The following is a 57,671-nucleotide window of genomic DNA, read 5'->3' on the forward strand; positions in this document are numbered from 1 at the left end:
ATCGCTGTTTCCCTCGCAATTCCTTATCCGATGGGGTACCACCCGCCCCAGGGAGCGCCGGCTTGCGCTGACTGCCAAAACCTTCAACCGATGACGCCTGACTTGAACCCCACCCGCATCTATGTCGACGCCGACGCCTGCCCGGTCAAAGACGAAATCTATCGCGTTGCGGCCCGCCACGGCCTGCCCGTCAGCGTGGTCGCAGGCCAATTCATTCGCGTGCCGCAGGACCCGCTGATCGAGCGGATCGCGGCGGGTTCCGGGATGGATGCCGCCGACGACTGGATCGCGGAGCGCGCCGGCACGGGCGATATCGTCATTACATCTGATATTCCGCTCGCGAGCCGCTGCGTCAAAGCAGGCTGCGAGGTGATCGCGCCGAACGGCAAGCCGTTCACCGAACAATCGATCGGGATGACGCTCGCGGTTCGCAATTTAATGACGGATTTGCGTTCGTCTGGCGAAGTCACCGGCGGTCCGAAATCCTTTGCGCCGCGCGACCGCGCGACGTTCCTGTCGGCGCTCGACCAGACCATCCGCCGCATCCAGCGCCAGCGCGCCACGCCATCCGCGCAGAACCAGAGTTGATACGAATCATGGCGCCTCCGCTGATCCAGTTGAAAGACATCACGCTGACCTTTGGCGGCACGCCGCTATTGTCGGGCGTCGAACTGTCAGTGTCGCAATCCAAACGCGTCTGCCTGATCGGCCGCAACGGCTCCGGCAAATCGACGCTCCTGAAGATCGCGGCCGGCCTGGTCGAGCCCGACAGCGGCAGCCGTTTTGTTCAGCCTGGTGCTACCATCCGCTATCTGCCGCAGGAGCCGGATTTTGCCGGTTTTGCCACCACGCTTGCCTATGTCGAGGCCGGCCTCGGTCCCGGCGACGACCATTATCAGGCCCGCTATGTGCTGGAGCAGCTCGGCCTGCACGGCGATGAAGACCCCGCGCATCTGTCCGGTGGCGAAGGCCGCCGCGCGGCGCTGGCGCGGGTGCTGGCGCCCTCGCCCGATATTCTGCTGCTCGACGAGCCCACCAACCATCTCGACCTCACTACCATCGAATGGCTGGAGAGCGAACTCGACAGCCGCCGCTCAGCGCTCGTCATCATCAGCCATGACCGCCGCTTTCTCTCCAATCTCTCGCGCTCAACCGCCTGGCTCGACCGCGGCCAGATCAGGCAGATCGACCGCGGATTTTCCGCGTTCGAGGCCTGGCGCGACGAGGTGCTGGCAGAAGAAGAGCGCGAGCAGCACAAGCTCGACCGCAGAATCGTCAACGAGGAACACTGGCTGCGCTACGGCGTTTCCGGCCGCCGCAAGCGCAATGTCAAGCGGCTCGGCAATCTCTATGAGCTGCGCCAGCAGCGGCGCGATTATCGCGGCGCTGCGGGGAATGCCAATCTTGCCGCTGCGGAGGCGGACAAATCCGGCAAGCTCGTCATTGAGGCCAAGAACATCGTCCGGACTTATGGCGATCGCAAAATCGTCGACGGTTTTTCCATTCGCGTGCAGCGCGGCGACCGCATCGGCATTGTCGGGCCGAACGGTGTCGGCAAGACCACCTTGATCGAGATGCTGACCGGCGCGAGCCCGCCGGACAGCGGCACCATCCGGTTAGGCGCCAATATCGAAATGGCGACGCTCGACCAGCATCGCGAAAGCCTCGACCCGAAATCGACTCTCGCTGAGGCTCTGACCGGCGGCCGCGGCGATCATGTCATGGTCGGCGGCAAGCCAAAACATGTCGTCAGCTACATGAAGGACTTTCTGTTCGCCCAGGAGCAGATGCGCACGCCGCTCGAAGTACTCTCCGGCGGCGAGCGCGGCCGGCTGATGCTGGCGCGCGCGCTGGCAAAACCCTCCAACCTGTTGGTGCTGGACGAACCGACCAACGATCTCGATCTGGAGACGCTCGACGTGCTGGAGGAAATGCTCGGCGACTACGAGGGCACGGTGATCCTGATCAGCCATGACCGCGATTTCCTCGATCGCGTGGTGACCTCGGTGATCGCGCCGGAAGGCGATGGCCGCTGGATCGAATATGCCGGCGGCTATACCGACATGCTGGCGCAGCGCGGCGCGGATTTGAAGCGCGAGGCGGCGAAGGCTGCCGCGGTGGAGCGCGAAAAGAACGCGGCGAACGGCGCGCCTACGGGCGCGCCAAAGCGCCGGCTCAATTTCAACGAAAAGCACGCGCTGGAAACGCTGCCGAAGACAATTGCAAAGTTGCAGGCCGAAATCGCAAAACAGCAGCGGCATCTTGACGATCCCGATCTGTTCAAGAAGGATCGCAAGAAGTTCGACCAAGCCTCTGATGCACTTACAAAAACGCAAAAGGACTTGCAGGAGGCCGAAGACAAGTGGCTAGAACTTGAAGTTTTACGTGAAGAGATCGAGCAGGCCTGACCCATGACCACACCCCTTGCCGCCAAAATCGCCCGCGAATACGGGACGCCGGTTGCCGTCATCGACATGGACCGGGTCGAGCGCAACATCGCACGTGTCCAGGCGGCGTGCGATGCCGCCGGCGTCGCCAACCGCCCGCACATCAAGACCCACAAGAGCCCGTGGCTTGCAAAGCTGCAGGTCGCCGCCGGCGCGCGCGGCATCACCTGCCAGAAACTCGGCGAGGCCGAGGTGATGGCGGATGCCGGCATCGACGACATCCTGATCAGCTACAATCTGATCGGCGAGGAAAAGATGGCCCGCCTCGGCGCGCTGCAGGCAAAAGCCAACATGACGGTCGCCGCCGATAATTCGACGGTCATCGCCGGCTTGCCGCAGGCAGCCAGCGTTTCCGGCCGTCCGCTGTCGGTCGTTGTCGAATGCGACACCGGCCGCAAGCGCGCGGGGGTGGAAACACCGGCGGAAGCGATCGCGCTGGCGCGTGAGATCGCGGCCTCGAAGGGATTAACGTTCGCCGGTTTCATGCTCTATCCGACCGAGACCGGGTGGACTGAGGCACAAAAATTTTTCGACGAAGCGCTGGCGGGCGTCCGTACGCACGGGCTCGATGCCGCGATGGTCTCTACCGGCGGCACGCCGAACCTGAAGAACGTCGGAAAGCTCAAGGGCGCCACCGAGCATCGGCCCGGCACCTATATTTACAACGACCGGATGCAGGTCGCGGCCGGCGTCGCGAGCTGGGACGATTGCGCCTTGAACATTTATTCGACCGTGGTCAGCCGTGCCGGCCCCGATCGCGGCATTCTGGACGCCGGCTCGAAGACGCTGACGTCGGACACCGGCGGCGGGCTCGACGGCCACGGGCTGATCCTCGAACATCCCGAAGCAAAGATCGCGCGCTTTGCCGAGGAGCATGGCTTTCTCGATCTTGCCCGCAGCAACACCCGCCCCAATGTCGGTGACGTCGTGCGCATTGTGCCCAACCACGTCTGCGTCGTCGTCAACATGATGGACGAGGTGGTGATGGTGCGCGGTGAGGAGATCATCGGCACGCTGCCGGTGGCGGCACGGGGGAAGTTGAGGTAGGCGAATGGTGAGTGGCGAGTGGCGAATAGAGGAATTTCCTTTCGCTATTCGCTATTCGCCATTCGCTTCTTCAGCCATTGCAACACCCCCCGCCCCGCCGCCGCGCCGGTGGCGAACGAGGCCTGCAGCAGATAGCCGCCGGTCGGGGCTTCCCAATCCAGCATTTCGCCGGCGGCAAAAATGCCGGGCAAGCGGCGGATCATGAAGTCGGGGTCGAGCTCGTCGAACGATATACCGCCCGCGGTCGAGATCGCGCGCGCGATCGGGGCGGTACCATTGAGCGTTATCGGCACGGCGTTGATCAATGCGGCGAGATATTCGGATGACAATGACGACAACTGCACACCGGTCCGCATCGCCGCTTCCTGTAACAGGCCAATGCCGACGGGCGAAAGCTGCGCGGCCTTGCGCAGCCAGTTCGAAACGGATTGCTTACCGCGCGGCGCCGACAACCGCGCGATTAGGTCGCCCGTTTCGAGGTCGGGCCGCAAGCCGAGGCGCAGGGGCGCCTGCCCTGAGCTCGAGACGGCCTCGCGCAAGTCGGCCGACAGTGCATAGATCGCGCCGCCCTCGATGCCTGTCCGGGTGATGATGGCCTCACCGCGCACGCGGTGCGAACCGAACGACAGCGTCACGCCCTTGAGCGGCTGGCCCTCGAAGCGGTCGCGAAAAATGTCGGACCAGGCGACCGTGAAGCCGCAGTTCGCGGGCCGGAGCCGCGAGATTTTGACCCCTTTCGCGGGAAGTATCTCTGCCCAGGTGCCATCGGACCCAAGCCGCGGCCAGCTCGCGCCGCCGAGCGCCAGCACGGTCGCGGTGACATTGACGCCGCGTTGCCCGTTGGGCGTTTGGAACAACAAATGGCCACTCTCGTCCCAGCCGATCCAGCGGTGACGCAACTTCAATTGCACACCCATCGAGTCCAGCCGACGTAACCATGCGCGCAGCAATGGCGAGGCCTTGAAGCTTTGCGGAAACACCCGGCCGCTGGAGCCGACGAAGGTCGGCTGCCCCAGCGCTTCGCTCCATGCGCGCAAGGCATCCGGCGGGAAGGCTTCGATCGCGGCGGAAAGCTTCGGCATCGCTTCGCGGTAGCGGGTGAGAAATTGGGGCAACGGCTCGCTGTGCGTCAGGTTGAGCCCGCCACGTCCGGCCATCAGGAATTTGCGGCCGGCGGACGCCATCGCGTCGTAGACGGTGACCGTGGCGCCTCCTTGCGCCAGAACCTCGGCCGCCATTAGCCCCGCGGGGCCGGCGCCGATGATGGTGACTTGGGGTTGGGGTTTCGTCGTCGCGGCGGGCAAGGAGAATCCCTCTCAGCATAAAGACCCTCATCCTGAGGAGCGGCGACTTCGCCGCGTCTCGAAGGATGGCCGCATCGGGGCCTCATGGTTCGAGACGCGCGAAGACGCGCTCCTCACCATGAGGTCACCACCGTGCGTGCCGCGCTATAGCTTAATCCCCGCCCGCGCCGCGGCCTGGCCGACGTATTTCTGCGTCTGCTGGAATGCGCCTTCCAGCGCTTTTGCCTTCGACATGTCGCTGATCTCCGCGAAATGCGCGGCGACGGCGTCGGGCGTCCATTCCGACGGCGGCAGATTGATGCCCTCCGTCTCCATGATCTTGATCACCGCGAACGAGCCGGCGCCGGCGCCCATGATGGTGCGGGTCGGCGCGTCTTCGCCGAGCAGATAGAGCACCGCGGGCGTGATCGCTTCCGGCTTCATCAGGGTGAGCGCCTGCGGCGGTAAAAGTTCTTCCGTCATTCGCGTCGCCGCGGTCGGCGAAATGGTGTTGACGCGGATGTTGTTCTTGCGGCCTTCTTCCGCCAGCACGTTCATCAATCCGACCATACCGGATTTCGCAGCACCATAATTGGCCTGGCCGAAATTGCCGAACAGGCCCGAGGATGAGGTGGTGATGACGATGCGACCGTAATTGCGCTCGCGCATGCCGTCCCATACCGCCTTGCAGCAATAAAACGTGCCGGTGAGATGCACATCGAGCACTTTCGCAAAATCGGCGATCTCCATCTTGCCGAACGATTTGTCGCGCAAGATGCCGGCATTGGCAACGAGCAGGTCGACGCTGCCCCACTCCTTGGTGGCGCGTTCCACCATCGCCCTGACCTGCTCGAAATTCGAGACATCGGCGCCGTCGGCCATCGCCACGCCGCCGGTTTTTCGGATTTCCTCGACCACGGATTCGGCTGGCGTCAGCGACCCGCCGGTGCCGTCGCGGGCGCCGCCGAAATCATTGACCACGACCTTGGCGCCGCGGCTCGCCAGCCCCAGCGCATGCGCCCGTCCGAGGCCATTGCCCGCGCCGGTTACGATAGCGACGCGTCCGTCAAACCTGATTGTCATGCGTAGGATTCCTGATTTCTTCTTCGTGATGATTTATCGGGTCAAGCCTGGTTACACAGACCGTCATCGCCCGGCTTGACCGGGCGATCCAGTATTCCAGAGACGCCAGAGATAGAAACGAGAAGCCGCAGCGTACTGGATACCCCGCCTACGCGGGGTATGACGACTAGTATTGTGGACAGAGTGCGCACCATATGTGAGCTTGGGCTCAAGCAAAATAGATCAGGCCGATCCAGTCGGCGACCAGCGCGGGTTTTTCCTCGCCCTCGATCTCGACGGTCACATTGGTGCGCGACAGCAGCTCCGTTGGCTTGCGCAATTTTGCCTCGGCCAGCGTAAAGCGGCCTCGAACGCGCGAGCCCGACCGCACCGGCGAAATAAAACGCAATTTGTCAAAACCGTAGTTGACGCCCATGGTGGTGCCCTGGATCACCGGCATCACCTCATAGGACATGATGCTCATCAGCGACATCGTCAAAAATCCATGAGCGACCGTGGTGCCGAACGCGGTTTCGCGCTTGGCCCGCTCGGGATCGACATGGATGAATTGATGATCCTCGATCACGTCGGCATAGACGTTGATGCGGTTCTGATCGACAAGATGCCATGACGACACGCCGACTTCGTGCCCGACCATGCTCTGATAGGCCTCAAGCGAAATCGGCGGCTTCTTCCAGACTTCATTCATTTTATCAGTTCTCCGCCGATCCCGCCGGCCGCACCTTTTGCAATTCCGGAAATTCCTCTTCGCGGAACTCCTGGCCGCGCAGCGCGTCGCTCCGATCATTATCATGTTCCAGCCGGCGCAGCTGCACGCGGCGGATTTTGCCCGAAATCGTCTTCGGCAATTCGGTCACCAGCTCGATCTTGCGGATGCGCTTGAAGGGCGCGAGCCGCGTGTGCAGGTGCCGGAAGATCGACAGCGCGGTGTCGCTCGAGCGCGCCGCGCCCGCTACCAGCAGCACATAGGCTTTTGGAATTGCAAGACGGATCGGATCGGGACTCGGAATGACGGCGGCTTCCGCCACCAATTCATGTTCGAGCAAGATGCTCTCGAGCTCGAACGGGCTGATCCGGTAGTCGGATGATTTGAACACGTCATCCGAGCGCCCGACGAAAGTGAGAAAACCTTCGTCGTCGGCGAACACCACGTCGCCGCTGCGATAGAGAGCGCCGTCGGCGCCGCTCAATTTGCCGTCGTCGCCCTGATAGCCCTGCATCAGGCCCGCGGGCCGCTCCGCACCGAGCACCAGCGTCACTTCGCCCTCTTTTGTGACGTGCCCGTCGACATCGGTGATCTGCACGCGGTAGCCGGGCAGCGGCCGGCCCATCGATCCGACTTTGACCTTTTGCCCCGGCGAATTGCCGGCAAGCGCGGTGGTTTCGGTCTGGCCGTAGCCATCGCGGATCGTCAATCTCCAGGCGGCGCGGACCTGATCGATCACTTCGGGATTGAGCGGCTCGCCGGCGCCGCACACTTCGCGCAAGGAGACCTTGAAGTCGGCAAGTTTTTCCTGGATGAACAGCCGCCACACCGTCGGCGGCGCGCACAACGTCGTGACGCCGCAGCGGCCGATGGTCGCCAACAATCCCTTGGCATCAAACCGCGGCTGGTTGACCACGAAGACGGCGGCGCCGGCGTTCCAGGGCGCGAAGAAACAGCTCCAGGCGTGCTTGGCCCAGCCTGGCGAGGAAATGTTCAGGTGGATATCGCCGGGCTGCAGCCCGAGCCAGAACATCGTCGACAAGCCGCCGACGGGATAGCTGCGCTGGCTGTGCCGCACCAGTTTCGGTTTTGCCGTCGTGCCGGACGTGAAATACAGCAGCATCGGATCATCGGCGTTGGTCGGCCCGTCCGGGTTGAAGGTTTGCGGAAAATCCGCGACCTGTTCGTAAGCGAGCCAGCCCTCTTGCTTTAAGGTCGCACCGACCACGATGCGAATGAGCTGATCGCCGCCAAGGCCTGAAAATTTTGCGACCTGGTCCTGTGTCGCCACCACCACTTTGGCGCGACCGCGGTCGAGCCGGTCGCGCAGCTCATCCGGGGTCAACAATGTGGTCGCCGGGATCACCACGACGCCAAGCTTCATCGCCGCCAGCATGGTCTCCCACAACGGCACGACATTGCCGAGCAGCAGCAACAGATGATCACCGCGCTTCAGCCCCTGCGCGTGGAGGAAGTTTGCGACCTGGTTGGAACGGCGCGACAGCGCCTCGAACGACAGTTTTGTCTCTTTGTTGCTGCCGGCATCGACGATCCACAGCGCCGGGCGATCCCTGCTTTCGGTTGCGCGCGCGAGCTCCGCGTCGAACCAGTCCAGCGCCCAGTTGAACGGCGCAGGATCGGGCCAGCGAAATCCCTTCACCGCTGCATCGTAATCGCTGCGGTGCTTGAGCAGGAACGCGCGGGCTTCCTGGAAGGTCGTCATGAACAGCCTGTCATCTTCCGGCGAGGCCGCGGACGTGCCGGATGATGCCCGAAAAATCCACCCCGCCATTTCCTGCCGCGTCGAACGCCTTGTAAATCTCCTGCGCATGCTTGCCCAGCGGCGTCGCAGCCCCTGCGGCCTGCGCCGCATCCTGCGCCAGCGTGAGGTCCTTGACCATCAGCGCCGATGCAAAGCCGGGCTTGTAATCATTATTCGCGGGCGAGGTCGGCACCGGGCCCGGCACCGGACAATAAGATGTCAGCGACCAGCATTGGCCCGACGAGGTCGAGGCGACGTCGAACAATGCCTTGTGCGACAGCCCGAGTTTTTCGGCGAGCGCAAAGGCCTCGCTGACCGCGATCATCGAGATGCCCAAGATCATGTTGTTGCAGATTTTCGCCGCCTGCCCCGCGCCGGCGCCGCCGCAATGCACAATCTTCTTGCCCATGTTTTCCAGCACCGGCTTTGCCGCCGCGAACGCCTTGTCGTCGCCACCGCACATGAACGTCAGCGTCGCACCCTTGGCGCCGCCGGTGCCGCCGGACACCGGCGCATCGATCGAGTTGACCCCGTGCTTCGCCGCCAGCGCGTGCGCCGCTTTCGCGCTTTCGACATCGATGGTCGAGCAATCGATGATCAGCCTCCCCTTGGTCATCGACGGAATGATGTCGGTCCACACCGACAACACGTGCTTGCCGGCGGGCAGCATGGTGACGACGACATCAGCGCCCTTGACCGAGCCGACCGCACTGTCGGCGATCCCCGCACCATCCGCCTTGGCCTGATCGCGCGAAGCCGCCACCAGATCGAACGCGGTCACCTTGTGGCCGGCCTTGACCAGATTGGCCGCCATCGGCCCGCCCATATTGCCGAGCCCGATGAAAGCGATGTTTGCCATGTTTTCCTCCGCTTGGGGCGTTTCTATTTTGTTGGGTCGAATTTCAGTTCGTCGGCGCCGATCTCCGCGAAGTATGGCGCCAGCATCTCCGGCGTCACGCCCTCGACGGCGGGCGGCGACCACCGGGGATTGCGGTCCTTGTCGATGACCGCCGCGCGCACGCCTTCGCGAAAATCGTCGCTTCGAAAAACTTCCAGCGCCGCACGATATTCCCGCACCAGGCACTCTTCCAGCGAGGACGAGGTGCGCGCTAGCCGCAGCAGTTTTAAGGTGACCACCATGCCGCGCGGCGATTTTTCACCCAGGGTCTTCAGGGTTGCCTGCGCCAACTCTGAACCATCCCGGCGCAGCGCCGCGACGATATCCTGCATCTGGTCGTAGGCAAACCAGCGGTCGATTTGCGGCTGGTTGGCGGCCACGGGTCCCGATGTCTCACCGGTCGCGAAGGCTTCGATCGCGGCTTTTACGTCCGCGGAATTTGCACCCGCGCGAAGGTTGATGAGCGTCTCGCGCAAGGCGGCAAGCTTGCCGGAGGGCACGACCGCGTCCGCAAAGCGCGCATGGATCGCGTCGGGACCGTTCATGGTCTGGCCGGTCAATCCAAAATACGTGCCGATCTCACCGGGCGCGCGCGACAGCAAAAAGGTGCCGCCGACATCGGGAAAGAAGCCGAGCCCGACTTCCGGCATTGCGAGTTTTGTCTTTTCCGTCACCACCCGATGGCGGCCATGCGCCGAAAGCCCGACGCCGCCACCCATCACGATGCCGTCCATAAAGGCCACATAGGGTTTTGCGAACTTGGCGATGCGGGCGTTGAGAATGTACTCCTCGCGCCACAGGATCTTGCCGAGGTCGCCGTTGACCTTCGAACTCTCATACAGCGACCGGATGTCGCCGCCGGCGCACAGGCCACGCTCGCCGGCGCCTTCCAGCAGGATCAGGCCGACCGCGGGATCAGCCTCGAACTGGTCGAGCGCCTTCTCGATGTCGCGAAACATCTCGAGCGTGACCGCATTGATCGCTTTCGGCCGGTTGAGACGGATGACGCCCACCGCGCCCTCGCGCCGCGCGATCAGATCGGGTTCGCTGAGCGGCGCGTTCATCGGGCGCTCTCGATCAATTTGCGCGAAACGATCAATCGCATGATCTCGTTGGTGCCTTCGAGGATCTGGTGCACGCGGAGATCACGCACGATCTTTTCGATGCCGTATTCACTGAGGTAACCGTAACCGCCGTGCAGTTGCAGCGCCTGGTTGGCGACCTCAAACCCGACATCGGTCCCGAAGCGTTTGGCCATCGCGCACAGCATCGTCGCATCCGCATCCTTGCGGTCGAGCGCGGCGGCCGCGCGCCAGACGAACGTCCGCGCCGCCTCCAGTTCCGTTGCCATGTCGGCAATGCGGAACTGCAACGCCTGGAATTCGTCGAGGCGTTTTCCGAAGGCTTTTCTCTCCTTCATATAGGCGAGCGACTTGTCCAGCGCTGATTGCGCGCCGCCGAGCGAACAGGCCGCGATATTGATGCGGCCGCCGTCGAGGCCGGCCATCGCGATCTTGAAGCCGATGCCCTCCTCGCCCAAACGATTGGCGACCGGCACGCGCGCATTCTCAAAGATCACCGCGCGGGTCGGCTGCGCGTTCCAGCCCATCTTGCGTTCATTGGCGCCGAACGAGAGTCCGGGCGTGTCGCCCTCCACCACGAGCGTCGAGATGCCGCCGGGGCCGTCGGCGCCGGTCCGCACCATCACGACATAGAGATCGCCCTTGCCGGCACCGGAGATGAACTGCTTTTGGCCGTTGAGGACGTAATGGTCGCCGTCGCGGACCGCACGGGTGCGCAGCGCCGCCGCATCCGATCCGGAGCCAGGCTCGGTCAGGCAATAGCTTGCCAATAATTCCATGGTGCAGAGCTTTGGCAGGAATTTTTTGCGCTGGCTGTCGTTGCCGAAGGCATCGATCATCCACGAGGCCATGTTGTGGATCGAGATAAAGGCCGACACCGTCGGACAGCCCAGCGCCAAGGCCTCGAAGATCAGCGCCGCGTCAAACCGCGTCAGCGCGGAGCCGCCGACATCGTCGCGGATATAGATGCCGCCGATGCCGAGTTTTGCCGCCTCGCGCATCACATCGACCGGAAAATGTTTTTCCTCGTCCCAGCGGATCGCGTGCGGCGCGATTTTCTCCGCGGCAAATTCCCGCGCCATGTCGCGAACCGCAATCTGGTCCTCGTTGAGAGCGAATTGCATTCTAGCGGTCCGCGCCTGTTTCTAAGAGATCATGCGCCGATCAATTCATGGTCGGGATCGAAAACTCCGCGCCTTCCTTGACGCCCGAGGGCCAGCGCGCGGTTACCGTCTTGGTCTTGGTGTAGAAGCGGATCGAATCCGGCCCGTGCTGGTTGAGATCGCCGAAACCGGATTTCTTCCAGCCGCCAAACGTGTAATAGGCGATCGGCACCGGGATCGGCACGTTGATGCCGACCATGCCGACATTGACCTTGGCGGCGAAGTCCCTTGCGGCGTCGCCGTCGCGGGTGAAGATTGCGACCCCATTGCCGTAATCATGATCCGACGGCAGGCTCAGCGCCTCCTTGTAGTCGTGCGCGCGCACCACTGACAGCACCGGACCAAAGATCTCTTCCTTGTAGATGCGCATGTCCTTTGTCACGTTGTCGAACAGGCACCCACCCATATAAAAGCCGTTCTCGTAGCCCTGCATCTTGAAGCTACGGCCGTCGACCGCAAGCGTTGCGCCTTCCTTGATGCCGATATCGACGTAGTTCTTGACACGGTTGAGCGCATCCCGCGTCACCAGCGGACCGTAGTCGGCGGAAGGATCGATCGAGGTGCCGATCTTCAAGCTCTCCACACGGGGAATTAGCTTCTCCATCAGCCGGTCGGCGGTGGTCTTGCCGACGGGGACCGCGACCGAGATCGCCATGCAGCGCTCGCCGGCCGAGCCGTAGCCGGCGCCGATCAGGGCATCGACGGTCTGGTCCATATCGGCGTCCGGCATCACGATGGCGTGGTTCTTGGCGCCGCCAAAGCATTGCGCGCGTTTTCCGGATGCCGCGGCGCGCTCATAGATATATTGCGCGATCGGCGAAGAGCCGACGAAGCCGACGGCGCGGATATCCGGGTCGTCGAGGATGGCGTCGACCGCTTCCTTGTCGCCGTTGACGACGTTGAGAATGCCGGGCGGCAGGCCGGCCTCGATCATCAGTTTTGCGAGTTCCATCGGGACGCCCGGATCGCGCTCCGACGGTTTTAAGACGAACGCGTTGCCGCAGGCGATCGCGGGCGCGAATTTCCACATCGGGATCATCGCCGGGAAATTGAACGGGGTGATGCCGGCGACGACGCCGAGAGGTTGCCGCAGCGAATAGATGTCGATGCCAGGGCCAGCGCCTTCGGTATATTCGCCCTTCAGCAGATGCGGAATGCCGCAGGCGAATTCGACCACTTCCAGGCCGCGCTGAATGTCGCCTTTGGCGTCGGGAACCGTCTTGCCATGCTCGCGCGCCAGGAGATCGGCGAGCTTGTCGTAGTCGCGCTGCGCCAGTTCGAGGAATTTCATCATCACCCGCGCCCGGCGCTGCGGATTGGTGGCGCCCCACTCCGGCTGAGCGGCCTTCGCGTTTTCGACCGCGGCGCGAAGTTCGGCCTTGGAAGCCAGCGCCACCTGGGCCTGGACGTCGCCGGTCATCGGCTCAAACACGTCCGCGAACCGTCCCGAGGTGCCCTTGACCTCGCGGCCACCGATAAAATGTCCGATTGTGCGCATGCGTTCCTCCAATACCTCTGTGAATGCAGGTTTGGCGGCATCTTGCAGTCTTTGCGGCGTTTGGAAAGGGTTTCCGCGCGCACCGCATTTGCGAAAATGCGGGCTGAGGGGTGCGTTTTCGCCCGCTTAAGACCAATGTCGCATGCGACCGGCGCAGGAACGGATCAGTGCCGCGCTGGCGCAGTGGCTCTCTTGGCTGAGGATTGCTTGGCTGAGGATTGCTTGGCCGAAAATTGCCTTGCCACGGGTTTCTTGGCCGGCCGCCTCCGGGACGCGGCACGGTTGAGCGCGGCCTCGCGCCCGGCGCCGAGAATCTCGTCCGAAAGCTCGCCATTGCCGGCGATACGGGCCAGCACGATCGTACCCATCATAGTCGCAACCGCAGCCATCGCCTGCCTGCGCGCGGCCTTGCGCGGAACATCGGGAATCTGGTCGGCGAACATATCGACCATCTGTTCGAGCTTGGCCGCGAAGGCTTTCCGGGTTTTCGGGCTCTCGCGGGCGATTTCGGCGCCCAGCGTCGGGACAGCGCAGCCGTGGCCGGGATCGTCGCGGTGGACCGGCGTCAGGTAGGCGTCCACGATCATCGCGAACCGCTTGTTCGGCGGCACCTGTTCGGCGAGCTTGCGCCAGTGCTCCCGGCCTCGATCCATCGCATAGGCAAACGCCTCGACCACCAGCGCTTCCCGCGAATCGAAATGAGCATAGAAGCCGCCATGGGTGAGGCCGGCGTCCTTCATCAGGTCGGCAACGCCGATGCCGTGCGCACCCTTTTCGCGAAGCCGCACCGAGGCTTTCTTCACGATCCGCGCGTGGGTTTCGAGCTTGTGTTCCCTGGAGTAGCGCATTGATTGTCCCATAAGATGTTTGCAGTCATATAATAGCAGTCCTTATCTCAAAAAGCTCCAATTTATTCCCGTTTTCGCGACCGGCGGAGAGGTTTATTTCGCAACCGCGATATCGAACGCATCCCGCGGAGCCCAAACGCCCTGCCCTTGACAAGACGGCGCGTTGCCCCGGAAGTGGCACGATCCGCCCGCCGGGGCGCACGCACCGACTGCGAGACCTCCATGCAAACGCTCAATCCTCATTGCGGCGTCGATCGCGACCCGCGCGGCGTCGTCCGCCTGACGATCACGAACGCCGGTTCGCTCAATATTCTGGGATCGGCCGTGATCAACGCCGTCCGCGAGGGCCTGGAGCTTCTCGCCAAAGACCGGCAGATTCGCGTGCTGATTCTCGCCGGCCAGAGCGAGAAGAGCATGATCGGCGGCGCCGACATCAAGGAAATGGCAAAACTCGATCAGGGTTCCGCGGAGAAGTTCATCACGGGTTTGCGCGACCTCTGCGAGGCGGTGCGGGCGTTTCCCGGACCGGTGATCGCGCGGATGCCGGGCTGGTGCCTCGGCGGCGGCCTCGAGGTCGCAGCCGCCTGCGACTTCCGGATTGCCGCGCACGACGCCAAATTCGGCATGCCCGAGGTCAGGGTCGGGATCCCCAGCGTGATCCATGCCGCGCTGCTGCCGCGGTTGGTCGGCTGGGGCCGCGCCCGCTGGCTGGTGATGACGGCCGAGAATATCGACGCGCCGACCGCGCTGGCCTGGGGATTGGTCGACGTGGTGGCGGCGGAAGGCGGGCTCGATGCCGCGGTCGAAAAGACCGTCGCGGCGCTACTGGAATGCGGCCCCGAGGCGCTGCGTTCGCAGAAGGCGCTGCTGCGGCAATGGGAAGAACTGCCGCTGAAGGAATCCGTCGATCTCAGCATCGGCGTGTTCGGAAAATCGTTCCTGAACGAGGAGCCGCACCGGCTGATGCGGGCCTTTGTCGAGCGGAAGCGGTAGGGCCGAGCAGCCGAGCCGAGCTGTCATCGTCCGCCAACGGGTCGGCGCAAAACGCCGCCCGATGACAGGCTCCGGCGGACGATCCAGTAAGCACAGCCGTCTCGATTCCCACAAACTTCACGGCGTACTGGATCATCCGCCTTCGCGGATGATGACAGTTGTGGTTGTTGGACCCTCACGGGGCAGTCACCTCACGACAATTTATGCCCTCCCCAGCGTTGCAAATCCGGCGGCGCATCATATGATGAATGTCATGCAAATAATACCGCGCTCCACCAAGCGCGACATTGAGGAGCCCCCGCCATGGCCGCCGCTTCCGATCCCGTCGTCATCGTTTCCGCCGCCCGCACGCCGCTCGGCCGGTTCATGGGCGATCTCTCGCCGTTTTCCGCGCATAAACTCGGTTCCCATGTGATCGGCGCCGCGCTCGAGCGGGCAAAGCTTGCGCCGGAGCGGATCGACGAAGTGTTCATGGGCAACGTGCTGCCCGCAGGCCAGGGCCAGGCCCCGGCGCGGCAGGCCGCGCGTGGCGCCAAATTGCCGGACGCCACGGGAGCTACCACCATCAACAAGGTCTGCGGCTCCGGCATGAAGGCCACCATGCTGGCGCATGACATCATCAATGCCGGCTCCGCCGAGATTGTCGTGTCCGGCGGTATGGAGAGCATGACCAACGCGCCCTATCTTTTGGCGAAAGCGCGAAGCGGCTATCGCGCCGGGCATGACCGGATCATCGACCACATGGTGATGGACGGGCTGGAAGACGCCTATGAGGTCGGCCGCTCGATGGGCGATTTCGGCGAAGCGACCGCGGAAGCCTATCAGTTCACCCGCGCCGACCAGGACGCTTACGCCATGGAAACGCTGACCCGCGCGCGCAAGGCGGTGGAGGGCGGCGCGTTCAAGGCCGAAATCGTGCCGTTGACGGTGACCGAAAAGGCCGGTCCGCGGACCATCGGCAGCGACGAGATTCCCCTAAAAGTCGATCCCGCGAAGATTCCGGGATTGAAACCGGCGTTCCGCCCCAACGGTACAATCACGCCGGCCGCCTCCTCGGCCAATGCCGACGGCGCAGCGGCGCTGATTCTCACAAAACGATCGCTCGCCGATCGCGAGGGGTTGCCGACGCTGGCCGTGATCAAGGGTCACGCCACCCACAGCCAGGAACCGCAATGGTTCACCACCGCGCCGATCCCGGCCATTCGAAAGCTGCTGGACAAGGTCGGCTGGAGCGTCGGCGATGTCGATCTGTTCGAGATCAACGAGGCGTTCGCGGTGGTGGCGATGGCGGCGCAGCGCGACCTCGGAATCCCCAGAGACAAACTGAACATCAATGGCGGCGCCTGCGCGCTCGGCCATCCCATCGGCGCGACGGGAGCACGCCTGATCGTGACGCTGCTGCATGCGATGGAAGCGCAGAATTTGAAGCGCGGCGTCGCCGCGCTCTGCATCGGCGGCGGCGAGGCCACCGCGGTTGCGGTGGAGCGCATCTCGCACTAGAGCATGATCCGAAAAAGTGGAAACCGGTTTTCCGAAAAGATCCTGCTCAAACAAAAGGATAGCGCTAGAGCCTGATTCAACTCAGTTGAATCAGGCTCTAGCGCTACGGCCATGTCCTAAAACGAGGGAAGTGCGGCATTTATGTCGCGCGGCCGTTACGTTAGGATGTGCAACCTTCCAGATAAGTTTTCAGGGGCTCAATGATCTCGAATTGGCTGTCGGCCGCGCTTGCCCGCCGCAATATTCATTACGGCTGGGTGATGGTCGGCGTGACCTTCTTCACCGCGCTGATCTCGGCCGGCACGGTGGGCGCGCCCGGCGTGTTCATCGTGCCGCTGCAACATGAATTCGGCTGGACCACGGCGGAAATTTCCTCCGCGCTGTCGATCCGTTTCATTCTGTTCGGACTGATGGCGCCGTTTGCCGCGGCGCTGCTCAACCGCTACGGCCTGCGCAATGTGACGCTCGCGGCCTTGCTGGTGGTGGTCTCCGGCCTCGTGGCCTCGCTGGCGATGACAAAGGTCTGGCACCTGATGCTGCTGTGGGGCGTGGTGATCGGCATCGGCACCGGCATGACCGCGCTGGTATTGGGCGCAACCATCGCCACGCGCTGGTTCGTGGCGCGGCGCGGATTGGTGGTCGGCATTCTCACCGCCAGCGTCGCGACGGGCCAGCTCGTCTTCCTGCCGCTGCTGGCAACGCTGACGGATCGCTACGGCTGGCGGATCGCGCTGGGACTGGTATGCCTGATGCTGGGCGTCGCGGCATTCGCCGTGCTGATGATCATGCGTGATCGCCCGAGCGACCTCGGTTTGCGGCCGTTCGGCGATAAAGGCACGGAGCCGCTGCCGGCGCCGCCTCCCAACAACGCCCCGATCATGGCGGCGGCACTGGGCACCTTGCGCGACGCCTCGAAGTCACAGGTGTTCTGGATCCTGTTCGCGACTTTCTTCATCTGCGGCGCCTCAACCAACGGCCTGGTCCAGGTGCATCTGATTCCGATGTGCCTCGATTTCGGCATTCCGCAGGTTCAGGCCGCGAGCCTGCTCGCCGCCATGGGCATTTTCGATTTCTTCGGCACCATCGTCTCGGGCTGGCTGTCGGATCGTTACGACAACAGGTATCTGCTGTTCTGGTATTACGGCCTGCGCGGGCTGTCGCTATTGTTCCTGCCCTTCACCAACTTCTCGTTTTATGGGCTGTCACTGTTTGCGATGTTCTACGGCCTCGACTGGATCGCCACCGTGCCGCCGACGGTGCGGCTCACCGCGCAACGCTTCGGGCCCGAGCGCGCCAATCTGGTGTTCGGCTGGATCTTTGCCGGCCACCAGCTCGGCGCAGCCACCGCAGCGTTCGGTGCCGGCCTGTCACGAACCTTGCTTGCGAGCTATCTGCCGGCCTTCTTCGCCGCTGGCGCGTTATGCATCGTTGCCGCGTTGATCGTGCTGGCGATCTCGCGGCAGGTGAAGCCGGTCACAGCGTAAGCATGTAGTCCAAGGCGCTTACCTCGCAATTTTAGGCCGAGGAAGGACTGAGATCGGGCGGGTTGACCGATAGCCCATAGGTATTGTCGAGGTCGCTGCCGCGCTTCGAGAGAAGCCAGATAAGCAGGATCAGGCACCCAAGGCCTTGCACGATTGAAAGCGCGGTAAACGGATTAATGAGGAGGGAAGCCAGCATCAGCGGGTTCGCCAGAAAGGTGAGAGTGAGCACTGACGGCAGGCCGAACGGGAACAGGATGATCCACCAACCTTTTTGGTTTAGATCGTGAAGGCGCCTGATGGTCGACGCCGTCACGAACATCATCACAAACCCGGTCAGCAGCGCGCTTGCCAAGGCTGCCGCGCCCGCAAGCATCGATATGGATATGGATTGTGCACCAGGCCGAGCGAGTCCACGTATCGGACTAAATATGCCGAGAACTCCGATGATGATCATCTGGCCAAGGACGATTGCCAATATCAGCCCAAGGGAGATTGACAAATGAAGGAGGAAGGTTTGGCGGCCGAGCCGGCCTTCGCAGGTGGTGGCAAAATGCGCAAATCTCAGAATTTTTTTGGGGCTGTGCTCAAGGTAATCTCCGCTTGGAAGAACAGCCAACAATGCTCCGAACGCCATTTCAAACCAGAATGGCAGCCCTGTGACGGGCGAGGTCGTAGGCAATGGCCATACGCCCAGAGACGCGCTCGCGATTCCGAACGCGAACAGCATCTGGAGCGGGCCGATCGGGAAAAGCAGAAGCCATACGCCGGAGAGACCGAGTTCACGTAGGCGTCGCCGGGCAAAGAACACGAGGGGTCCGCCCATGACGAGCAAACCGATCCCGAGCAGTAACGGACGCAATAGCGCGCGCACGATCGCCATCGCGGGGTCCATGCCTGCGGCGTAGGCCATTGTAATCGTGCCTGCAATGAAAGGCAGGACGACAATCGCTGCGGATGAGATGATAAGCGCGGCGAGATAAGGAAGCCGGCCAGTGCGGCCTTGCCACAGATCCAAGAATTTCATCGGCGTTTCCTGAGACATCACGACCGCTGGAGAGGGTCGGAGTTTCCGATAAGCTGATCGCAGGCTATGCCTCATTCCATTGCAAAAGCGTAAAGGCTGCAACACTGCGCGGCCACTCGCTAATGTTGTCGACCTGCGCGCAAGGCTAAATTAAGCTTGATGGAAACGCGCTCGGGCGCCTAAGGCCTGATCGTCATATTGGTCGCCGGCCCCGGCGTGCGCAGCGGTTCGGCGAGGCGCGCAAATTCGCACAACAACGAGCGGGTCTTGCGCGGGTCGATGATTTCCTCGACCCAGAATTTTTCGGCCGAGCGGAACGGCGAGCGCAATTTGTTGAGGCGGTCCTCGATCTCCTTCAGCTTCGCCGCGGGATCGGCGGCGGCGTCGATGTCGGCGCGATAGGCGGCCTCAATGCCGCCTTCGAGCGGCAGCGAGCCCCAATAGGCCGAGGGCCAGGCGTAGCGGATCGAAAAGCGGTCGGCCGGCTGATGCACGACGCCGGCGACGCCGAAGGAATTGCGCACGATGATGGTGCACCAGGGCACCGTGGTCTGGTTGACGGCCGCCATCGCGCGCACGCCGTGGCGGATGGTTGCGGCTTTCTCCGCGTCAAGCCCAATCATAAAACCCGGGCAATCCATCAGATAGACCACCGGCAGATGGAAGGTTTCCGCAAAATCGACCCAGCGCACCACTTTCTGGCAGGCTTCCGCCGTCCATGATCCGCCATAGTGAAAGGGATCGCTGGCGAGCAGCAGCACCGCGCGGCCTTCGAGCCGCGCCAGCCCCACGATCATCGAGCGGCCGAAATTCGAGGCCATTTCGAAGAACGAGCCCTTGTCGACAACGGCATTGATGATGGGGCGCATCTTGTAGACCTGGCGGCGGCTGCGCGGCACCGCCTTCATCAGGGATTCGTCCTCTCGTTCCGGATCGTCGTTGCTCTCAAGCGTCGGCGGCAATTCGTAGACCGAGGACGGCAGATAGGACAGAAAGCGCTTGGCGCGCTCGAACGCTTCCTCTTCGGTCTCGACGGCATCGTCGACGCCGCCGGCGCGGGTCTGGATCTCGGCGCCGCCAAGTTCCTGTTTTGTCAGGTCCTGGCCGAGCCGTTTTACGACCGGCGGACCCGCCACAAACATCGCCGAGTTTTTTGTCATCACCGAATAATGGCTCGCCGCCAGCCTGGCGGCGCCCAAGCCCGCAACCGAGCCGAGGCCTAAGCCTACCACCGGCACGCGGGCCATGTTCGAGGTCGTGTACCAGTACCAGCGCGTGCCGCCGATGCCGCCCGGCAGATTGGCCGCGCCCTTGGTCTCGATGGTCTTCACCGAGCCGCCACCGCCGGAGCCTTCGATCATCCGGATGATCGGCAGCCGAAAATCATGCGCCATCTCCTCGGCCATCAAAGGCTTTGCCGAGATCGAGGCGTCCGCGGAGCCGCCGCGCACGGTGAAATCATCCCCGACCACGACCACGGTGCGGCCGTCGATCTTGCCGCGACCGAACACGCAATTCGCCGGCGTCAGATTCTTGAGTTCGCCGTTCTCGTCATATTCGGCGATGCCGGAAATGGCTCCGATCTCGTGAAAGCTCTTTTGATCGAGCAGTTTGTCGATGCGCTCGCGGACGGTGAGCCGGCCCTGGTCGCGTTGTCGCTTGACCTTGTCAACGCCGCCCATCTCGCGCGCGAACGCTTCGCGCCGAGCGAGGTCGTCGAGCTCCGGCTTCCAGTTCATTCGTATCCTCCGTCTTGATCATCTTGTTATGATGGTTCGGGACCGGAAGCGCCTTTCTCTCCAGCCGATTGTTGAACAGTTCTCCGTCGCCGCCTTCAAGCAGGCTGCCGACCGCGGCGCCCAGGTCCAAAAGCCTTGGCGCGACCTCCTTGTGCAGCCGCTTCTCATCATACATCGCCGAGAGCAGACCGATCGTGACCACGACGAAGGTCTGGTATTGCGGCGACCACAGCGGCACCGCGAGGCCGTTGATGTGCGGGCTCCATAGGCCGCAGGCGACGACATAACCATGCTCGCGCAGGAAGCGGCGGTTGTCCTCGAGACGGGGCCGCAGCAGCTTGGCGGCTTCTGGAGTTTCCCGTTCCATTTCGATGAGCAAGGCATCGCCGACGTCGTCATCGAGGGCCGCCGTATAGGCGTGGCCTGCGGCGGTGCTCGCCATAGCGATGCGGCTGCCGATGGTTTCATGCAGGCCGAGCGCGTTGTCGGCGCGCGCAAACTCCAGATAAACCAGGTGGAAACGATCGGGGATGACAAAACCGACGGTCCCCGGCAATTGCTCGGCGACATCCTGCAATCGCAGCCGGATCAAATTGCGCAACTGCAGGCCCCGCATCATCGAGGTACTCATGGCGACCGCGCTCGGGCCAATACGGTATTTCTGGTCGCGCGGCAGGTAGACGAGCTGGCCCATCCGGGTCAGCGTATGGGTCAGGCGCGACACGGTCGATCGCGGCAGCCCGCAGCGATTGGAGATTTCCAGATTGCCGAGCCGCGCCTCGTGGCCCTCGAAGCAGCGCAACACGTCGAATGCGCGCGATACGACCTGGATGACGTCACCCTCGCCGGCGAGATCGCTGGCGAGCATTCCCTGTTTACTGAGCCGCTCCGAACGTCGTCCCATGTGGCGCCCTGCCGATCATTCCGTCTGGCGGAATAAAATTCCACTTGCAGATCAAGCTACCTCAGGCAATCTGCGGCCACAAGCCGAGGGCGCCCGCCCTTTTATAATGCGCGTATCCCGACCGCGATTGCGTGCAGTGGCTGCCCCGGAGAACGGAATGCCAGACATCAAGATTGTGACCGAAGTGGCCGGGCGGATTTGCGCGCTTCCCGTGGAAGTCGGCGGCAGCGTCGGCGACGGCGACGATATTGCCTTTGTCGAAGCCATGAAGATGGAGATCCCGGTGGCATCGCCCGCGGCCGGCAAGCTCAAATCGATCCTGGTCAGCCTCGATGATGTGGTCGCCGAGGGCCAGGTGCTGGCGATCGTCGAGACCTGAACGCCTCAATTTTGAGGCGCTGCCGCTTCGCAGTATCTCCTCTGCCCCCATATTAGGCGATAGCGCCGGTTTCGGCGCTGGCCGATGCGGCGTAAAACCAGCCTCGCGGTGACCTCACCGCGTCGCGGGGACCCGACATGAACAGCTCGCACCCGGCCCCTCGCCGGCATGCCAACGACTGGGCCGCCCTGAAGTCGCCGCTGCGACGGTTCCTCGACGCCTGCCATGCCGATTTCTCCGTGGAGACCGGCGGCGCGGTCGCCAATTACATCCCCGAACTCGGCAAGGCCGACCCAAATCATTTCGGCATCAGCCTCGCCACCATCGACGGCTATGTCTACGAGGTCGGCGACAGCCGCGAGCCGTTCACGATCCAGTCGATGTCAAAACCCTTCGTGTTTGCGCTGGCGCTGGATACGCTCGGCGCGGACCATGTCGAAAGCGCGATCGGCGTCGAACCGTCAGGCGATCCCTTCAATTCGATCCGGCTCGATGCCAACAACCATCCGTTCAATCCGATGGTCAATGCCGGGGCGATCGCGTGTTCCGCGCTTATTCGCGAGGCCGAAGGCGACGGCGCTTTCGAATATATCCGTCAGGCGCTCGGCCGCTTCGCCGGGCGCGAGCTCGGCGTCGACGAGGCGGTGTTTGCGTCGGAAAGCGCAACCGGCGATCGCAACCGCGCCATCGCCTATATGCTGCGCAACTCCGGCGTCATCAAGGATGACGTCAGCAAGGTGCTGGAGGTCTATTTCCGGCAATGTTCGGTGCTGGTGACGGCGCGCGACAGCGCGGTGATGGCGGCAACGCTCGCCAATCACGGCATCAACCCCGTGACCGGCGAACAGGTGGTGACCCCTTACGCGGTTTCACGGACGCTGTCGGTGATGACCTCATCCGGCATGTATGATTATGCCGGCGAATGGATCTATCGCGTCGGTATTCCCGCCAAAAGCGGCGTCGGCGGCGGCATTCTGGCGGCATTGCCGGCGCGGCTCGGGCTCGGCAGCTATTCGCCGCGGCTCGACAGCCACGGCAATAGCGTGCGCGGCATCAAGGTCTGCGAGGCGCTGTCGGCGCATTACGACCTGCATATGCTCAACCGCAGCGAGGATGCGCACAACATCATCGCCGACTACGACATCGGCAAGAGCGCGTCGCGGCGCAGCCGCCGGCCGCACGAGCAGAAGATTCTCGCAAGCCACCACCGGGACGTCCGCATCATCGAACTGGTGGGGACGCTGACATTTTCCAATGTCGATTACGTCTCCCGTCAGCTTGCGGAGAAACCGCGCCCGCATTTCATCATCTTCGACCTGCGCCGGGTGGCATCGGTCACGCGCGCCGGCGCCCGGCTATTGGCCGAGGGTTTCCGCGAACTGGCGCACTTCAATGTCACTGCGATCCTGTCCGGCACCAAGCGCTCCTCGCCGGAATGGAAAATCGTCGCCGAATGGACCGACACGCTTTCGAATGTGCGCAACTTCCCTCTGCTCGACGACGCCATCGAATGGGCGGAAGACCAGATCGTCTATCGCCACGGCGGCGCGATTGAGGCGGTTGAGATGACCGAGCTTTCCGAACAGCCGCTGCTGGCGGGACTGGGCGCGGAGGAACTTGCACAGCTCGCCTCGCTGGGCACGATCCGAACCTACCACGCAGGCGAGAAGATCATCGCGACAACGGAGCCCGCAACGTCGCTGTATTTCCTAAGGAGCGGCGTCGTCCATGTCACGCTGCCCGGCGGTATCCGGCTCGCGACGATTGCGGCCGGCATGCCCTTCGGCGAAATGGCGCTATTGGAGGGGCACCGTTCGGCCGACGTCGTGGCCGACCAATCCGTCACCGCGCTCGAAGTGCTGCTCGCCGATTTCGAGCGTTTCCGCGAACAGCATCCGCGCGCCGGCGAACGGATCATGCGCAATCTGGCGCAGATGCTCGCCGACCGCCTGATCGCGGCCAACAGCAAGGTGAATTTGCTGACGGCGACGTAGGAAAAAAAGCGCACTCACGATCCGTCGGCGATGCCTGTGCTTTCAGAGGCGCGAACGAGGTGGAAGTTGTCGGGCTGCTCTCGCCGTGAAGCAGTCGAAACCTCGGCGAGCAGCAAAAACTGAAAGACGGTGCCCTCGGGCTTGTTCGGGACAACCCACAGCCGCCCACCATGGGCCTCAATGATCGAACGGCAGATCGACAGGCCCATCCCCATGCCGCCCGATTTCGTCGTGAACAGCGGATTGAATAAGCGCTCGAGGTCTTGCGAGCCGATTCCGGTTCCGGTGTCCGCCACCGATACCATGACGCCGCCGCCGTCGTGGGCCTCGGACCTCACGCACAGGACCCGCGCCCCATCCTTGGTCGCCATCGAATCGATCGCGTTGGCGATCAAGTTCAGGAGCACTTGCTGCAGCTGGATTCGATCTCCTCTTACTTGGGGTAGCTCGGCATTCGGCTCGGTTTGTACCGCTATCCGGTGCCTTTGCAGATCGCCGCGCGTCAAGGCGAGGGCTTCTCCGATAAGTTCGTTGATGTCGAGCGAAGTTCTGTTGCGGGCGTCCTTCTTGAAGATCGCCCGAATGCTTTCAATCACCGCTGCCGCGCGATGGCCATCTGCGACGATCTGCCTGAATGCCGCCTTCGCCTGATCGAGATCGGGCTTCGAGCGATCAAGCCAATTTAAGCCCGCATCGGCATTCGTTACCATCCCGGCCAAGGGCTGCTTGACCTCGTGCGCGATCGTTGCCGAGACCGCGTCCCCGGTCATCAGCCGCGCCTCGCGCTCTCGGCGTTGGGCAAGGACCGCGCGGAGCAGCTGCGCGTAAAGAATCGTGATCTCGTACAGCAGGACAAACAGCAGGAGACTGCTGGATATGAGCCCGTAGAACCGGCCGGCATACCAGCCGAAGCTGAAGCGGGCCGGAATGGGAAACGCGATCAGACAGATCTCTATCACATATGCGGACATCACCACCATCAGCCACAGGTCGAGCACCGAACGCTGGCGAATCCAGAGCAAGATGACTGCAAGGGCGCTCCACAGGGCCAGACAGCTGGCAATAAACTGCCAGAGGGTGGAGAAGTGGAGCGGATCGAGATTGATGCGCGGCAATAATGCATCGCCCGCTGTAACAATATACGCCACGGCACAGACGATAGCCGCGGTCATGGCAACACTCAAAAGGATGGCCACAGCTGCGGAGCCCCGCCACAACCGCCTGGCCGGATCGTTATCCTTCGACAGGGCATAGGCGATCACGAACATGGCAAAACCGGCGTGCCACAGGGTGTAGAGCCAGCTGGTGCTCTGCAGCCCGGCACCAAGCAGGCCATTCGGCGAGAAGACATCCGGAAAGGTCAGCATCCACGGGATGACGATGAGTGCGGTGTAGAGATATCCACTCGCGATCGCGAGCAGGGCACGCGAACGCAACATGGAGAACTGGGCAAACAGCAGGACGGCGGTGATCGAATCGGTCAGGAACATCGCGGTGGCATAAATCGGGACGAAGTGGTCGATCCGCCCCAGCTGGATGGTCGAGAGCGGCCCCTCCGTGATGGCAAAGGCGAACAGCAAGGCGAGCACGACGGCAACGGCGAGCCGTCTCTGCGCGCGGCTCGGCGGCAAGCTCGAGAGGATAAAATGCTGTTCCACTGGGACGATGGCGGCGTCCGTATTCAGCATCGGAGCGACTCTTCGCGGCGGCTGGAACGTGTGCACGAAGCTTATACGGCTTCGCCGGTTTCGTCACTGCTGCTTCGGCTGGCCGCCCTTAACGGCCCAGAAATTGCAGGAGATGTACAACAGGTGAGATTGCAGGAGCTTTGGTGGTGCAGAGAGGTACCATAAATCTCACACCGACATTTTCTGCATGTGGCCGCGGGCCCTGCGCCTGGCCCCTATCTGGTACGCTCGCATTGCCTAACCAACTATCGGTCCTTGACCGGTTTCACTCAGGAGAGATCGAATGTTCCAGATCGCGCGTTGGAAATGTCCGGTGATCGCCTCGAAGATCATCCTTCCGGCTCTTACGCTCGCCGCCGCGATGGCGGCCTCTGCGCCGGCCGACGCCAAGACCATCACCGCGGTGATGCATTCCGACCTGCGCGTCATCGATCCCGGTTTCACCACCGCCTACATCACGCGCGATCACGGCTACATGGTCTATGACACGCTGCTCGCGACCGACGCCAACTTCAAGATCCAGCCGCAGATGGCGGATTGGAAAGTCTCCGACGACAAGCTCACCTACACCTTCACATTGCGCGACGGCTTGAAATGGCATGACGGCGCGCCGGTGACGGCGGAAGATTGCGTGGCCTCGCTGAAGCGCTGGGGCAAGAACGACGGCATGGGCCAGAAGCTGATGGATTTCACCGCCAGCATCGAGGCTCCCGACGCCAAGACCATCGTGCTCAAACTGAAGGAGCCTTACGGCCTGGTCTTGGAAACGATCGGCAAGCCCTCGTCGCTGGTGCCGTTCATGATGCCGAAGCGGCTTGCGGAAACGCCGCCCGGCCAGCAGATCAAGGAGCAGATCGGCTCCGGTCCGTTCAAATTCGTGGCCGCCGAATTCCAGCCCGGCGTGAAGGCGGTCTATGAGAAGAACAAGGACTACGTGCCTCGCAAGGAGCCGGCGAGTTGGACCGCCGGTGGCAAGATAGTGAAGGTCGATCGCGTCGAATGGATCACCATGGCGGACGCCCAGACCGCGGTGAACGCGCTGCAATCCGGCGACATCGATTTCATGGAAAATCCGTCATGGGATATTTTGCCGGTGCTGGCCGCCAACCCGGATCTCAGGGTTGAAGACCTGAACAAGTTCGGCTTCCAGACGGTCGGACGGATGAACTTCCTTTATCCGCCCTTCGATAACTTAAAGGTGCGCCGCGCCGCCTTGATGGCGCTGAACCAGAAGGACGTGCTGGACGGGTTGGTTGGCAACCCCAAATATTATCGCATCTGCGGCGCCATCTTTATCTGCGACACGCCGCTTGCGACCGATGTCGGCTCCGAGACGCTGGTGAAGGGCAACGGCATGGCGGAAGCGAAGAAGCTGCTCGCCGCATCCGGCTATGACGGCACGCCCATTGTCATCATGGCGCCCGGCGATGTGGTTACATTGAAGGCGCAGCCGATCGTCGCGGCGCAATTGTTGCGCGAAGCGGGTTTCAAGGTCGATGTGCAGGCGACCGACTGGCAGACCGTGGTCACCCGCCGCGCCAGCCAGAAGCCGCCGAGCGAGGGCGGCTGGAACATGTTCTTCACCAACTTCACCAGCGCCGACGTCGCGAACCCGGTCGCCCACTTTCCGATCACCGCCAAAGGCAAGAATGGCAGCTGGTTCGGCTGGCCCGATGACCCCAAGGAGGAAGCGTTGCGCGACGCCTTCGTGCGCGCGTCATCGCCCGACGAGCAGAAGAAGATCGCGGCCGACATCCAGCAGGAAGTCTACGACCAGGTGATCTACATCCCGCTCGGACAATATCTCGCACCGAGCGCGTGGCGGAAATCGCTGTCCGGCGTGCTCGACGGCCCGGCGACGCCGGTGTTCTGGAACATCGATAAGTCGGAGTGAAGGGTCCAACTTTGAAAAAGGTGAGCATCACGAGGAGCAGGTTCTCTGAGTAACTGCCTGCGGCCAGGCGCGCGAACACATATGCAGGCCAATCGCGCGCTCGTTGTCTGGCTTGATCGCGATGCTCTCCCTAATTCAGTCGATTATTTGCGACGGCCCCGTAATCTCCCACTTAACATTGGGCTGATTGACGCAATCCCATTGACTAATATTGGCGCCGTTACCCTGTGAGATTCCATCAACCTGCATACATTTGTCCGAAGCCTTGTTTATGATGTAATATGACGTGTCGCCTGCAGGTTCCTGTTTCCACAGGACGTTATTCTGATTGACACAATCCCACTGCGTAATGTCAGCGCCGTTATTCTGTGAAGCTCCGTTCACTTGGGCGCATTTGCCGCTGTGCTTCGCTTGAAGCTTGAAATAGCCGTTTCCGGCATTTATTTTGCGCCATAAAACATTAGGCTGATCTACACACTGCCACTGAGTAATTTTGGCGCCATTGTCCTGAGAGAGGCCATTGACCTGAGCGCACTTGCCGCTATGCACGGCTTTGAGCTCAAAATATTCGGCCGCCATCACTTGGGAAGAGCTAGATACCAATGCAATAAATGCGGTGTTTAGCAGAATATTTCTCTTCATGATTTTGCTCCACGGTTGAGGCTTGAATGCCTGACAGAGCGCTACCATCGCTGGGCGATGTGGGCGCACTATGCGCGGAACAGGCACACCGTGAGTATGAGCTGGTTCACACCTTAAAATAGAGTTCGCCATCTTCGACCCGAAGACGAGCGCCTATAAGTCCGTGTCGTGGAAGCACGACCAGCGATTCACACCACTTCCGACACCGGCTGCATGTCGATCTCAAACGTTTCCAAAAACTTCGACGTCATGATGTAGAAGCCGACCGAGAGCTGCAATTCGACCAGCGCCGCCGGCGTCAGTTTTGTCGCGATTGCCTTGAACGTCGCGTCCGTCGGGCGGCGCATGGCGACGATTTCATCGGTGAAGGCGAGCGCTGCGCGCTGCGTCTCGTTAAAACAGGTCGCGGATTTCCAATCCTCGAGCGCGGCATTCTGCTCGTCGGTAACGCCGACATTCCTGCCGATGCGCTTGTGGGCGACGATCTCATAGGGCGCCTCGCACAGGATGCCCGTGCGCGTGATGGCGAGTTCCCGCACCACGGGATCGAGTTCCCCCTTGTTGCGGATGGCGCCGCCGAGCCGGCAATATTGCTCGAAATAGCTTGGCGAATGCGCCATCATCCGGAAAATATTGGCGTTGCGGTTCTTCCCCAGGATCTCGCGCGTCCGCTCATTCGATTTCGAAGTATCGCAATAGTCGATGCGGGCCATATTTCACCTTGGGGTTTTGCGACGTTGGTCGCGATTTTTTTTCGAAAGCAGCTTCCATCCGGAACACTATCCGGCTCAACATCTGGGATCAACAGCTTGCGCCACCTCGCAAATTCAGTGACGCCGTCGACCGCGAAGAAGACGTCGGCCGACCAAGGGTTCGCCAACTCGTCACGGCTGAGTCAAAATGCCGCCGCATTACTGTTCGACCTTGGCACGGTCGATATTCGCTGAGTGGGGACTCGTCAAAGCGAATACTCGTCGTGGGGTGTCCCGAGTAAAAAATCGTCGAGTCACAGGCCTTTGCGGGCAATGATGACTCGCGCCCGAGTCTAGGGAGAACTGCATGAAGGAAGCCACCAAGAGGGCGGCCTCGGAGGCGCTTGCGCAAACGCTGGCGGTGACGGCAATGCTCGTCATCGCCAGCGTTGTTTTTTATTGGCGGTGAAAACCGTCATTGCGAGGAGCGCACGCGACGAAGCAATCCAGCCACCGGTACCGCGTCACATCTGGATTGCTTCGCTTCGCTGCGCTCGCAATGACGGCAGAGCGGTCGCGAGACGGCTCATGATTTTGCCTTTTCAAAATACGGAACGAGGTGGCCGGCAAACTGCGCAAAGCGCGCGGTGACCTCATCGCCGATGGCCAGATCATTGTCGCCATGGGCCATCATGCGAAAGCCCTCGCGCGTATCTATGAGAACGATGTTGTAGGGAATGTGCGCGCGGGTTTGCGGCGTTGCGGCGCGGCAGACCAGCGACGCGGCGTAAACCGTGCCCTCGCCGCTGGCGCGCTTTTCGACCGGGTCCGGCGCGCCGCAACCGACGCAGAAGGTTCGGCGGAAATATTGGATAGCGCCGCACGCCGCGCAGGATTGATAGACGATCGCTTCCGTGCCCGTGGTCCAGTCGCCGCTCATCGCACCCGCTCCAGGAACATGCTGACGTGCGATGACAGTACGCCGCCGTCGCCATGCAACAGCGCGATCGAGGCGTCGCGCACCTGGCGCTTTCCCGCGCGTCCCGTCATCTGCAGATGGGTTTCGACCAGATGCGCCATCGCACCGCCGACGCCGCAATGGCCGTAACTCAAGAGCCCACCATGGGTGTTGAGCGGCATTTCGCCATCGCGGCCAAAATATCCGGCGCGCACGCGCGCAGCCGCCTCCCCGCGCCTGGCGAGTCCAAGATCTTCCAGCAGCATCGCCAGCGTAATGGTAAAACTGTCGTAGACCGCGGCGTAACGCACGTCCGAGATTGCGACGCCGGCAGCTTGCTTTGCGCGCGCGATCGCAATCTCGGCGCCGAGTTCGCTCAAAGCGGGCGCCGCTGTGACGTGTTGATGGGTATGCGCCTGCGCGCAGCCACGCACGCGCACGGCGGTCTCGGAGGTCGGTTCGCGGCTGACGACAAACGCCGCGCCGCCGTCCGACACCGGGCAGCAATCCAAAAGCTTTAGCGGCAGCGCGACCGGCTTTGAGGCCATCACATCGGCGACGGTAATTGGATCGTGAAACTGCGCGCCGGGATGGGTCAGCGCGTGGGCGCGCATCAGCACCGCGAATTCGGCGAGGTCCTCCTGGGTAACGCCGTATTCGTGCATGTAGCGCGAGGCGACGAGCCCGTAATAAGCGGGGATGGTCGGCCCCAGCGGCACCTCGTAGTCGGGATGTCCGACCTGCGCCAGCGCCAGGATCGAGGCGTCGCGGCTCTGGCCGGTCAACCGGTTCTCGCCTCCGACCACCAGCACATGCCTCGCGACGCCGGCCTCGACCAGATGATGCGCCAGCATCGTCATCGCGAGCCCAGTGGCGCCGCCGACCTGGACGGCATGCGCGTAAGACGGGCGGATGCCAAAATGCTCGGCGAACACGGTCGCGAGCATGATGTGCGGCGAGACGGTGGAATAGCCGCAGAGGATGCCATCGATCTCGGCGCGTTTCAGCCCGGCATCGGCTATCGCTAGCTCGGCTGCCTTGCTCATGAGGTCGAGCGAGGAAGAGCCTTCGTGCCGGCCGTAAGCGGTCAGTCCGACGCCGGTGATGAAGCTCATGGTCGGGCCACTTCGTGTGACCTCGTCATTCCGGGATGGTCCGAAGGACCAGACCTCAGATGCGCAATGCGCATCGGGGAATCTCGAGATTCCGGGTTCGCGCTTCGCGCGCCCCGGAATGACGGATTAACAATCCTGCTCATCTCAATACGACTTCGGCAGGCCCAGCACCTTCTCGGCGATAAAGCTGAGAATGAGCTGCGGGCTGATCGGCGCGATGCGCGGGATCAGGGATTCGCGCAAATAGCGCTCGACGTGAAATTCCTTGGCGTAACCAAAACCGCCATGGGTCATGACCGCCTGCTCGCAGGCGTGATAGCCGGCTTCGGCGGCGAGATATTTTGCAGCGTTGGCCGCGGGCCCGCAGGGCAGGCCCTGATCGTATTGCCAGCCGGCCGAGAGCGTCATCAGCCAGGCCGCCTCGAGCTCCATCCAGTTCTTTGCCAGCGGATGCTGGATCGCCTGGTTCTTGCCGATCGGACGGTTGAACACGTTGCGCTCTTTGGCATAAGCGGCAGCGCGCGAAAGCGCGACATTGCCGAGCCCGACCGCTTCGGCCGCGATCAGGATGCGCTCCGGATTCATGCCGTGCAGGATATACTCAAAACCGCGTCCCTCCTCGCCGAGCCGATCTTCGACCGGAATCTCAAAATTCTCGATGAAGAGCTCATTGGAATCGACCGCCTTGCGGCCCATCTTCTCGATTTCATGAACGGTGATGCGGCTGCGGTCGAAATCCGTATAAAACAGGCTGAGCCCGTGGGTGGGATTTTTGACTTCCTCCAACGGCGTAGTGCGCGCAAGGAGTAAGATTTTTTCGGCGACCTGCGCGGTGGAGATCCAGACCTTTTGGCCGTTGACGACGTATTTGTTGCCGGATCGTACCGCGCGGGTCTTTAGTTGCGTGGTGTTGAGGCCGGTATTGGGCTCGGTGACGGCAAAGCACGACCGCTGCGTTCCCTCGACAATCGGCGGCAACATGCGTCTGCACTGCTCCTCGGTGCCGAACACGACGACGGGATTGAGCCCAAACACATTCATATGCACGGCGGAAGCCCCGGACATGCCCGCGCCGGACTCCGAGATGGTCCGCATCATGATCGCGGCATCGAGAATGCCCAGACCCGACCCGCCATATTGTTCCGGGATGCAGATGCCGAGCCAGCCGGCATCGGCTAGCGCCTTATGGAAGTCGGCGGGATAACCGCCCTCCTTGTCCTTCTTCAGCCAATAGGCGTCGTCAAATCGCGCGCAGATTTTTGCAACGGCATCGCGGATCGATTCCTGGTTGGCTGACAGTGCAAAGTCCATCGCTCTCAATCCCCTCAGGCGCCGATAGCGGCTTTGGTGACGCCGTCGCGCACCAGCGCCGCGATCTCGTCGGCGGAGAATCCCGCCTCGCGTAAAATCTCCGCGCCGTGCTCATTCAGCCGCGGCGCCAGCCGCGTCGGTTCCACAGGCGTCTCCGACCAGGTCGTCGACACTTTCATGTTACGGATTTTTCCCTCGGTCGGATGCTCGACCACCGGGAAGAAACCGGTTGCGACCATATGCGGGTCCTGCAGGATGCTCTCGAGATCATGCATGGGCATCACGGGGACGTCGGCTTTTTCGAGCAGCTCGCTCCACTCGGCGGTGGTGCGCGTCTCGAAGATGCGGGCGAGCTCAGCATACACCGTATCGATATTGGTAGAGCGTCCGGCAAAAGTTGCAAATTTGGGATCGTTGCGCAAATCGTCACGGCCGGTGGCCTCGAAGAAATTTGCCCATTGCTTGTCGTTATAGACGATCACGCAGATATAGCCGTCGGAGGTCTTGTAGGGCCGCCGGTCGCGTGACAGATGCCGCGCGTAACCGCCTTTGTCGAGTGGCGGATCATAGGTAAGACCGCCCATGTGATCGCCCATCACAAACCCCGCCATGGTCTCGAACATCGGGATATCCACGCGCTGCCCGCGCCCGGTGCGGTCGCGGTGCACGAGGCTGGCGCAGATCGCGCCGACCGCCGTCAGTCCGACGATGCGATCGACCAGCGCGTTCGGGACATAGCGCGGCACGCCGTCGCTGGTCTGCGCCATCAAGGCCGGCAGCGCGGTCGCGCCCTGGATCAGATCGTCATAAGCGGGTTTTGCGGCGTAAGGTCCCTCCTGGCCAAAACCGAACACGCCGGCATAGATCAGGCGCGGATTGACCTTCGACACCAATTCATAACCGAGCTGCAGCCGCGCCATCGCCTGCGGACGGACGTTGTAGACCAGCACATCGGCGGAGGCGATCAGCCGCAGCACCGCATCGCGCCCGGCCGGTTTTTTCAGATCGAGCGCGATGCTGCGCTTGCTGCGGTTGGTATTGAGGAACACCGGCCCCATGCCAGAATGACGGGTGGGGCCGATCAGCCGCGTGACATCGCCATCGAGCGTTTCGATCTTGATGATGTCGGCGCCATAGTCGCCGAGCATCTGGGTGGCATAGGGCCCCATCAGCACGGTCGTCATGTCGATGATCTTGACGCCCTCTAACGGTCCCATGGTTTTGTTCGCTCCCGATGACGCGCGTGGCGCTATTGTCTCGGGCCAACTAACGGCAGGGCGCCGGCAAGATCAAGGGCGTCAGGCGTATGGACGTATGCGCCGGTGCCTCACATTCAGTGTCGTCCCGGCCTTGAGCCGGGACCCAACCTCATCATCAGCTGTCATCGTCCGCGAAGGCGGACGATCCAGTATCCCAGAGACGGTCCGATAATGGCGAGGTCTCTGGAATACTGGATGCCCCGCCTTTGCGGGGCATGACGTGTTGATGGAGCGCGGCGCCCCTTACTTCACCGGCTCCAGCAGCGAGACGTAGTTGGCAACCGCCGCACCGCCCATGTTGAAGATACCGGCGAGTTTTGGGTCTCTGATCTGCATGCCCTCGGGCGCCTGACCCAACAGCTGCATCGCGGTCATCACATGCATGGAGACGCCGGTAGCGCCGATCGGATGGCCCTTTGCCTTCAATCCGCCCGACGGATTGACCGGCAGCTTGCCATCCTTCTGGGTCCAGCCTTCTTTGATGGCGCGGGCGCCCTGCCCGCGCGGCGTCAAGCCCATCGCCTCATATTCGATCAGTTCGGCCACGGTGAAACAGTCATGGGTTTCGACAAAGGATAAATCAGAGAGTTTTATGCCGGCCGATTGCAGTGCGCGCTGCCAAGCCACGGTGCAGCCTTCAAACTGCAAGATGTCGCGCTTCGACATCGGCAGGAAATCCTGGGCGTGGGCGGTGGCGCGGATGTTGACGGCCTTGCCCATCGACTTTGCGGTTTCAGAATCGGTCAGCACCAATGCCGCCGCGCCGTCCGAGACCAGCGAGCAATCGGTCCGCTTCAGCGGTCCCGCCACGTACGGGTTCTTCTCGCTTTCGGAACGACAAAATTCAAAACCAAAATCCTTGCGCATCTGCGCATAGGGGTTGGCGACGCCGTTCTTGTGGTTCTTGGCAGCGATCATCGCCAGCGCGTCGGACTGGTCGCCGTATTTCTGGAAATAGGCCTGCGCGATCTTGCCGAATACCCCGGCAAAGCCGCCGGGCGTATCGCCGTCTTCGGGCAGATAGGACGCGCGCAACAGGTTCCGGCCGATCTCGGCCGAAGGCGTCCGCGTCATCTGCTCGACGCCGACCACCAGCACGATCTTCGCGGCGCCCGCGGCGATGGCCCGGATGCCCTGATGCACGGCCGCGGTTCCGGTAGCGCAGGCATTTTCTACCCGCGTCGCCGGCTTGAAGCGGAGTTGCGGATCGGCCTGCAGCACCAGCGAGGCGGTAAAATCCTGCGGCGAGAAGCCGGCGTTGAAATGCCCGAGCACGATCTCGTCGACATCAGAAGCGGAAACGCCGGCATCGGCGAGCGCTTCGTTCGCGACGCGGACCACGAGGCTCTCCACCGTCTCGGTGTCGAGCTTGCCGAACGGCGTGTGCGCCCATCCGACGATGCTGGCTGTCATGGTCGTTCTCCCTGTCTGGTTCGCTTCGGTTTGTAACCTATCGGACGGGATTCTTCACTCAAGGATTGAGCGATTTCATCGTCCGATCGCATATGCCAGTTATGCCTTCCCAGTTGCCGGACCTGACATCCGCCGGCGGGCACAGCCACGAACCGCCCACCGCGACCACGTTTCTCTCGCTCAGCCACGTCCCCGCATTGGCCTCGGAAATACCGCCGGTCGGACAAAACCGTGCATCCGGAAACGGGCCCGCCAACGCGCGAAGCGCCTTGATGCCGCCCGCCTGCTCCGCCGGGAAGAATTTGACCAGACCAAAGCCATGGGCAAGCGCCTGCATCAATTCGGATGCGGTCGCTATCCCCGGCGCGTACGGCAACGTGCTTGCGGCGGCAGCTTTCAGCAAATCGGGCGTAGCACCAGGGCTGATGCCGAATTGGACGCCAAGCGCTTCCGCGCGATCCAGATCGGCTGCGTTCAGGATGGTGCCGATACCGACGATGGCATCCGGCACCTCGGCCATGATCGCCCTGGCAGCCTCGATCGCCACGGGAGTGCGCAGCGTGACTTCCAGCACGCGCACGCCGCCCGCAACCAGAGCCTTGGCGAGCGGTACCGCGTCGTGAAGCCGTTCAATGGTGAGAACGGGGATCACACGGGCCGAGGCGAACAGCGCGGCGAGTTTTTCCTGTTTCGATGTCGCGGTCATGGAGAAGCCTTGCGAGAGGTTGCCGGTACCGGCGCAGGTTTGGCCGGCATCGCCGAGCGCGGGATGATCGCGCCGGGATAGCACACCACGACGCCGGCAAGACGATGCCCGGCCCGCGCGGCTTCAACTGGCTCCGTGCCCGCCAACCGTGCGGCGATGTAGGCAGCCGAAAAACTGTCGCCGGCCGCCGTGGTATCGACGACTGGCCGTGTCACTGGCTCGGCCCTTACCTGCCGTGAAACGCCTTCTAACCGCACAATGCTCGCAGGCTGGAGAAGTTTTAGTACGGCTTCGCTGCAGTGGATGCGCGCCATTAGCTGCTCGTCGCTTTCGTAAGGGTAGAGCGGCAGCAAATCCTCCGTCGAAGCCAGCACAATATCGGATGCTGCAAACGCTTCGTCAAAGACGGTGCGCGCGACGTCGGGATCGGGCCAGCCACGGGCGCGGAAGTTGGTGTCGAAGGCAATGCGGGCGCCGCCCTTTCGCGCGCGCTGGAGCGCGCCAATCAATTTCGCCCGCCCCTGCGCGCTGTAAATCGACAGCGTAATCGCCGAGAGATAGACGACGTCATAGGTCGCAAGCGACTCCAGGATGTCGTCGGTCGCGGGCAAATCCATCAAGCTGCGCGCGGCCGCGCTCTCCCGCCAGTGAAAGAAGCGGCGGTCGCCGAATTGGTCGGTCTGAATCATGTAGATGCCGGGCAATTTGCCATTCAGCCGCGCAACCCGTCCGGTTCCGACACCCTCGGCGGCCCAGCCCGCGATCATCTCGTCGCTGAGGGAATCGTCACCGAGCGCGGTGATGTAGTCGACATCGACGCCAAGGCGGGCAAGGTAGACCGCGGTGTTCAGCGTGTCGCCGCCAAACCCGCGCGAAAACAAGCCGCCTTCGGCCTGCTTCAACTCGATCATGCACTCGCCGATGCAGGCCACTTTGGTCATGACCGCATCCTTAAACGTCAGGCGACGAACTTGCCACCCAGTTCATCCTCGATGTGAATCCGGATGATGTCGTCAAAGGTCTTTTCGGCGGTGGTGAAGCCGAGGCTGCGCGCCCGTTTGGGGTCGAAATCGCGCGGCCAGCCGGCGACAATGCCCACGATGAACGGGTCCGGCTCGCGCTTGATCCGCGCCGCCACCTTTTCCCCCGCCACGCGCTTGAGCGCTGCGATCTGCTCGCCGACGGTCGCGGAAAGGCCGGGCATAGTGAGGTTGCGGCGCGGTCCGACGGTCGCGCTATCGAGGGTCGCGGCATGAAGCAAAAAACCGACCGCCGAGCGCGGCGTGGCGTGCCAGTGGCGGGCATCCTCGGAGACCGGCAGCACCGCTTCCTTGCCGGCGAGCGGTTCGCGCAGGATGTTGGAGAAGAATCCCGACGCCGCCTTGTTGGGGAGACCGGGACGGATGCAGATGGTCGGCAGACGAATGCCGATACCGTCCATAAAACCGCGGCGCGAATAATCGGCCAGCAAAAGCTCGTCGATCGCCTTTTGCGTCCCGTAGCTCATTAACGGCGTGTGAAAGAACTCATCGCCGATCTTGTCCGGAAACGGCGCGCCGAACACCGCGATCGAGGAGGTGAAAACGACGCGTGGCTTATAGCCATTCCCGGCCAGCCGGATCGCGTCGAGCAACATCCGCGTGCCGTCGAGATTGATGCGATAGCCCTTGTCGAAATCGAGCTCGGCCTCGCCCGAGACGATCGCCGCGAGGTGAAAGATCACGTCGGGCCGGTCCGCGACCAGCTTTTCGGCGACGCCTGCTACAGCGAAATCGCCCGCGATTGTATCGACCGGAAATCCCGCCTTTGCCGGCTGTGTCGGCGCCACCACATCCTGCAGTGTCATGCGGCTGATGTCGCGCTTGCCGAGCCGGCCGTCGCGCAAAAGCCGCTCGACCAATTTGCGGCCGACCATGCCGGCCGCGCCGAGAACCAAAATGTGCAAGACCCAACTCCTTGTTCTTGATCTTAGATGCGGGCCCGCGCGCTCACTCTTTCACGGCTCCGGTCATCGCCGATACATAGTGCTCGACAAAGAACGCGTAAAGTATGACCAGCGGCAGCGAGCCCGCCAGCGCGCCGGCCATCAGCGATCCCCAGCGATAGATATCGCCGTCGACGAACTCGTTGACGATCGCGACCGGCACCGTCTTGTTCTGGGTCGATTGCAGGAAGGTCAAAGCGTAGATGAACTCGTTCCAGCACAGCGTGAAGCAGAAGATGAAGGCCGAGATCAGTCCGGGAACGGCGAGCGGCAGCACGATCTTGATCAGGATCTGCCAGCGGCTGGCGCCGTCGATCAGCGCGCATTCTTCCAGTTCGAACGGGATGGTCTTGAAATAGCCCATCAACAGCCAGGTCGAGAACGGGATCAGGATGGTCGGATAGGTCAGGATCAGCGCCATCGGCGAGTCGAACAGGCCGTACTGGAACACGACGGTCGCAAGCGGAATGAACAGGATCGACGGCGGCACCAGATAGGACAGGAAAATCAGTCCGCCCACCCATTGCGCGCCGCGATAGCGCAGCCGCACGATCGCGTAAGCCGCCAGCACGCTGGCGAAGATCGACAGCACGGTGGCGCAGACCGCGACATACATCGTGTTCCAAAGCCAGTGCGGATAATAGCTTTCGAACAACAGCTTGTGGATGTGCTTGAAGGTCGGATTCCAGGTCCAGAACGGATTGAACTTGTCGAGATCGAGCAGTTGCTCGTCCGGTTTGATCGCGGTCAGGCCCATCCAGTAGAACGGAAACAGCAGGATGAACACGATGATCGACAGCGGCAGATAGAGCGTGACGAGCCGGCGCGGCAGCGACTGCAGATAGCTCATGCCTTCGGAGTTATCGACCCGCGCCACCGTCGGCGCGGTGCCCGACAGTACCGCCTTTAGATTGACCGGCTTTGAGGCGGGGAGATCAGTCATTGTTCTCTCCCTGCTGCCACTTGCGGCGCTGCAGCCCGAACCAGGACACCATGATCGCGGCGAGCAGGAACGGGATCATCGCGCTCGAGATCGCCGCGCCCTCGCCGAGCTGGCCGGCGATGATGGCGCGCTGATAGGACAAGGTCGCCATCAGATGCGTCGCGTTGACCGGGCCGCCGCGGGTCATCGCCCAGATCAGCTGGAAGTCGGTGAACGTGAACAGCACCGAGAACGTCATCACGACAGCGATGATCGGGGTCAGCAGCGGATAGGTGATATAGCGGAACATCTCCCACTTGCTCGCCCCGTCGAGCGTCGCGGCCTCGTAGAGCGAGGGCTGCACCGTCTGCAGGCCCGCGAGCAGCGTGATCGCCACAAAGGGCACGCCGCGCCAGATATTGGCGAAGATGACGCAAATCCGGGCCCAGGTGGTATCGCCGAGAAAGTTGATGTTCTGCGTGATCAGCCCGAGGTGTTTCAACGACCACGAGATGATCGAGAATTGGGAGTCAAAAATCCACCAGAACGCCAGCGCCGACAGCACGGTCGGCACGATGAAGGGGATCAAGACCATCGCCCGCAGCATCGCCTTGAACGGCATGTTCTCGTTCAGCAACAGCGCCAGATAAAGCCCGACCGCGAATTTGATGGCGCTCGCGATCGCCGTGTAGAGCAACGTGTTGAACACCGAGAGCCAAAAGATCGAATCGCCCCACAGCCATTCGTAATTTTCGGTCCCGATGAAGACGCCCGGCCGTCCGATGCGCGCGTCGGTGAACGAAATCCAGATTCCGAGCCCCAGCGGATAGGCCAGGAAGAAGATCAAAAACCCCATCGCCGGCAGCATGAACCAGAAACCGAGCCAGTTCCGGTTGGTTTTCAGCTGATCCCACGCGGTGGCCTCGCGTATCTGCGGCTTGGCCGTGCGGGGTTGCAGTGCGATGTCAGCCATAGCCAAATCCCTAGAGACGAAATCCCATAACACTAGCGATGCCGTCGTTACCGGCGCACGCGGCGGAATATTCCGCCATGTCGCCGATCGGGCGGGCCTGCATTACTGTCTGCGGCCCGCCCGATTGTACCCTCAGCGATAGATGCGCTTCAACTGCCGCTCGCAGTCGGAGATCGCGCCCTTGGCGTCCTTGGTGCCGGTGCAGTAATTGGCGAACATGTCGACCACCAGGAAGTCGGCGATCGCGGTCGCGGCCTTCTCGCCGGGCGTGCCGATGCCGGAAGCCGGAAGCGCGCGCTTGGAGGCTTGCGCGAACACCGCGTTCTTCGGGTCCGCGGTCCATACCGGCGAGGAGTCGTAGGCGTTCAGCGTGTGGGTGAGATAGCCCCGCGCGCCGGACAGCCATTTGTCGAAATTTTCCTTCTCCAGCATGAAGGCGATGAAGGCCTTCGAGGCGTTCGGATATTTGGTGAAGTTGAACGCCAGGATTGGAACCGCGAGCTGCAGTTCGGTCGGCTTGCCGACCGGACCGACCGGCATCAGCGCGTGATAGGTATCCTCGGCCAGATCCTTCTTGGTCGGGTCATCCTTCGCGGCCACGTAGATCGAGATCCCGTTGGCGGTGCAATAGAGCTCGCCCGACAGGAACGCCTTGTTGTTGGACGAGTCGTTCCAGGAGGCGACACCGGGAATGAATGTTTCAGATAGCGCCTTGCAATATTCCAGCGCCTTCACGGTCTCCGGCGAATTGATGATGACCTTGTCATCCTTGTCGACGGTATAGGCGCCGTGACCCCACAATACCCAATGCAACCAACCATTGGCGTCACCCGTGGCATGCCCAAGGGCAAAACCGGCCGGCGTATTGTTCGCCTTCATCGCCGTGCACATCGCAAGGAAGCCCGGGAAGTCCGTCGGGAATGTTGAGAAGCCGGCCTTGTCGGTTGCCGACTTGCGGTAGGTCATGTAGCCGCCAATGGTGGCGACGGGAATGCCGAGCCAGTCGTCGCCCTTCTTGACGGTCTTTGCCGCCGCATCGGTCCATCCGCCGTATTTCTTGCCGAGGTAATCGGCGACGTCGTTCATGAGCAGCACTTTGGTCGGGAACAGCTGCGGCAGCGTGTGCAGGCCCCAGGCCAGATCGAGGCCCGAGCCGGTGTTCGCCGCGACCGAGGCTTTGGGTTGCACGTCCTCAAAAGACTCGCTGAACACGTTCATTTCGGTGCCGGTGGCGGTCTTGAACGCCGCGACCATGGCATTGAAGGCATCGTCTTCCGCCGGAACGAAGCGCTTCCAGCGCATCACAGTCAGTTTGGCGCCCGGTTCGGCCTTCCATGGCGAGGTATCCGCCCAGGCCTTGGCAAAGTCGAGGAGCGCCGGCCCGGTAAGCGCGCCGGCCGCAGCCAGCGCGGTGCCGCCCTGAAGCAGAGTGCGGCGGGTAAAATCATGCATCGTCTATCCTCCCTCTAGTGTTTTTTGATTTGTTAGGCATTCAGTCGTTTGCCCGTCGTCTCATCGAACAGATGCACGAGGGACGGGTCGGGTTTCAGCCGGATCTTGTCGCCCGGATTGAATTGATGGCGCTCGCGGAAAACGGCGACGACCTGCTCGCCGCCGAGTTTGGCGAACACCTGCGTTTCCGAGCCCGTCGGCTCGACCACGATAATCTCGGCTTCGGCGCCGTCGTCCGCGATGGTGAAGTGCTCGGGCCGGATGCCATATACCGCCGGCCGGCCATCGGAATTGGCGGGCACCGAGGCGACCGGAAGTTTCACCCCGTTCGGCCCTTCAAAGCCGGCGCTGCCGTTTGACTTCACCTTGCCTTTGAGGAAATTCATCGCCGGCGAACCGATGAAGCCGGCGACGAACTGGTTGTCCGGCTTGTCATAAAGTTCGAGCGGCGATCCCATCTGTTCGACGATGCCGTCATGCATCACCACGATCTTGTCGGCCATGGTCATGGCTTCGATCTGGTCGTGGGTGACGTAGACGGTGGTGGTTTTCAGCCTCTGGTGCAGTTCCTTGATCTCGGTGCGCATCGCAACGCGCAGCTTGGCGTCGAGGTTGGACAGGGGCTCGTCGAACAGGAACACCTGCGGATCGCGCACGATGGCGCGGCCCATGGCGACGCGCTGGCGCTGTCCGCCCGACAATTGCCGGGGATAGCGATCGAGCAACGGCGTCAGTGCCAGGATTTCGGCGGCGCGATTGACCCCCTTACTGATTTCGGCGGCGCCGGCGCCGCGCAGTTTGAGCGAAAAGCCCATATTGTCGGCGACCGTCATATGCGGATAGAGCGCATAATTCTGGAACACCATCGCAATGTCCCGCTCTTTCGGCTGGACATTGTTGACGACACGGTCGCCGATCGAAATCGTCCCGGAAGTGATGTTTTCCAGCCCCGCGAGCATCCGCAACAGCGTGGATTTGCCGCAGCCGGAGGGGCCGACCAGGACGACGAAGGCGCCGTCCTCGATCGGGATCGTGACGCCGTGCAGGACCTCAAAGCCGCCAAACGATTTCCGCACGTCGCGAATCTGCACCGACGACATACATTCCCTCCTCGATCTGCCTAAAACCCCGCGGTAAATTCCGTGGGTCGTCCTCTTATTTGATCGGGGTCATACCAGACTTTTCCGGCGCTGTCGTTGGATCAAAGTCGTAGGGGTTCCCCTCACGCCGCCAACGTTGCGGAGGGGACGGGGGCGTGGCAGACATCTGGTCGAAGTTACGAAAATGACGCCCCAAGCTTTAAGGGTGTGCGCTGCGGGAGAAACCATGAACAAGCCCCTTACATCAGTCACCAGACGCAAACTCCGTTCCAGCGAGTGGTTCAACAACCCTCACAACCCCGGCATGACTGCGCTCTATCTGGAGCGCTACCTCAATTACGGGCTGACCCGGGAGGAACTGCAGGCCGGCAAGCCGATCATCGGGATCGCGCAAACGGGTAACGACCTGTCGCCCTGCAACCGCCATCATCTCGAATTGGCGCACCGGGTGCGGGAGGGAATCCGTGCCGCCGGCGGCATCGCCATGGAATTCCCGATGCACCCGATCCAGGAAACCGGCAAACGCCCGACCGCGGCGCTGGACCGCAACCTCGCCTATCTGGGCCTGGTCGAAATCCTGTTCGGCTATCCCCTGGACGGCGTGGTCCTGACCACCGGCTGCGACAAGACCACGCCTGCCTGCCTGATGGCGGCGGCGACGGTAAATATGCCCGCAATCGTGCTCTCGGGCGGGCCGATGCTGAACGGCTGGTTCAACGGCGAGCGCTCTGGATCCGGCACCGTGGTCTGGAAAGCGCGCGAGCGGCTTGCCGCCGGCGAGATCGACTACGAGGAATTCATGAACATCGTGGCCTCCTCGGCGCCCTCGGTCGGCCATTGCAACACCATGGGCACCGCCTCGACCATGAATTCGCTGGCCGAAGCGCTCGGCATGTCGCTGCCGGGCTGCGCGGCGATCCCCGCCCCCTACCGCGAGCGCGGCCAGATTGCCTATGAAACCGGCAAGCGCATCGTTGGGATGGTCTGGGAGGATCTAAAGCCGTCCGACATCCTGACGCGAAAGGCGTTCGAGAACTGTATCGTGGTCAATTCGGCGATCGGCGGCTCGACCAATGCGCCGATCCATATCAACGCGCTCGCCCGCCATATCGGCGTGGAGTTGTCGATCGACGACTGGCAGAAGTACGGCCACGAAATTCCGCTGCTCGTGAACATGCAGCCGGCCGGCTTCTACCTTGGCGAGGAATATCACCGCGCCGGCGGCGTGCCGGCGGTGGTCGGCGAATTGATGCGCCACAAGCGCATCCACGAAGACGCCATGACCGTCAACGGCCACACCATGGGCGACAACTGCCGCGATGCGCCAAAACCCGACGGCGACGTGATCTGGAGTTTTGACAAGCCCTTGGTGAAGGACGCCGGCTTCCTGGTGCTCCGCGGCAACCTGTTCGACTCCGCGATCATGAAGACCAGTGTCATTTCAAAAGAGTTTCGCGACCGCTATCTGATCAATCCCAAGGATCCGAACGCGTTCGAGGGCCGCGCCATCGTGTTCGAAGGGCCGGAGGACTATCACGCGCGGATCGACGATCCCGCGCTCGATATCGACGAGCGCTGCATCCTGTTCGTGCGCGGCACCGGCCCGATCGGCTACCCCGGCGGCGCCGAGGTCGTGAACATGCAGCCGCCGGCAGCACTCATCAAACGCGGCATCCTGTCGCTGCCCTGCATCGGCGATGGACGGCAGTCAGGGACCTCAGGCTCGCCGTCGATCTTGAATGCGACGCCGGAAGCCGCCGCCGACGGCGGACTGGCGATCCTCAAGACCGGCGACAAGGTTCGCGTCGACCTCAACAAAGGCAGCGCCAACATTTTGATCTCCGATGAGGAGCTCAAGAAGCGGCACGCCGAACTTAAAGCAAAAGGCGGCTTCCCCTACCCGGCCAACCAGACGCCGTGGCAGGAACTTTATCGCAAGACCGTCGGCCAGCAGGCCACCGGCGCCTGCATGGAGTTTGCGACGCGCTATCACGACATCGCAGGCCGGGTCGGCGTGGCGAGGGATAATCACTAGGAGTCGTAACCGTCATACGCGGGCTTGACCCGGCAATCCATCGCTCTTCAAGGGAGGATGGATACGCGGGTCAAGCCCGCGTATGACGACTGTAAAATACGGGAGAAAAAATGTCAGACCGCCTCAAGGGCAAACGCGCATTCGTGACCGCGGGCGCGGCCGGCATCGGCCGCGCCTGCGCGATCGCCTTTGCGCGCGAAGGCGCCACGGTGTTTGCGACCGACATCGACGAGAAGGGCCTTGCAGCGCTCAAGAGCGAGGGCGTTTCCGAAGTGGCGCGGCTTGACGCGCGCGACACTGCGGCTGTTGCCGAAATGGCAAAACGGGTCGGCAAAATCGACATCCTGCTCAATGCGGCGGGCTTCGTGCATCACGGCACGGTGCTGGAATGCTCCGACGACGACTGGGATTTTTCGTTCGATCTCAACGTCAAGTCGATGCACCGGACGATACGGGCATTCTTGCCGGGCATGCTGGAGCAAGGCCGCGGCTCGATCGTCAACATCTCCTCCGCCGCCGGCGTGTTCAAGGCTGCCCCCAACCGTTATGTCTATGGCGCGACCAAGGCGGCGGTCGCGGCACTGACGCGCGCGGTCGCCGCCGATTTCATCACCAGGGGCATCCGCTGCAATTGCATCTGCCCCGGCACCATCGAGACGCCGTCGATGCTCGACCGCGCCGCCGCCGCAGGCCCCGGCGGCCGTGAGATGTTCGTCTCCAGGCAGCCGATGGGACGGTTGGGCACGGCGGAGGAAATCGCCGCGCTGGCGGTTTATCTCGCGAGCGACGAGAGCGCCTTCACGACAGGCATTGCGCATCTCATCGATGGCGGCTGGACGCTGTGACTCTTAACCCCGCCCCGCAAAAGAGCGGGGCGAGGGAGCGGACCCCGGCGCGGCGAGAGCGATGACAAAATTAAAGTGAAAGGAATTTCCCCATGAACAAGATCGATCTCAACGGCCGCAGCGCCGTGGTCACCGGCGGCGCCCAGGGTTTTGGGCGCGCGATTACCGAACGGTTTGTCGCCTCGGGTGCAAAAGTCGCGATCTGGGATCATGACCTGCCGCTCGCCGAGAAAACCGCAAAAGAAATCGGCGACGCCGTCACCGCGTTCAAGGTCGACGTCTCTGATCTCACCGCGGTCGAGAAGGCACGAGACGCGACGATCAAAACGCTCGGCAAGATCGACATCCTCGTCAACAATGCAGGGATCGCCGGTGTCAACAAGACCGTGTGGGAAACCGACCTCGACGAATGGCGCAAGGTGTTGCGCATCAATCTCGACGGCCCGTTTATCTGCTGCAAGGCGATCGCGCCCGCGATGATCAGCCAAGGCTACGGCCGCATCGTCAATATCGCCTCGATCGCGGGCAAGGAAGGCAACCCCAACGCGGCGCACTACTCGGCCTCGAAGGCCGGCCTGATCGCGCTGACAAAATCGCTCGGCAAGGAGCTCGCGCAGCACGACATCCTCGTCAACGCGGTGACGCCGGCCGCCGCCAAGACCGCGATCTTCGACCAGCTGACGCAGCAGCACATCGACTTCATGCTGTCCAAAATTCCGAAAGGACGTTTTGTCCTGGTGGAAGAACTCGCGGCCATGGTGGCATGGCTGGCGTCACAGGATTGCGCGTTCTCCACGGGCGCGGTGTTCGATATTTCGGGCGGACGGGCGACGTATTAGTCCTCCTTCTCTTCGTCATTGCGAGCGCAGCGAAGCAATCCATGTTCCCGTGCGGCACACAAAGCTGGATTGCTTCGTCGCGGAGTCTGTCATCGGGCGCGCCTTCGCGCGACCCGTTGGCTCCTCGCAATGACGACAAATGCTTTTGGTGACATTCATGATCAGGGAAGGTGGATGTCTGTGCGGCGCGAAAAAATGGACTGGGTGAAGCTGGACGACGGTCTGCCGCAATATCCGGGGACGGCTCCCTGAGGCGGGAGCACTGTTCGCGCCGGTGGTTCATGAATACATGCTAGCATAACGCATCAGTTGAACCGGTCAGGCCACCCATTGAACATCTCCCTCTACGACATATCGGTCTGGGTCATCCCCCTCGTCATCGCCATCACCTTCCACGAGGCCGCCCACGGTTTTGTCGCGCACCAACTCGGCGACGATACCGCCTGGAAACTCGGCCGCGTCACCTTCAATCCCCTAAAGCATATCGACCCCTTTGGCACCCTGATCCTGCCGGCCATGCTGCTATTGGCGCACTCGCCGTTCCTGTTCGGCTACGCCAAGCCGGTGCCGGTGAATTTTCGCGCACTGCGCCATCCGCGGATCGACATGGTCTGGGTGGCGCTGGCCGGGCCTGCCACCAATATCGCGCTGGCTTTGGTCGCGGCGCTGGCGTTCCATGTCGTGGGCTACCTGCCGCCGGATGCCGCGCAGTGGCTCGCCGACAATCTCAAAAATGCGCTTGTTATCAATGTCGTGCTCGCGGTTTTTAATATGCTGCCGATCCCCCCGCTGGACGGCGGGCGGGTCGCGGTGGGCCTATTGCCGACATGGCTTGCCGCACCGTTGGCCCGGCTGGAGCCGGTCGGGATGCTGATCCTGATCGGAATTCTGATCGTGCTCCCCTTGGCGGGCTCGCAGTTCGGTCTAAATCTTGATGTTATCTCGGCGATACTGCGGGTCATGACCGGATTTATAATCCAGCTACTTTTGGTGGTAACCGGCAACGGGTAGTGCGACGTCTCAAAAAGGAAAGCCGAAAAGGCTTGCGGGCATGGCGATCAAAGCGGCGGATATGTTGATAGCGCGACGTGCCGACACCCGGGCGAGAGCGGATTTTGCGACCTGGAAGATGATGGCGAAGCTCAATGGCGCCTCCGCCCTGCCCGCCCAGGCGCAAAACTTCCTGGAAAGCTACAAGACCCTGCTCAAGGAAATGCCGGAGCCGGAGGCCACCGAGGCCACCATCAATACGATCTACAAGAGCTATTACGTTGAGATGGGCGGAGCTGGCGCCGCGCCGGAGGTTCCCGCCCATTCGAGCAACAAGGCGACCAATAACGTTACCGCCTTCAAGCGGCCGCCCGCCCAGCGCAAATCCGCGCCGCGGCAGGTCGCGCAAGGCCCGGGCGCAAAACCCAGGCTTCCCGTGGCGCTGATTTTCGCCTGCCTGGTCGTCGTCTATGTCGGGATCCGGTATTTCTGGCAGTGATGGCGATCAGCTCCGCCCCTTGATCTTGAAAATCACCGGCAAGGTAAAGCTCAATCCCTCGTCAGCGACGGCCGGCGGAGGCGGCGGTACCGGATCGGACCGCCGAACCATCGCGAGCGCCGCCTCGTCGAAGGCCGCGTCGCCGGAACCCTTGACGATGCTGGTCGACAGCACGTGGCCCATCCGGTCGAGCTCGAAGCTGACGACGATCTCGGCGGTTTTCTGCGAGCTCGCGGGGTAGCGCTTATGCTTGTCGAGGTGAGCCATCAGGTCCTTCTGCCACGTGGCGCGCAAGCGCCGCGCGCTCTGACCCGTGCCCTGCGCGGGAGCGACCGAGCGCGGCGCTTCTGGAACAGCCTCGGTGCTGGGTGTTGCGGTTGCCTCCACAGCGACCGATTCCGTTGAGGCCGAGGTCTGCACCGCGGCCATCTTGGTATCGTCCTCCGTGGGCTTCTTCTGGTCGTTTGGCGTTACCACCCGATCTGGCTCTGCGGTTTCGGTGGGTACTTCCTTCGGCAGCTCCGTCTCTTTCAGCTCCGCCTTCTGTTCGGCCTGCGCGGGCGAAGCGACCGAAGCATCCGTATCCGGACCCGCCGGCAAGTCGGTGGGCTCAAGACGCGGTGACGTCATCTCCAGCCCGATCTCGATCGCGGGTGCGCCAAGGGAATCGTCCGGATCGTCGGCCTCAAGATGCGCGAATGCCAGCGCGGCACCACCGAGGTGAAGCGCAAACGCCGCTATGCCGGCGAGAATCCATAGCCGGCGGGAAGGTTTTTGTTCGGTATCGAGCTCGGACATCTCGATCTATCAACCGCTCAAGGTTTCGGGTTTGCCGGCGCTGAAGGCGGCAACACCGTATCAGGAACGCCTTCCAGCGCCACCAGCTTGATCTTCGAATAGCCGCCGGCGCGCAGAATTTCCAGCACGTCCATCAGCTCGCCATAGGGCACCGACCGATCGGCGCGCAAGAAGACAAAGCGATCTTTGCTGGAATCGGCCATCGCATCGAGCGAGCGGACCAGGTCGACCCGCTTGACCGGGTTTTCCCCGATCGCAACCGCCAGATCGGGCTTGATGGTGACATAGGTCGGCTTGTCCGGTTTCTTCTGCGGGGTAGCCGTCGAGGACGGCAGATCGACGGGAAGATCGACGGTCGAGAGCGGCGCCGCCACCATGAAGATGATCAGAAGGACGAGGATCACGTCGATAAACGGCGTGACGTTGATCTCGTGAGTCTCGGCGAAATCATCGTCGTCGTTGAGATCGGTATCTGCGAATGAAGCGCCCATCGCCTACTCCGCCGCGCGCGATTGCGAACCAACATGGGTGCGGTCGAGGTCGCGGGACAACAGCCGCGCTGCCGCGCCCGACGCCCGCGCCACCAGTTCGAGGTAGCCCTTGGTCATGCGCGAAAAATGATTGTAGATGATCACGGCCGGGATCGCCGCGGCGAGACCGAAGGCGGTCGCGAGCAGCGCTTCGGCGATGCCGGGCGCGACCACGGCGAGGTTCGTCGTCTGCGATTTCGAGATGCCGATAAAACTGTTCATGATGCCCCACACCGTGCCGAACAGCCCGACGAAGGGCGAGGTCGCGCCGATGGTCGCGAGCACGCCCATGCCGAGCCTGATCCGGCGCGCCTCGGCGCGTACGATCTCGGCAAAGCTCGATGCCGCCCGCTCCTTGATGCCGGCATCGCTGGAAATGCCCGCCGACAGCCGCGCCTCGCGCATCGCGGCGGCAAGCAACGACGACAGCACGCTGCCCTTGGCGCCGAGCACGAATTGCGCGTCCGCGAGCGACCTCGCATCGGCGATCTTGTCTAGCGCCGCGCGAAGCTTGCGCCGGATCAACGACAGCTCGATCATTTTGGCGATGAAGATGGTCCAGGTCACAAGCGAGGCAAAGGCGAGCCCGATCATCACCGCCTTGACCAGGATATCCGCCGACAAAAACATCGACCACGGCGACAATTCGCGCGGCACGGCGATCGTCGATTTCAGCGGCCTTGCGCCATCGGCGCCTGCGTCCGAGGGGGCGGGCGTCGGAGTTGCAGGAGCGACCGCCGACGGCGCGATTGGCGCGGCTTGCGCCGGAACCGCCGCCGGTTGCGACGCGGCCTGCGGAGGGGCCGCGTTCTGTTGCGAAAACGACGGCGACGCCGGGACAAGCATCGCAACCGCGAAGATCACCGCATGGATCGCTCGAAAAGATGAAGTGTTCATATTTCGGCCCAGTGGAGGATCGGAGGGTAAGCTATGCATGCAGTCATTCACATCTTTTCCGCGACGCCGACGTAAAAACCACGACGCGGGCCGAATTGCGGCGCAAACGCCACGCATACCCGATCCGCCCCTGATTTCGTACGCCTTGTCGACCATATTGAACGACATCGAAAGATATCCCGACGCTGACCCGGATGCAGGATGGCACGTGGCATCCGGTCAGCTATATCTTTTTCGAGATGCCGACGAAGTAGCCGCGGCGCGGGCCGAACTGCGACGCGAACACGCCGATGCCGCCTGCCTCCCTGATCTCGTAGATCTTGTCGAACAGATTAACCACGTCGAAACGGATCGTTAGCGGCTTGGGATCGTTGGGCAGCAGGAATTCGCGCTTGATCCCGACATTGACCTGCGTGTAGGCCGGCACCGAGCTGATATTGGCGTCCCCGGAACGCAGGCCGCTGCCGTAGATCATGTCGGCGCTCAGCTTGGTTCCACACCACGACATCTCGCCGAAAGACGCCGGCCGACCGCAGAATTGGTAAATTGCGCCCGCAGAGGCGGTGACGAACTGGTTGTGATCCGTGTAGATAAAGTGGGTCTGGACGTATTGAAACCGGGTCAGACCGCCGAGATCGGCGAGCGGCACGGTGTTGTCGAACAGAAACTGGTTCGAGACCACGTCGCTGGCCCGCTGCTGCGCCACGGCAACGTTGCCGTAGGCTTGGAAGTTTCCGCTATTGAACTTCGTGTGGAATTCGATGCCCTCGTTCCAGCCGTTGGCATAGTTGAATGCGCTCAACACCAAGGCCTGCCCGAAAACGCCATTGTCGATCAGGTCCTTGGCGGTCTTGTAATAGGCATCGACGCCGAGTTCGAGACTGGAGCAGTCCTTCGGCGAGGAAGAGGTGCATCCGAGCGGGATCTTTTGATCGACGCCCACATCGTAGTAATTCGAGCGCTCCGGCAGGACCGGGTCGTTGGCCGCGCCGGCCGACGCTGCTCCGGTCGTATTGTTGAACAAGGCGATATTGGCGGGAGCCGCCTCCACCAGCACCGGCGGCGTGAAGTAGCGCGCATAGCCGGCGTGAAACGTGGTGTTCTCGAAGGGCTTGTAGGTGGCGCTGAACCGCGGGCTGAGCTGGTTGGCGCTGATAAATTGCTCCATCTGATCGAAGCGCAAGCCGGTATTGATCGTGAATTGGTTGGTGAGTTTCCACTCGTCCTGCGCATAGACCCCCATCAGCACGCCCAGTTTCGAGACGTTATCGGTGATCGACACCGGCTGCCCATTGTCGGTGCCGTCGCAGATCATGCAGGGCTCGACCAATGATGTGTTGCCGACGAATACCTGCTCGCCGCTGACCGTGAAGCCGGCGCGCAGGGTGTGGGATGAATTGACCTGATACGCGCCGTCGCCCTGAATGCCGTTGGTGTAGGAGGTGCGGGTGACGGTCGAGGCGATGCCGTTGAGCAGAAGATCGCCGACCGGGTCCGGCAAGAAGTGCAAATTGTTGTAGCGCGTGAAATAGGACAACTGCCCGTCGAAGCCGTTGGCGGATGTCTGCACCGACAATACGCCAAAGTGAGTGAGCTCCCACTGGTTTTCGTTGAGGTGTGCTGAATCGAAACTGGTGACGCCGAATGCGTTGGTGACAAATCCATTTTGTCCAATCGGCGCACCGGGAACATTGGGAATCTGAAAGTTGTTGTTGGCGGTGCCGGCGATCAGGCTGACCCGAGTGGTCGGGTCGATGAAAGCGGACATGTAGGCAAAGCCCCTCTCCTGCTGGGAGAAATCATGGATCGCATTGTATGCAGGCGTCGGATTTTCGATTCCTACGGTGGTCTGCAGATAGCGACCGGTGAAGTAATACTGGACGCCGGGAAAGCAGTCCGCGGCAGCCGGCGGCGCCTTGACATAGCCCGGCGTGGTCGCGGGCGTCGCGGCACAGTTGCCGCCGAACGTGCCGCCATATTCGACGCTTGGCGTAATGGTTCCATGGCTGCCGCCGTACACGCTGACGGAGCCGCTGTTGTTGAAAAGATCGTTGCGGGTCGTGATGTCGACGAGACCGACCGTGCGCAGCCCGAATTCGGCGGGCAGCGCGCCGACGACCAGGGCCATGGTGCCGACAAAGCTGGTGTCGAAAATGCTGCCAAAGCCGGTGAGCCCATCGGGCAGCATCACCCCGTTGATGCGGAATTGGACGTTGCCGTGGTCGTTGCGGACATGAAGCAGGCCACTGGCGGCGGAATCCTGCGAGACCCCGGGGGCCTGGAGCAGCACTCTCTCGACCGACTGATTGTCGCCTTGCGGCAGATCCTGGATGGTCTGGTGGCTGATCGTAGCGGAGGTCGTGCCGACGGTTGTATAAATATTGCTACGTGCCTGATCGAAGACGCTGCTCTTTGCGGCAAGCTGCGCGGCCGGCGAAACCGGCGCCGGCGGCGCGCTCGGCGGGGACACTGCGCGCCGGGCAGCCAAGTGCGGCTTCGGCCTCTGCTTCGGTGTGCCGGCCACCTGCCTTGGCGCCTCCACCACGATGTTGGGAAGCGCGGTCGTGCCGCTTCCCGTAGCAGGCGTCTGCGCCTGGGCCGGGCTGCCGAGGCCGGAGAGCAGCATGAGCGAAGCTGCGCCGGAGGCGGCCAACATATGTTTTGCGAATACTGATACTGACATTGCCCCGTTTTCCGATGAAGCCGCGGCCAAATTCGTGATCAACGAATTCGGAAGCGCTTGCCGTCGCGTCCGACGGACCGATTTCGATTCCTGCCCGAGGATCGGCCGCGCATGAGGCGGCGATCCCTCCGGGGACACAAACAATCGATCTCAGGAAACCGGGGGAGCGCGGGGCTGGAAGGCGACACGCGCCGAGTTCAGATGGACGAACTCGGCATCGGCGGTCAGGTACAAGAACTCCACCGCTTGCGGCAGCAGCAAGAGCGGTGGCGTCGCAAACAAGACGGTGTTGGCGAGCGCGATCACCGCACAGATCGCGCAAGCATCACCTGATGACTGGTCGTGATCGGAGCCAGGCTGCTGCTGGCCCGACTGGCTTACCGCGTCGGGCGCGGTAAGATCGACGGCCGTGGGATATTCGGACTGCGTCGCGCCGGATTGAATGGCGGGCGCCGCTTGCGCTGCGAGCGAATGGAAATGCCCGAACGCCAGCCCAAACTGCACTGCCAGCGCAAACAGCGCCAGCCGTGAGCCGGCTTTGATGTGCGATCGGAACCACTTCATATCAGCATACGCCTCCGCCGCACCGTCCGGAATGCTGTCCGGCCGCTCGCGATGTTACACTATAACATCTCAGGGATTATTGTTGTCTGTCAATGGCCTTCATCGGCAACTTGGTTTGCATGAGGCGTATTCGAGAAACTGTGGGTTCAGCGCAACGCTGTCGTACGTTTCCGATCGTCCTTCATCGCAAGCGCTGCGCATGAACGCTCAATTCAAAAAGCGCGCGACATCGCAAGCGCGACGGTCAGACTTCGCAATCGGATTACTTAGCCGCGATGTCGTCGCGCGGTTCGGCGAGGCCCTTGATCCGCTCCTTGATGTCTCGCAGCGTCTGCAGGCTGGTTTCGATCGCCTCGGTCGGAATCTCCTGCAGCACATCGGTGGCAATGGCGTCGCGCAGACTGTCTAGATCGTCGACAAGCTGACGGCCGCTCGCGGTAAGAAACAGCCGGTTGGCGCGCCGGTCCTTCGGGTCGTGCCGCCGCTCGAGCAGGCCATGCTCGACCAGGCGATCGAGCAGGCGCACCAGCGAGATCGGCTGCAACTCGAGCACGTCGGCGAGATCGACCTGCGACAATCCCTCTTGCTGGCGCAACCGAAACAGCACGATCCACTGCGCGCGCGTGGTGCCGCGAGCCTTGGCGCGATGATCGATGTAGTTGCGCAACAGCCGCGAGCTCTCTACGAGTTGCGCAACGAGTTGGCGTTTCAGATCGAGCGACATATACTGTGGCGCTCCCTCAAAGCTTTCCAATTGTTTAGAATTCTCAAGCCATAGTGTGTTTACACATTAAGTGCACGCATATTATATCTGTGCGTCCTTGGAACCGTTTTGAAGACCCGTTAATTAGTTTCCGGACCTATGAGCGCACATGACCATATCACGGACTATCCGTTGGGTTTTGCTGATCGCGGCCGTCGGTTTGCTGGGCTATTTCGGCTGGCAGCAATACCACCGCACGGATCAGTCGACCGCCGCTAGCGCGCAAAAGACGCCGCGCAATCCGATACGCGTTACCATCGCCCCCGTGGAAAAGACAGATTTTCCGGTCTATTTGACCGGGCTCGGAACCGTGCAGGGTTTCAACACCGTATTGGTCCGGACAAGGGTAGATGGCCAGATCGACAAGGTCGCCTTCAAGGAGGGCCAGTTGGTCAACGCGGGCGACCTCTTGGTCGAGATCGATCCCCGGCCCTACCAGGCGACACTCGATCAGGCCAAGGCCAAGAAAGCCCAGGATGAGGCCAATCTCGCCAACGCCAATCTCGATTTGCAGCGCTACACCAAGCTCGGCGAATTCGCGACACGGCAGCAGACCGACACCCAGCGCTCCACGGTTGCGCAACTGACCGCGCAGATCGCCGCCGATGAAGCCGCCGTCTTCAACGCCCAGACCCAGCTCGACTACACCCAGGTCAAATCGCCGATCTCAGGCGTTGTCGGGCTGCGTCAGGTCGACATCGGTAATATCGTCAATGCGTCGAACCAGACCGGCATCGTGACGGTGGCGCAAATTGAACCGATCGCCGTTATTTTCACCGCGCCTGAAGAGCAATTACCAGATATAAACGGGGCGCAATCGGGTCAGCCGCTCAAGGTCATCGCCATTACCACCGATGGCAAGAAGCCGCTCGCGGAGGGAAAGCTCGCGGTCGTCAACAACCAGGTCGACACCACCAGCGGGACTATTCGGCTCAAGGCGGTGTTTGACAATAAGGACCACGCGCTGTGGCCGGGTCAATCGGTTTCGACGAGGCTTTTGGTGAAGACGCTGAAGGACGCCACGGTAGTTCCCGACGACGCGATCCAGCACAGCAACGACGGCCTCTACGCCTATGTCGTCAATCAGAAGAACGAGGCTGAGCTGCGCAAGGTCAAGGTCAGTCAATCGATCGACGGACGCTCGGTGGTCGATTCCGGCCTGTCGCCGGGAGAACAGGTGATCACCGGCGGCCAGTTCAAGGTGCAGCCGGGTACCCTCGTCGCGACCGCGGTCGCGAGTTCGGATCCGGCGCAATCCAAGGTCAAGCAGGAATGAGCAAAGGGGTTCAGGCAGAAACGGGCGGCGGGATTTCGGCACCCTTTATTCGCTATCCCATCGGCACGTCGCTGATGATGGCCGGCATTCTCTTTGTCGGCCTCGTCGCCTACCCGCTGCTCCCGGTGGCGCCGCTGCCTCAGGTCGACTTCCCGACCATCCAGGTCACCGCCAATCTGCCGGGCGCCAGCCCCGAGACCATGGCTACCTCGGTGGCGCAGCCGCTGGAGCGGCAATTCGCTCAGATTCCCGGCATCGCCCAGATGACCTCGACGAGCTATCTGGGAACGGCGGCCGTCACCATCCAGTTCGATCTCAACCGCAGCATCGACGGCGCCGCCAACGACGTGCAAGGCGCCATCAACGCCGCCAGCGGCCAGTTGCCGAAGAACCTTCCGTCGCCACCGACCTACCGCAAGGTCAACCCGGCCGACTCGCCGATCCTGTTGCTGTCGGCGACCTCGGATACGCTGCCGCTCACCACCGTCAGCGACGCGGTCGACGCCCAGCTCGCCCAGCAGATCAGCCAGATCTCCGGCGTGGCGCAGGTGATCATCGGCGGTCAGCAAAAGCCGTCGATCCGCATCCAGGTCGATCCGGCAAAACTCGTCGCCAAGGGCCTTTCGCTGGAAGACGTCCGCAACCAGATCGCGATCACCACCGTCGATGCCCCGAAGGGCAATATCGACGGCGAGAAGCGGGCCTACACGATATACGCCAACGACCAGCTTTTGGATTCGAAAGATTGGAACGACGTCATCATCGCCTACCGCAATGGCGGCCCGTTGCGGATTCGCGATATCGGCCAGGCCATCACGGGACCGGAAGACGCCAAGCAGGCGGCCTGGGCCAACGGCAAGCGCGGCGTGTTCCTGGTGGTGTTCAAGCAGCCCGGCGCCAACGTCATCGACACCGTGGACAAGATCAAATCGATGCTGCCGCGGCTGGTTGCCGCCATACCGCCCGCGATCCAGATCGAAGTCATCAGCGACCGCACCCAGACCATCCGCGCCGCGGTGGCGGACGTTCAGTTCACCCTGCTTTTGACCATCGCGCTCGTCGTCATGGTCATTTTCATCTTCCTGCGCAGTTTCTGGGCCACCGTCATCCCGACCGTGACCGTGCCGCTGGCCTTGCTTGGCGCCTGCGCGCTGATGTGGGTGTTCGGGTATACGCTCGACAATTTGTCGCTGATGGCCCTGACCATCGCCGTCGGCTTCGTTGTCGACGACGCCATCGTGATGCTGGAAAACATCACGCGTTATATCGAGGAAGGCGAGAAGCCGCTGGCCGCCGCGTTCAAGGGCGCAAAGGAGATCGGCTTCACCATCGTATCGATCAGCATTTCTCTGGTCGCGGTGCTGATCCCGCTTCTGCTGATGGGCGGTATCATCGGGCGGTTGTTCCGCGAATTCGCGGTGACGCTGGCGATGACGATCTTCGTGTCGATGGTGGTGTCGCTGACGTTGACGCCGATGATGGCGTCCCGCTTCCTGCGCGCCCACGGCGAAACCCGTCATGGCAAGTTCTATCAATGGAGCGAGCGCGGTTTCGATGCGATGCTGCGTGCCTATGAGCGCGGTCTTGACCTCGCCATGCGCTGGAGGCTGACCACCCTCGTCATCTTCTTTGCGACGCTGGGCTTGTCGGTCTACCTGTTCATCGTCATCCCCAAGGGATTTTTCCCGCAGCAGGATAACGGCCTGATCACCGCGACCGCCGAAGCGTCACAGGACATTTCCTTTGCCGCGATGAAGCAGCGGATGGATGCCCTCGTCAAGATCGTGATGGAGGATCCCGACGTCGCCAGCACGGCGATGGCGATCGGCGGCAGCGGCCGGGCCGGCAATAATGGCAATCTGTTCATCACGCTGAAACCGCGGGACGAGCGCAAGGCCAACGCCCAGCAGATCATTGCCCGCCTGCGTCCCAAGCTCGAAAAGATCCCGGACGCCCGCCTCTACATGCAGGCCGCGCAGGACGTGCGGCTCGGCGGCCGGCCGACAAGGACGCAGTTCGAATTCACGCTGCAGGACGCCAACCTCGCCGAACTCAACGAATGGGCGCCGAAGATTCTTTCCAAGATGCAGACCTTGCCGGAATTGCGCGACGTCGCGACCGACCAGCAGACCCTCGGCACCACGCTCGAGCTGAAGGTCAATCGCGACACCGCCTCGCGCTACGGCATCCAGCCGCAACTGATCGACGACACCCTCTACGACGCATTCGGCCAGCGTCAGGTCACCCAGTATTTCACCCAGCTCAACAGCTACCACGTGATCCTGGAGATCCTCCCGGAGCTGCAGGGCGACCTCGGCACGCTCGACAAGATCTATGTCAAATCACCGACAACAGGCGATGAGGTGCCGCTATCGACGTTCGCGACCTGGACCAGCGTGCCGGTACGGCCGCTTTCGATCAGCCACCAGGGCCAGTTCCCTGCGATCACGATCAGCTTCAATCTCGCCCAGGGCGCGGCGCTCGGGCAAGCGACCGACGCCGTGCAGAAGGCGATGGTCGATCTCGGGGCGCCCCCGACGTTGAACTCCAGCTTCCAGGGCACCGCGCAGGCGTTCCAGCAATCGCTCGGCACCGTGCCGCTTCTGATACTGGCGGCGCTTGTCGTGGTCTACCTGATCCTCGGCATTCTCTACGAAAGCTACATTCATCCGATCACCATTCTGTCGACGCTTCCCTCGGCCGGCGTCGGCGCGCTCGCGATCCTGATGGCGTTCGGCTACGACTTCAGCCTGATCGCGCTGATCGGCATCATTCTGTTGATCGGCATCGTCAAGAAGAACGGCATCATGATGGTCGACTTCGCGATCGCGGCCGAGCGCGACGAGCATCTCTCATCGGAGCAATCGATCCGCAAGGCGGCGCTGCTGCGGTTTCGCCCGATCATGATGACGACCATGGCGGCGATGCTCGGCGGCGTGCCGCTGATGCTCGGGACCGGCACCGGCTCCGAAATCCGTCAGCCGCTTGGCTATGCGATGGTCGGCGGCC

The 57,671-nt window shown here is 62.3% G+C and carries 49 protein-coding genes (1 of these 49 cut by a window edge); 16 read left to right on the forward strand and 33 right to left on the reverse strand.

The genetic code is table 11. The features are described 5' to 3' along the window. The first annotated feature begins 90 nt into the window (after nt 1-90). From B5526_RS02450 to B5526_RS02460, 3 genes are read left to right on the forward strand one after another with little or no spacing between them, the layout of a single operon-like run. Nucleotides 91-588 (forward strand): YaiI/YqxD family protein, encoded by a 498-nt coding sequence (locus tag B5526_RS02450; protein ID WP_079536586.1) that lies wholly within the window; start codon nt 91-93, stop codon nt 586-588. Nucleotides 589-596: 8 nt separating this feature from the next. Continuing rightward, on the forward strand, nt 597-2,408 hold the full coding sequence (locus tag B5526_RS02455; RefSeq protein ID WP_079536588.1) for an ABC-F family ATP-binding cassette domain-containing protein: 1,812 nt from the start codon (nt 597-599) through the stop codon (nt 2,406-2,408). 3 nt (nt 2,409-2,411) lie between these two features. Continuing rightward, on the forward strand, nt 2,412-3,494 hold the full coding sequence (locus tag B5526_RS02460) for a D-TA family PLP-dependent enzyme (protein ID WP_079536589.1): 1,083 nt from the start codon (nt 2,412-2,414) through the stop codon (nt 3,492-3,494). A gap of 44 nt (nt 3,495-3,538) precedes the next feature. On the opposite strand, the gene B5526_RS02465 is transcribed toward B5526_RS02460, so the two are convergent. The 9 genes from B5526_RS02465 to B5526_RS02505 form a co-directional block, all read right to left on the reverse strand. Then, complete coding sequence (locus tag B5526_RS02465; RefSeq protein ID WP_283807596.1) at nt 3,539-4,798, reverse strand: NAD(P)/FAD-dependent oxidoreductase; 1,260 nt, start codon at nt 4,796-4,798, stop codon at nt 3,539-3,541. 144 nt (nt 4,799-4,942) lie between these two features. After that, nucleotides 4,943-5,860: an SDR family NAD(P)-dependent oxidoreductase gene (locus B5526_RS02470; protein ID WP_079536593.1), complete on the reverse strand. Its 918-nt coding sequence runs from the start codon at nt 5,858-5,860 to the stop codon at nt 4,943-4,945. A gap of 208 nt (nt 5,861-6,068) precedes the next feature. Then, nucleotides 6,069-6,548 (reverse strand): MaoC family dehydratase, encoded by a 480-nt coding sequence (locus B5526_RS02475; RefSeq protein ID WP_079536596.1) that lies wholly within the window; start codon nt 6,546-6,548, stop codon nt 6,069-6,071. 4 nt (nt 6,549-6,552) lie between these two features. Beyond that, on the reverse strand, nt 6,553-8,289 hold the full coding sequence (locus B5526_RS02480; RefSeq protein ID WP_079544635.1) for an AMP-binding protein: 1,737 nt from the start codon (nt 8,287-8,289) through the stop codon (nt 6,553-6,555). A gap of 10 nt (nt 8,290-8,299) precedes the next feature. Next, the gene (gene mmsB, locus B5526_RS02485; RefSeq protein ID WP_079536597.1) at nt 8,300-9,187 is read right to left on the reverse strand and encodes a 3-hydroxyisobutyrate dehydrogenase; all 888 of its coding nucleotides are present in this window, start codon (nt 9,185-9,187) and stop codon (nt 8,300-8,302) included. Between the two features lie 23 nt (nt 9,188-9,210). Beyond that, nucleotides 9,211-10,290: an enoyl-CoA hydratase/isomerase family protein gene (locus B5526_RS02490; RefSeq protein ID WP_079536599.1), complete on the reverse strand. Its 1,080-nt coding sequence runs from the start codon at nt 10,288-10,290 to the stop codon at nt 9,211-9,213. Next, complete coding sequence (locus B5526_RS02495) at nt 10,287-11,432, reverse strand: isobutyryl-CoA dehydrogenase (protein WP_079536600.1); 1,146 nt, start codon at nt 11,430-11,432, stop codon at nt 10,287-10,289. The genes B5526_RS02490 and B5526_RS02495 overlap by 4 nt, the downstream gene beginning before the upstream one ends. 40 nt (nt 11,433-11,472) lie before the next feature. Next, entirely contained in the window at nt 11,473-12,969 is a 1,497-nt protein-coding gene (locus tag B5526_RS02500; protein WP_079536602.1) for a CoA-acylating methylmalonate-semialdehyde dehydrogenase, read from the reverse strand. 164 nt (nt 12,970-13,133) lie between these two features. After that, on the reverse strand, nt 13,134-13,817 hold the full coding sequence (locus B5526_RS02505) for a TetR/AcrR family transcriptional regulator (RefSeq protein WP_079536603.1): 684 nt from the start codon (nt 13,815-13,817) through the stop codon (nt 13,134-13,136). 222 nt (nt 13,818-14,039) lie between these two features. Between B5526_RS02505 and B5526_RS02510 the strand changes: the two genes are divergently transcribed. The 3 genes from B5526_RS02510 to B5526_RS02520 all read left to right on the forward strand — a co-directional run bounded on the left by B5526_RS02510 (nt 14,040) and on the right by B5526_RS02520 (nt 17,794). Continuing rightward, nucleotides 14,040-14,810 carry an enoyl-CoA hydratase gene (locus B5526_RS02510; protein ID WP_079536605.1) on the forward strand — a complete coding sequence of 257 codons (771 nt, stop codon included), beginning with the start codon at nt 14,040-14,042 and terminating at the stop codon, nt 14,808-14,810. Nucleotides 14,811-15,113: 303 nt separating this feature from the next. Beyond that, nucleotides 15,114-16,310: an acetyl-CoA C-acyltransferase gene (locus B5526_RS02515; RefSeq protein WP_079536606.1), complete on the forward strand. Its 1,197-nt coding sequence runs from the start codon at nt 15,114-15,116 to the stop codon at nt 16,308-16,310. A 200-nt stretch (nt 16,311-16,510) separates the two neighbouring features. Further along, entirely contained in the window at nt 16,511-17,794 is a 1,284-nt protein-coding gene (locus tag B5526_RS02520; RefSeq protein ID WP_079536608.1) for an MFS transporter, read from the forward strand. Between the two features lie 31 nt (nt 17,795-17,825). On the opposite strand, the gene B5526_RS02525 is transcribed toward B5526_RS02520, so the two are convergent. From B5526_RS02525 to B5526_RS02535, 3 genes are all read right to left on the reverse strand, one after another. Further along, a complete protein-coding gene (locus B5526_RS02525; RefSeq protein WP_172841951.1) occupies nt 17,826-18,818 on the reverse strand; it encodes a DUF805 domain-containing protein in 993 nt (330 codons plus the stop codon). A 179-nt stretch (nt 18,819-18,997) separates the two neighbouring features. Then, on the reverse strand, nt 18,998-20,557 hold the full coding sequence (locus B5526_RS02530; protein WP_079536612.1) for an acyl-CoA carboxylase subunit beta: 1,560 nt from the start codon (nt 20,555-20,557) through the stop codon (nt 18,998-19,000). Further along, nucleotides 20,487-21,461, reverse strand: coding sequence for an IclR family transcriptional regulator (locus B5526_RS02535; protein ID WP_079536613.1), 975 nt, complete (start codon nt 21,459-21,461; stop codon nt 20,487-20,489). The genes B5526_RS02530 and B5526_RS02535 overlap by 71 nt, the downstream gene beginning before the upstream one ends. 157 nt (nt 21,462-21,618) lie before the next feature. Here B5526_RS02535 and B5526_RS02540 point away from each other — a divergent pair, with 157 nt between their 5' ends. Then, nucleotides 21,619-21,840, forward strand: a complete 222-nt coding sequence (locus tag B5526_RS02540; RefSeq protein ID WP_079536615.1) for an acetyl-CoA carboxylase biotin carboxyl carrier protein subunit — start codon at nt 21,619-21,621, stop codon at nt 21,838-21,840. 137 nt (nt 21,841-21,977) lie between these two features. Then, nucleotides 21,978-23,834: a glutaminase A gene (glsA, locus tag B5526_RS02545; protein ID WP_079536616.1), complete on the forward strand. Its 1,857-nt coding sequence runs from the start codon at nt 21,978-21,980 to the stop codon at nt 23,832-23,834. A 14-nt stretch (nt 23,835-23,848) separates the two neighbouring features. Here the strand turns inward: glsA and B5526_RS02550 are convergent, their stop codons facing one another. Then, nucleotides 23,849-25,522, reverse strand: a complete 1,674-nt coding sequence (locus B5526_RS02550; RefSeq protein WP_079536618.1) for a sensor histidine kinase — start codon at nt 25,520-25,522, stop codon at nt 23,849-23,851. A 283-nt stretch (nt 25,523-25,805) separates the two neighbouring features. On the opposite strand from B5526_RS02550, the gene B5526_RS02555 reads away from it, so the two are divergent. Beyond that, complete coding sequence (locus B5526_RS02555) at nt 25,806-27,416, forward strand: ABC transporter substrate-binding protein (protein ID WP_079536619.1); 1,611 nt, start codon at nt 25,806-25,808, stop codon at nt 27,414-27,416. A 135-nt stretch (nt 27,417-27,551) separates the two neighbouring features. Here the strand turns inward: B5526_RS02555 and B5526_RS02560 are convergent, their stop codons facing one another. From B5526_RS02560 to B5526_RS02625, 14 genes are all read right to left on the reverse strand, one after another. Next, nucleotides 27,552-28,058 carry an RICIN domain-containing protein gene (locus tag B5526_RS02560; protein ID WP_172841952.1) on the reverse strand — a complete coding sequence of 169 codons (507 nt, stop codon included), beginning with the start codon at nt 28,056-28,058 and terminating at the stop codon, nt 27,552-27,554. Nucleotides 28,059-28,246: 188 nt separating this feature from the next. Continuing rightward, the gene (locus B5526_RS02565; protein WP_079536622.1) at nt 28,247-28,771 is read right to left on the reverse strand and encodes a carboxymuconolactone decarboxylase family protein; all 525 of its coding nucleotides are present in this window, start codon (nt 28,769-28,771) and stop codon (nt 28,247-28,249) included. Nucleotides 28,772-29,336: 565 nt separating this feature from the next. After that, nucleotides 29,337-29,690: a Zn-ribbon domain-containing OB-fold protein gene (locus tag B5526_RS02570; protein ID WP_079536624.1), complete on the reverse strand. Its 354-nt coding sequence runs from the start codon at nt 29,688-29,690 to the stop codon at nt 29,337-29,339. After that, entirely contained in the window at nt 29,687-30,823 is a 1,137-nt protein-coding gene (locus B5526_RS02575) for a thiolase family protein (protein WP_079536626.1), read from the reverse strand. The genes B5526_RS02570 and B5526_RS02575 overlap by 4 nt, the downstream gene beginning before the upstream one ends. A gap of 144 nt (nt 30,824-30,967) precedes the next feature. After that, nucleotides 30,968-32,134: an acyl-CoA dehydrogenase family protein gene (locus B5526_RS02580; protein ID WP_079536627.1), complete on the reverse strand. Its 1,167-nt coding sequence runs from the start codon at nt 32,132-32,134 to the stop codon at nt 30,968-30,970. Nucleotides 32,135-32,148: 14 nt separating this feature from the next. Next, a complete protein-coding gene (locus B5526_RS02585; RefSeq protein ID WP_079536629.1) occupies nt 32,149-33,351 on the reverse strand; it encodes a CaiB/BaiF CoA transferase family protein in 1,203 nt (400 codons plus the stop codon). Nucleotides 33,352-33,636: 285 nt separating this feature from the next. Further along, nucleotides 33,637-34,806, reverse strand: a complete 1,170-nt coding sequence (locus B5526_RS02590) for an acetyl-CoA acetyltransferase (protein WP_079536630.1) — start codon at nt 34,804-34,806, stop codon at nt 33,637-33,639. Nucleotides 34,807-34,864: 58 nt separating this feature from the next. Continuing rightward, complete coding sequence (gene eda, locus B5526_RS02595) at nt 34,865-35,512, reverse strand: bifunctional 4-hydroxy-2-oxoglutarate aldolase/2-dehydro-3-deoxy-phosphogluconate aldolase (protein ID WP_079536631.1); 648 nt, start codon at nt 35,510-35,512, stop codon at nt 34,865-34,867. Then, complete coding sequence (locus tag B5526_RS02600) at nt 35,509-36,453, reverse strand: sugar kinase (RefSeq protein WP_079536632.1); 945 nt, start codon at nt 36,451-36,453, stop codon at nt 35,509-35,511. The genes eda and B5526_RS02600 overlap by 4 nt, the downstream gene beginning before the upstream one ends. 17 nt (nt 36,454-36,470) lie before the next feature. Further along, the gene (gene denD / locus B5526_RS02605; protein WP_079536634.1) at nt 36,471-37,457 is read right to left on the reverse strand and encodes a D-erythronate dehydrogenase; all 987 of its coding nucleotides are present in this window, start codon (nt 37,455-37,457) and stop codon (nt 36,471-36,473) included. A gap of 43 nt (nt 37,458-37,500) precedes the next feature. Then, nucleotides 37,501-38,439 (reverse strand): carbohydrate ABC transporter permease, encoded by a 939-nt coding sequence (locus B5526_RS02610; protein ID WP_079536636.1) that lies wholly within the window; start codon nt 38,437-38,439, stop codon nt 37,501-37,503. Continuing rightward, entirely contained in the window at nt 38,432-39,391 is a 960-nt protein-coding gene (locus B5526_RS02615) for a carbohydrate ABC transporter permease (RefSeq protein WP_079536638.1), read from the reverse strand. The genes B5526_RS02610 and B5526_RS02615 overlap by 8 nt, the downstream gene beginning before the upstream one ends. A gap of 132 nt (nt 39,392-39,523) precedes the next feature. Then, nucleotides 39,524-40,843, reverse strand: coding sequence for an ABC transporter substrate-binding protein (locus tag B5526_RS02620; protein ID WP_079536639.1), 1,320 nt, complete (start codon nt 40,841-40,843; stop codon nt 39,524-39,526). A 32-nt stretch (nt 40,844-40,875) separates the two neighbouring features. Beyond that, nucleotides 40,876-41,943 carry an ABC transporter ATP-binding protein gene (locus B5526_RS02625; protein ID WP_079536641.1) on the reverse strand — a complete coding sequence of 356 codons (1,068 nt, stop codon included), beginning with the start codon at nt 41,941-41,943 and terminating at the stop codon, nt 40,876-40,878. Between the two features lie 226 nt (nt 41,944-42,169). On the opposite strand from B5526_RS02625, the gene B5526_RS02630 reads away from it, so the two are divergent. From B5526_RS02630 to B5526_RS02650, 5 genes are all read left to right on the forward strand, one after another. Further along, nucleotides 42,170-43,978, forward strand: a complete 1,809-nt coding sequence (locus B5526_RS02630; protein WP_079536642.1) for an IlvD/Edd family dehydratase — start codon at nt 42,170-42,172, stop codon at nt 43,976-43,978. Nucleotides 43,979-44,088: 110 nt separating this feature from the next. Further along, a complete protein-coding gene (locus tag B5526_RS02635) occupies nt 44,089-44,823 on the forward strand; it encodes an SDR family oxidoreductase (RefSeq protein ID WP_079536644.1) in 735 nt (244 codons plus the stop codon). 92 nt (nt 44,824-44,915) lie between these two features. Further along, entirely contained in the window at nt 44,916-45,662 is a 747-nt protein-coding gene (locus tag B5526_RS02640) for an SDR family NAD(P)-dependent oxidoreductase (protein ID WP_079536646.1), read from the forward strand. Between the two features lie 330 nt (nt 45,663-45,992). Continuing rightward, nucleotides 45,993-46,673, forward strand: a complete 681-nt coding sequence (locus tag B5526_RS02645) for a site-2 protease family protein (protein WP_079536647.1) — start codon at nt 45,993-45,995, stop codon at nt 46,671-46,673. Between the two features lie 40 nt (nt 46,674-46,713). Further along, nucleotides 46,714-47,151, forward strand: coding sequence for a hypothetical protein (locus B5526_RS02650; RefSeq protein WP_244562180.1), 438 nt, complete (start codon nt 46,714-46,716; stop codon nt 47,149-47,151). Between the two features lie 6 nt (nt 47,152-47,157). Here the strand turns inward: B5526_RS02650 and B5526_RS02655 are convergent, their stop codons facing one another. The 6 genes from B5526_RS02655 to B5526_RS02680 all read right to left on the reverse strand — a co-directional run bounded on the left by B5526_RS02655 (nt 47,158) and on the right by B5526_RS02680 (nt 53,347). Further along, nucleotides 47,158-47,949 carry a TonB family protein gene (locus B5526_RS02655; protein ID WP_079536649.1) on the reverse strand — a complete coding sequence of 264 codons (792 nt, stop codon included), beginning with the start codon at nt 47,947-47,949 and terminating at the stop codon, nt 47,158-47,160. A gap of 17 nt (nt 47,950-47,966) precedes the next feature. Continuing rightward, nucleotides 47,967-48,440, reverse strand: a complete 474-nt coding sequence (exbD, locus tag B5526_RS02660; protein ID WP_079536651.1) for a TonB system transport protein ExbD — start codon at nt 48,438-48,440, stop codon at nt 47,967-47,969. Nucleotides 48,441-48,443: 3 nt separating this feature from the next. Further along, on the reverse strand, nt 48,444-49,376 hold the full coding sequence (exbB, locus tag B5526_RS02665) for a tonB-system energizer ExbB (protein ID WP_079536652.1): 933 nt from the start codon (nt 49,374-49,376) through the stop codon (nt 48,444-48,446). A gap of 223 nt (nt 49,377-49,599) precedes the next feature. Further along, nucleotides 49,600-52,059, reverse strand: a complete 2,460-nt coding sequence (locus tag B5526_RS02670) for a TonB-dependent receptor (protein ID WP_244562181.1) — start codon at nt 52,057-52,059, stop codon at nt 49,600-49,602. A gap of 150 nt (nt 52,060-52,209) precedes the next feature. After that, a complete protein-coding gene (locus B5526_RS02675; protein WP_079536654.1) occupies nt 52,210-52,623 on the reverse strand; it encodes a DUF2946 family protein in 414 nt (137 codons plus the stop codon). A 262-nt stretch (nt 52,624-52,885) separates the two neighbouring features. Then, nucleotides 52,886-53,347 (reverse strand): MarR family winged helix-turn-helix transcriptional regulator, encoded by a 462-nt coding sequence (locus tag B5526_RS02680; protein ID WP_079536656.1) that lies wholly within the window; start codon nt 53,345-53,347, stop codon nt 52,886-52,888. 148 nt (nt 53,348-53,495) lie between these two features. Here B5526_RS02680 and B5526_RS02685 point away from each other — a divergent pair, with 148 nt between their 5' ends. Then, complete coding sequence (locus B5526_RS02685; protein ID WP_079536657.1) at nt 53,496-54,662, forward strand: efflux RND transporter periplasmic adaptor subunit; 1,167 nt, start codon at nt 53,496-53,498, stop codon at nt 54,660-54,662. Continuing rightward, on the forward strand, nt 54,659-57,671 hold the 5' portion of the coding sequence (locus tag B5526_RS02690; protein ID WP_079536659.1) for an efflux RND transporter permease subunit. 161 nt of this gene lie beyond the right edge of the window; only the first 3,013 of its 3,174 coding nucleotides appear in the window; the start codon lies at nt 54,659-54,661; the stop codon falls past the right edge of the window. Before B5526_RS02685 ends, B5526_RS02690 begins: the two co-directional genes overlap by 4 nt.

This window comes from Bradyrhizobium lablabi (assembly GCF_900141755.1).
GTDB lineage: Bacteria > Pseudomonadota > Alphaproteobacteria > Rhizobiales > Xanthobacteraceae > Bradyrhizobium > Bradyrhizobium lablabi_A.

Coding starts and splice junctions, on each gene's coding strand:
- B5526_RS02460 (WP_079536589.1), top strand. CDS start 2,412: ATGACCACACCCCTTGCCGCCAAAATCGCCCGCGAATACGGGACGCCG.
- B5526_RS02630 (WP_079536642.1), top strand. CDS start 42,170: ATGAACAAGCCCCTTACATCAGTCACCAGACGCAAACTCCGTTCCAGC.
- B5526_RS02505 (WP_079536603.1), bottom strand. CDS start 13,817: ATGCGCTACTCCAGGGAACACAAGCTCGAAACCCACGCGCGGATCGTG.
- B5526_RS02450 (WP_079536586.1), top strand. CDS start 91: ATGACGCCTGACTTGAACCCCACCCGCATCTATGTCGACGCCGACGCC.
- B5526_RS02470 (WP_079536593.1), bottom strand. CDS start 5,860: ATGACAATCAGGTTTGACGGACGCGTCGCTATCGTAACCGGCGCGGGC.
- B5526_RS02525 (WP_172841951.1), bottom strand. CDS start 18,818: ATGAAATTCTTGGATCTGTGGCAAGGCCGCACTGGCCGGCTTCCTTAT.
- B5526_RS02635 (WP_079536644.1), top strand. CDS start 44,089: ATGTCAGACCGCCTCAAGGGCAAACGCGCATTCGTGACCGCGGGCGCG.
- eda (WP_079536631.1), bottom strand. CDS start 35,512: ATGACCGCGACATCGAAACAGGAAAAACTCGCCGCGCTGTTCGCCTCG.
- B5526_RS02475 (WP_079536596.1), bottom strand. CDS start 6,548: ATGAATGAAGTCTGGAAGAAGCCGCCGATTTCGCTTGAGGCCTATCAG.
- exbD (WP_079536651.1), bottom strand. CDS start 48,440: ATGGGCGCTTCATTCGCAGATACCGATCTCAACGACGACGATGATTTC.
- B5526_RS02640 (WP_079536646.1), top strand. CDS start 44,916: ATGAACAAGATCGATCTCAACGGCCGCAGCGCCGTGGTCACCGGCGGC.
- B5526_RS02575 (WP_079536626.1), bottom strand. CDS start 30,823: ATGAGCTTCATCACCGGCGTCGGACTGACCGCTTACGGCCGGCACGAA.
- B5526_RS02670 (WP_244562181.1), bottom strand. CDS start 52,059: ATGTCAGTATCAGTATTCGCAAAACATATGTTGGCCGCCTCCGGCGCA.
- B5526_RS02535 (WP_079536613.1), bottom strand. CDS start 21,461: ATGGGACGACGTTCGGAGCGGCTCAGTAAACAGGGAATGCTCGCCAGC.
- B5526_RS02500 (WP_079536602.1), bottom strand. CDS start 12,969: ATGCGCACAATCGGACATTTTATCGGTGGCCGCGAGGTCAAGGGCACC.
- B5526_RS02555 (WP_079536619.1), top strand. CDS start 25,806: ATGTTCCAGATCGCGCGTTGGAAATGTCCGGTGATCGCCTCGAAGATC.
- B5526_RS02655 (WP_079536649.1), bottom strand. CDS start 47,949: ATGTCCGAGCTCGATACCGAACAAAAACCTTCCCGCCGGCTATGGATT.
- B5526_RS02480 (WP_079544635.1), bottom strand. CDS start 8,289: ATGACGACCTTCCAGGAAGCCCGCGCGTTCCTGCTCAAGCACCGCAGC.
- B5526_RS02585 (WP_079536629.1), bottom strand. CDS start 33,351: ATGGGACCGTTAGAGGGCGTCAAGATCATCGACATGACGACCGTGCTG.
- B5526_RS02495 (WP_079536600.1), bottom strand. CDS start 11,432: ATGCAATTCGCTCTCAACGAGGACCAGATTGCGGTTCGCGACATGGCG.
- B5526_RS02625 (WP_079536641.1), bottom strand. CDS start 41,943: ATGTCGTCGGTGCAGATTCGCGACGTGCGGAAATCGTTTGGCGGCTTT.
- B5526_RS02675 (WP_079536654.1), bottom strand. CDS start 52,623: ATGAAGTGGTTCCGATCGCACATCAAAGCCGGCTCACGGCTGGCGCTG.
- B5526_RS02610 (WP_079536636.1), bottom strand. CDS start 38,439: ATGACTGATCTCCCCGCCTCAAAGCCGGTCAATCTAAAGGCGGTACTG.
- B5526_RS02615 (WP_079536638.1), bottom strand. CDS start 39,391: ATGGCTGACATCGCACTGCAACCCCGCACGGCCAAGCCGCAGATACGC.
- B5526_RS02530 (WP_079536612.1), bottom strand. CDS start 20,557: ATGAACTGGAAGCCGGAGCTCGACGACCTCGCTCGGCGCGAAGCGTTC.
- B5526_RS02550 (WP_079536618.1), bottom strand. CDS start 25,522: ATGCTGAATACGGACGCCGCCATCGTCCCAGTGGAACAGCATTTTATC.
- B5526_RS02520 (WP_079536608.1), top strand. CDS start 16,511: ATGATCTCGAATTGGCTGTCGGCCGCGCTTGCCCGCCGCAATATTCAT.
- B5526_RS02650 (WP_244562180.1), top strand. CDS start 46,714: ATGGCGATCAAAGCGGCGGATATGTTGATAGCGCGACGTGCCGACACC.
- B5526_RS02620 (WP_079536639.1), bottom strand. CDS start 40,843: ATGCATGATTTTACCCGCCGCACTCTGCTTCAGGGCGGCACCGCGCTG.
- B5526_RS02680 (WP_079536656.1), bottom strand. CDS start 53,347: ATGTCGCTCGATCTGAAACGCCAACTCGTTGCGCAACTCGTAGAGAGC.
- B5526_RS02600 (WP_079536632.1), bottom strand. CDS start 36,453: ATGACCAAAGTGGCCTGCATCGGCGAGTGCATGATCGAGTTGAAGCAG.
- B5526_RS02510 (WP_079536605.1), top strand. CDS start 14,040: ATGCAAACGCTCAATCCTCATTGCGGCGTCGATCGCGACCCGCGCGGC.
- B5526_RS02590 (WP_079536630.1), bottom strand. CDS start 34,806: ATGACAGCCAGCATCGTCGGATGGGCGCACACGCCGTTCGGCAAGCTC.
- B5526_RS02560 (WP_172841952.1), bottom strand. CDS start 28,058: ATGAAGAGAAATATTCTGCTAAACACCGCATTTATTGCATTGGTATCT.
- exbB (WP_079536652.1), bottom strand. CDS start 49,376: ATGAACACTTCATCTTTTCGAGCGATCCATGCGGTGATCTTCGCGGTT.
- B5526_RS02685 (WP_079536657.1), top strand. CDS start 53,496: ATGACCATATCACGGACTATCCGTTGGGTTTTGCTGATCGCGGCCGTC.
- B5526_RS02580 (WP_079536627.1), bottom strand. CDS start 32,134: ATGGACTTTGCACTGTCAGCCAACCAGGAATCGATCCGCGATGCCGTT.
- B5526_RS02455 (WP_079536588.1), top strand. CDS start 597: ATGGCGCCTCCGCTGATCCAGTTGAAAGACATCACGCTGACCTTTGGC.
- B5526_RS02565 (WP_079536622.1), bottom strand. CDS start 28,771: ATGGCCCGCATCGACTATTGCGATACTTCGAAATCGAATGAGCGGACG.
- B5526_RS02490 (WP_079536599.1), bottom strand. CDS start 10,290: ATGAACGCGCCGCTCAGCGAACCCGATCTGATCGCGCGGCGCGAGGGC.
- B5526_RS02515 (WP_079536606.1), top strand. CDS start 15,114: ATGGCCGCCGCTTCCGATCCCGTCGTCATCGTTTCCGCCGCCCGCACG.
- B5526_RS02540 (WP_079536615.1), top strand. CDS start 21,619: ATGCCAGACATCAAGATTGTGACCGAAGTGGCCGGGCGGATTTGCGCG.
- glsA (WP_079536616.1), top strand. CDS start 21,978: ATGAACAGCTCGCACCCGGCCCCTCGCCGGCATGCCAACGACTGGGCC.
- B5526_RS02570 (WP_079536624.1), bottom strand. CDS start 29,690: ATGAGCGGCGACTGGACCACGGGCACGGAAGCGATCGTCTATCAATCC.
- mmsB (WP_079536597.1), bottom strand. CDS start 9,187: ATGGCAAACATCGCTTTCATCGGGCTCGGCAATATGGGCGGGCCGATG.